This is a genomic window from Streptomyces sp. NPDC001219, assembly GCF_053597915.1.
In genome coordinates, this window is record NZ_JBSFJF010000020.1 from 57,279 (window position 1) to 112,475 (window position 55,197).

General features: G+C 71.6%; 54 protein-coding genes and 3 pseudogenes (2 of these 57 running past the window's edge). 26 read left to right on the forward strand and 31 right to left on the reverse strand.

The genetic code is table 11. The features are described from left to right. A protein-coding gene (locus ACWC9R_RS15640) for a zinc-binding dehydrogenase (protein ID WP_450731953.1) crosses the window boundary here: on the reverse strand, positions 1-729 show its 5' portion. It extends 234 nt beyond the left edge of the window; only the first 729 of its 963 coding nucleotides appear in the window; it begins with the start codon at positions 727-729; its stop codon lies off the left edge, out of view. Positions 730-884: 155 nt separating this feature from the next. Further along, positions 885-2,108 carry an NAD(P)-dependent malic enzyme gene (locus tag ACWC9R_RS15645; protein WP_450731955.1) on the reverse strand — a complete coding sequence of 408 codons (1,224 nt, stop codon included), beginning with the start codon at positions 2,106-2,108 and terminating at the stop codon, positions 885-887. 531 nt (positions 2,109-2,639) lie between these two features. Between ACWC9R_RS15645 and ACWC9R_RS15650 the strand changes: the two genes are divergently transcribed. The 3 genes from ACWC9R_RS15650 (at position 2,640) to ACWC9R_RS15660 (ending at position 5,415) form a co-directional block, all read left to right on the forward strand. Continuing rightward, a complete protein-coding gene (locus tag ACWC9R_RS15650) occupies positions 2,640-3,614 on the forward strand; it encodes an ABC transporter substrate-binding protein (protein ID WP_450731957.1) in 975 nt (324 codons plus the stop codon). Between the two features lie 62 nt (positions 3,615-3,676). Further along, complete coding sequence (locus tag ACWC9R_RS15655) at positions 3,677-4,615, forward strand: amino acid ABC transporter permease (RefSeq protein WP_450731959.1); 939 nt, start codon at positions 3,677-3,679, stop codon at positions 4,613-4,615. Between the two features lie 47 nt (positions 4,616-4,662). Further along, entirely contained in the window at positions 4,663-5,415 is a 753-nt protein-coding gene (locus tag ACWC9R_RS15660) for an amino acid ABC transporter ATP-binding protein (protein WP_362604770.1), read from the forward strand. A 91-nt stretch (positions 5,416-5,506) separates the two neighbouring features. Here ACWC9R_RS15660 and ACWC9R_RS15665 read toward each other — a convergent pair whose 3' ends face one another. Continuing rightward, a complete protein-coding gene (locus ACWC9R_RS15665) occupies positions 5,507-6,268 on the reverse strand; it encodes a class I SAM-dependent methyltransferase (protein ID WP_450731961.1) in 762 nt (253 codons plus the stop codon). A gap of 94 nt (positions 6,269-6,362) precedes the next feature. Between ACWC9R_RS15665 and ACWC9R_RS15670 the strand changes: the two genes are divergently transcribed. Continuing rightward, positions 6,363-6,992, forward strand: a complete 630-nt coding sequence (locus ACWC9R_RS15670; protein WP_450731963.1) for a CGNR zinc finger domain-containing protein — start codon at positions 6,363-6,365, stop codon at positions 6,990-6,992. Here the strand turns inward: ACWC9R_RS15670 and sodX are convergent. After that, a complete protein-coding gene (sodX, locus tag ACWC9R_RS15675) occupies positions 6,896-7,366 on the reverse strand; it encodes a nickel-type superoxide dismutase maturation protease (protein ID WP_450732046.1) in 471 nt (156 codons plus the stop codon). The genes ACWC9R_RS15670 and sodX overlap by 97 nt on opposite strands. 168 nt (positions 7,367-7,534) lie before the next feature. Here sodX and sodN point away from each other — a divergent pair, with 168 nt between their 5' ends. After that, positions 7,535-7,930, forward strand: coding sequence for a superoxide dismutase, Ni (gene sodN / locus ACWC9R_RS15680; RefSeq protein ID WP_450731965.1), 396 nt, complete (start codon positions 7,535-7,537; stop codon positions 7,928-7,930). Between the two features lie 125 nt (positions 7,931-8,055). On the opposite strand, the gene ACWC9R_RS15685 is transcribed toward sodN, so the two are convergent. Next, a complete protein-coding gene (locus ACWC9R_RS15685; protein ID WP_450731967.1) occupies positions 8,056-9,342 on the reverse strand; it encodes a cation:proton antiporter domain-containing protein in 1,287 nt (428 codons plus the stop codon). Positions 9,343-9,512: 170 nt separating this feature from the next. Further along, complete coding sequence (locus tag ACWC9R_RS15690; protein ID WP_450731968.1) at positions 9,513-10,472, reverse strand: LysR family transcriptional regulator; 960 nt, start codon at positions 10,470-10,472, stop codon at positions 9,513-9,515. 219 nt (positions 10,473-10,691) lie between these two features. Here ACWC9R_RS15690 and snpA point away from each other — a divergent pair, with 219 nt between their 5' ends. After that, positions 10,692-11,357 (forward strand): snapalysin, encoded by a 666-nt coding sequence (snpA, locus tag ACWC9R_RS15695; protein ID WP_450731970.1) that lies wholly within the window; start codon positions 10,692-10,694, stop codon positions 11,355-11,357. A 211-nt stretch (positions 11,358-11,568) separates the two neighbouring features. Here the strand turns inward: snpA and crcB are convergent, their stop codons facing one another. From crcB to ACWC9R_RS15720, 5 genes and pseudogenes are all read right to left on the reverse strand, one after another. Next, complete coding sequence (gene crcB, locus ACWC9R_RS15700; RefSeq protein WP_450731972.1) at positions 11,569-11,943, reverse strand: fluoride efflux transporter CrcB; 375 nt, start codon at positions 11,941-11,943, stop codon at positions 11,569-11,571. Further along, positions 11,940-12,326, reverse strand: a complete 387-nt coding sequence (locus ACWC9R_RS15705) for a DUF190 domain-containing protein (protein ID WP_450731974.1) — start codon at positions 12,324-12,326, stop codon at positions 11,940-11,942. The genes crcB and ACWC9R_RS15705 overlap by 4 nt, the downstream gene beginning before the upstream one ends. Beyond that, positions 12,323-12,760 (reverse strand): fluoride efflux transporter FluC, encoded by a 438-nt coding sequence (locus ACWC9R_RS15710; RefSeq protein WP_450731976.1) that lies wholly within the window; start codon positions 12,758-12,760, stop codon positions 12,323-12,325. Before ACWC9R_RS15710 ends, ACWC9R_RS15705 begins: the two co-directional genes overlap by 4 nt. Positions 12,761-12,846: 86 nt before the next feature. Then, positions 12,847-13,014 (reverse strand): annotated as a pseudogene (locus tag ACWC9R_RS15715) (isocitrate lyase/PEP mutase family protein); the annotation flags it as partial. Positions 13,015-13,253: 239 nt separating this feature from the next. Continuing rightward, positions 13,254-14,339, reverse strand: a complete 1,086-nt coding sequence (locus ACWC9R_RS15720) for a magnesium and cobalt transport protein CorA (RefSeq protein WP_450732048.1) — start codon at positions 14,337-14,339, stop codon at positions 13,254-13,256. A gap of 215 nt (positions 14,340-14,554) precedes the next feature. On the opposite strand from ACWC9R_RS15720, the gene ACWC9R_RS15725 reads away from it, so the two are divergent. The 3 genes from ACWC9R_RS15725 to ACWC9R_RS15735 all read left to right on the forward strand — a co-directional run bounded on the left by ACWC9R_RS15725 (position 14,555) and on the right by ACWC9R_RS15735 (position 18,587). Next, entirely contained in the window at positions 14,555-16,819 is a 2,265-nt protein-coding gene (locus ACWC9R_RS15725) for a heavy metal translocating P-type ATPase (RefSeq protein WP_450731978.1), read from the forward strand. 319 nt (positions 16,820-17,138) lie between these two features. Continuing rightward, positions 17,139-18,077 (forward strand): beta-ketoacyl-ACP synthase III, encoded by a 939-nt coding sequence (locus tag ACWC9R_RS15730; protein WP_450731980.1) that lies wholly within the window; start codon positions 17,139-17,141, stop codon positions 18,075-18,077. 81 nt (positions 18,078-18,158) lie between these two features. Further along, a complete protein-coding gene (locus tag ACWC9R_RS15735) occupies positions 18,159-18,587 on the forward strand; it encodes a VOC family protein (RefSeq protein WP_450731981.1) in 429 nt (142 codons plus the stop codon). A gap of 18 nt (positions 18,588-18,605) precedes the next feature. Here ACWC9R_RS15735 and ACWC9R_RS15740 read toward each other — a convergent pair whose 3' ends face one another. From ACWC9R_RS15740 to ACWC9R_RS15750, 3 genes are all read right to left on the reverse strand, one after another. Then, a complete protein-coding gene (locus ACWC9R_RS15740) occupies positions 18,606-18,839 on the reverse strand; it encodes a hypothetical protein (RefSeq protein ID WP_450731983.1) in 234 nt (77 codons plus the stop codon). Positions 18,840-19,017: 178 nt separating this feature from the next. Then, the gene (locus tag ACWC9R_RS15745) at positions 19,018-19,941 is read right to left on the reverse strand and encodes a glutaminase (protein WP_362604661.1); all 924 of its coding nucleotides are present in this window, start codon (positions 19,939-19,941) and stop codon (positions 19,018-19,020) included. Positions 19,942-19,951: 10 nt separating this feature from the next. Then, entirely contained in the window at positions 19,952-20,686 is a 735-nt protein-coding gene (locus ACWC9R_RS15750) for a helix-turn-helix domain-containing protein (RefSeq protein ID WP_450732050.1), read from the reverse strand. 97 nt (positions 20,687-20,783) lie between these two features. Between ACWC9R_RS15750 and ACWC9R_RS15755 the strand changes: the two genes are divergently transcribed. The 3 genes from ACWC9R_RS15755 to ACWC9R_RS15765 all read left to right on the forward strand — a co-directional run bounded on the left by ACWC9R_RS15755 (position 20,784) and on the right by ACWC9R_RS15765 (position 22,748). After that, entirely contained in the window at positions 20,784-21,017 is a 234-nt protein-coding gene (locus ACWC9R_RS15755; protein WP_450731985.1) for a hypothetical protein, read from the forward strand. Positions 21,018-21,186: 169 nt separating this feature from the next. Then, a complete protein-coding gene (locus ACWC9R_RS15760) occupies positions 21,187-21,777 on the forward strand; it encodes an N-acetylmuramoyl-L-alanine amidase (RefSeq protein WP_450731987.1) in 591 nt (196 codons plus the stop codon). A 44-nt stretch (positions 21,778-21,821) separates the two neighbouring features. Continuing rightward, positions 21,822-22,748, forward strand: coding sequence for a 1-aminocyclopropane-1-carboxylate deaminase/D-cysteine desulfhydrase (locus tag ACWC9R_RS15765; RefSeq protein WP_450731988.1), 927 nt, complete (start codon positions 21,822-21,824; stop codon positions 22,746-22,748). A gap of 40 nt (positions 22,749-22,788) precedes the next feature. Here the strand turns inward: ACWC9R_RS15765 and ACWC9R_RS15770 are convergent, their stop codons facing one another. Continuing rightward, positions 22,789-24,390: a Na+/H+ antiporter gene (locus ACWC9R_RS15770; RefSeq protein WP_450731990.1), complete on the reverse strand. Its 1,602-nt coding sequence runs from the start codon at positions 24,388-24,390 to the stop codon at positions 22,789-22,791. A gap of 58 nt (positions 24,391-24,448) precedes the next feature. Here ACWC9R_RS15770 and ACWC9R_RS15775 point away from each other — a divergent pair, with 58 nt between their 5' ends. From ACWC9R_RS15775 to ACWC9R_RS15790, 4 genes are all read left to right on the forward strand, one after another. Then, positions 24,449-24,709 (forward strand): UBP-type zinc finger domain-containing protein, encoded by a 261-nt coding sequence (locus tag ACWC9R_RS15775; RefSeq protein ID WP_362604670.1) that lies wholly within the window; start codon positions 24,449-24,451, stop codon positions 24,707-24,709. Between the two features lie 32 nt (positions 24,710-24,741). Next, the gene (locus ACWC9R_RS15780) at positions 24,742-25,230 is read left to right on the forward strand and encodes an N-acetyltransferase family protein (protein ID WP_450731992.1); all 489 of its coding nucleotides are present in this window, start codon (positions 24,742-24,744) and stop codon (positions 25,228-25,230) included. Between the two features lie 292 nt (positions 25,231-25,522). Continuing rightward, entirely contained in the window at positions 25,523-25,936 is a 414-nt protein-coding gene (locus ACWC9R_RS15785) for an ATP-binding protein (RefSeq protein WP_006603191.1), read from the forward strand. A gap of 43 nt (positions 25,937-25,979) precedes the next feature. Then, on the forward strand, positions 25,980-26,939 hold the full coding sequence (locus ACWC9R_RS15790; RefSeq protein WP_450732051.1) for an RNA polymerase sigma factor SigF: 960 nt from the start codon (positions 25,980-25,982) through the stop codon (positions 26,937-26,939). 113 nt (positions 26,940-27,052) lie between these two features. Here ACWC9R_RS15790 and ACWC9R_RS15795 read toward each other — a convergent pair whose 3' ends face one another. Next, on the reverse strand, positions 27,053-27,514 hold the full coding sequence (locus tag ACWC9R_RS15795) for a hypothetical protein (protein ID WP_450731994.1): 462 nt from the start codon (positions 27,512-27,514) through the stop codon (positions 27,053-27,055). Positions 27,515-27,609: 95 nt separating this feature from the next. On the opposite strand from ACWC9R_RS15795, the gene ACWC9R_RS15800 reads away from it, so the two are divergent. Both ACWC9R_RS15800 and ACWC9R_RS15805 read left to right on the forward strand, forming a co-directional pair. Continuing rightward, a complete protein-coding gene (locus ACWC9R_RS15800; protein ID WP_450731995.1) occupies positions 27,610-28,593 on the forward strand; it encodes a diacylglycerol/lipid kinase family protein in 984 nt (327 codons plus the stop codon). 320 nt (positions 28,594-28,913) lie between these two features. Further along, positions 28,914-29,171: a WhiB family transcriptional regulator gene (locus tag ACWC9R_RS15805; protein WP_003983230.1), complete on the forward strand. Its 258-nt coding sequence runs from the start codon at positions 28,914-28,916 to the stop codon at positions 29,169-29,171. Between the two features lie 176 nt (positions 29,172-29,347). Here the strand turns inward: ACWC9R_RS15805 and ACWC9R_RS15810 are convergent, their stop codons facing one another. Further along, on the reverse strand, positions 29,348-30,820 hold the full coding sequence (locus tag ACWC9R_RS15810; protein WP_362604780.1) for a sensor histidine kinase: 1,473 nt from the start codon (positions 30,818-30,820) through the stop codon (positions 29,348-29,350). Positions 30,821-31,150: 330 nt separating this feature from the next. Beyond that, a pseudogene (locus tag ACWC9R_RS15815) lies at positions 31,151-31,276 on the reverse strand (TetR/AcrR family transcriptional regulator); the annotation flags it as partial. Positions 31,277-31,417: 141 nt separating this feature from the next. On the opposite strand from ACWC9R_RS15815, the gene nagB reads away from it, so the two are divergent. Next, a complete protein-coding gene (nagB, locus tag ACWC9R_RS15820) occupies positions 31,418-32,200 on the forward strand; it encodes a glucosamine-6-phosphate deaminase (RefSeq protein ID WP_450731997.1) in 783 nt (260 codons plus the stop codon). Positions 32,201-32,425: 225 nt separating this feature from the next. On the opposite strand, the gene ACWC9R_RS15825 is transcribed toward nagB, so the two are convergent. From ACWC9R_RS15825 to ACWC9R_RS15840, 4 genes are all read right to left on the reverse strand, one after another. After that, complete coding sequence (locus tag ACWC9R_RS15825) at positions 32,426-33,976, reverse strand: glycoside hydrolase family 3 protein (RefSeq protein ID WP_450731998.1); 1,551 nt, start codon at positions 33,974-33,976, stop codon at positions 32,426-32,428. An 8-nt stretch (positions 33,977-33,984) separates the two neighbouring features. Further along, positions 33,985-34,815 (reverse strand): carbohydrate ABC transporter permease, encoded by an 831-nt coding sequence (locus ACWC9R_RS15830; protein ID WP_450732000.1) that lies wholly within the window; start codon positions 34,813-34,815, stop codon positions 33,985-33,987. After that, complete coding sequence (locus ACWC9R_RS15835; protein ID WP_450732002.1) at positions 34,812-35,804, reverse strand: carbohydrate ABC transporter permease; 993 nt, start codon at positions 35,802-35,804, stop codon at positions 34,812-34,814. Before ACWC9R_RS15835 ends, ACWC9R_RS15830 begins: the two co-directional genes overlap by 4 nt. A 138-nt stretch (positions 35,805-35,942) precedes the next feature. Next, positions 35,943-37,208, reverse strand: coding sequence for an extracellular solute-binding protein (locus ACWC9R_RS15840; RefSeq protein ID WP_450732004.1), 1,266 nt, complete (start codon positions 37,206-37,208; stop codon positions 35,943-35,945). 241 nt (positions 37,209-37,449) lie between these two features. On the opposite strand from ACWC9R_RS15840, the gene ACWC9R_RS15845 reads away from it, so the two are divergent. From ACWC9R_RS15845 to mctP, 3 genes are all read left to right on the forward strand, one after another. Beyond that, positions 37,450-38,208, forward strand: a complete 759-nt coding sequence (locus tag ACWC9R_RS15845) for a GntR family transcriptional regulator (protein ID WP_450732053.1) — start codon at positions 37,450-37,452, stop codon at positions 38,206-38,208. Between the two features lie 201 nt (positions 38,209-38,409). Continuing rightward, positions 38,410-38,670: a DUF3311 domain-containing protein gene (locus ACWC9R_RS15850; protein WP_450732006.1), complete on the forward strand. Its 261-nt coding sequence runs from the start codon at positions 38,410-38,412 to the stop codon at positions 38,668-38,670. Next, positions 38,667-40,349, forward strand: a complete 1,683-nt coding sequence (mctP, locus tag ACWC9R_RS15855) for a monocarboxylate uptake permease MctP (RefSeq protein ID WP_450732008.1) — start codon at positions 38,667-38,669, stop codon at positions 40,347-40,349. Before ACWC9R_RS15850 ends, mctP begins: the two co-directional genes overlap by 4 nt. A gap of 76 nt (positions 40,350-40,425) precedes the next feature. On the opposite strand, the pseudogene ACWC9R_RS15860 reads toward mctP, so the two are convergent. Continuing rightward, positions 40,426-41,012, reverse strand: a pseudogene (locus ACWC9R_RS15860) (Uma2 family endonuclease). Positions 41,013-41,456: 444 nt separating this feature from the next. Between ACWC9R_RS15860 and ACWC9R_RS15865 the strand changes: the two are divergent. The 3 genes from ACWC9R_RS15865 (at position 41,457) to ACWC9R_RS15875 (ending at position 46,992) form a co-directional block, all read left to right on the forward strand. Next, positions 41,457-43,865: a ribonucleoside-diphosphate reductase subunit alpha gene (locus tag ACWC9R_RS15865; RefSeq protein ID WP_450732010.1), complete on the forward strand. Its 2,409-nt coding sequence runs from the start codon at positions 41,457-41,459 to the stop codon at positions 43,863-43,865. Further along, on the forward strand, positions 43,865-44,914 hold the full coding sequence (locus ACWC9R_RS15870; RefSeq protein ID WP_450732012.1) for a ribonucleotide-diphosphate reductase subunit beta: 1,050 nt from the start codon (positions 43,865-43,867) through the stop codon (positions 44,912-44,914). The genes ACWC9R_RS15865 and ACWC9R_RS15870 overlap by 1 nt, the downstream gene beginning before the upstream one ends. A gap of 110 nt (positions 44,915-45,024) precedes the next feature. Beyond that, positions 45,025-46,992 (forward strand): transglycosylase domain-containing protein, encoded by a 1,968-nt coding sequence (locus ACWC9R_RS15875; RefSeq protein ID WP_450732014.1) that lies wholly within the window; start codon positions 45,025-45,027, stop codon positions 46,990-46,992. A gap of 44 nt (positions 46,993-47,036) precedes the next feature. Here ACWC9R_RS15875 and def read toward each other — a convergent pair whose 3' ends face one another. From def to ACWC9R_RS15905, 6 genes are all read right to left on the reverse strand, one after another. Beyond that, the gene (gene def / locus ACWC9R_RS15880) at positions 47,037-47,681 is read right to left on the reverse strand and encodes a peptide deformylase (RefSeq protein ID WP_450732016.1); all 645 of its coding nucleotides are present in this window, start codon (positions 47,679-47,681) and stop codon (positions 47,037-47,039) included. A gap of 67 nt (positions 47,682-47,748) precedes the next feature. Then, on the reverse strand, positions 47,749-48,735 hold the full coding sequence (locus tag ACWC9R_RS15885) for a tetratricopeptide repeat protein (RefSeq protein WP_362604704.1): 987 nt from the start codon (positions 48,733-48,735) through the stop codon (positions 47,749-47,751). Between the two features lie 427 nt (positions 48,736-49,162). Beyond that, positions 49,163-50,410, reverse strand: a complete 1,248-nt coding sequence (locus ACWC9R_RS15890) for an HD-GYP domain-containing protein (protein ID WP_450732055.1) — start codon at positions 50,408-50,410, stop codon at positions 49,163-49,165. A 110-nt stretch (positions 50,411-50,520) separates the two neighbouring features. Next, positions 50,521-51,969: an HD domain-containing phosphohydrolase gene (locus tag ACWC9R_RS15895; RefSeq protein WP_450732018.1), complete on the reverse strand. Its 1,449-nt coding sequence runs from the start codon at positions 51,967-51,969 to the stop codon at positions 50,521-50,523. A 184-nt stretch (positions 51,970-52,153) separates the two neighbouring features. Beyond that, positions 52,154-52,546, reverse strand: a complete 393-nt coding sequence (gene rsrA / locus ACWC9R_RS15900; protein WP_450732020.1) for a mycothiol system anti-sigma-R factor — start codon at positions 52,544-52,546, stop codon at positions 52,154-52,156. Continuing rightward, positions 52,543-53,238: a sigma-70 family RNA polymerase sigma factor gene (locus ACWC9R_RS15905; protein WP_362604788.1), complete on the reverse strand. Its 696-nt coding sequence runs from the start codon at positions 53,236-53,238 to the stop codon at positions 52,543-52,545. The genes rsrA and ACWC9R_RS15905 overlap by 4 nt, the downstream gene beginning before the upstream one ends. Before the next feature lie 351 nt (positions 53,239-53,589). Between ACWC9R_RS15905 and ACWC9R_RS15910 the strand changes: the two genes are divergently transcribed. Next, complete coding sequence (locus ACWC9R_RS15910; protein WP_450732021.1) at positions 53,590-54,177, forward strand: helix-turn-helix domain-containing protein; 588 nt, start codon at positions 53,590-53,592, stop codon at positions 54,175-54,177. Between the two features lie 116 nt (positions 54,178-54,293). On the opposite strand, the gene ACWC9R_RS15915 is transcribed toward ACWC9R_RS15910, so the two are convergent. After that, positions 54,294-54,941 (reverse strand): alpha/beta hydrolase family protein, encoded by a 648-nt coding sequence (locus tag ACWC9R_RS15915; protein WP_450732023.1) that lies wholly within the window; start codon positions 54,939-54,941, stop codon positions 54,294-54,296. A 58-nt stretch (positions 54,942-54,999) separates the two neighbouring features. After that, positions 55,000-55,197, reverse strand: the end of a protein-coding gene (locus tag ACWC9R_RS15920; RefSeq protein ID WP_450732025.1) for an SOS response-associated peptidase. It continues 636 nt past the right edge of the window; the window shows 198 of its 834 coding nt (coding positions 637-834); its start codon lies beyond the right edge, outside the window; it ends in the stop codon at positions 55,000-55,002.

A 55,197-nucleotide genomic window follows, 5' to 3' on the forward strand; every position in this document is an offset into this window, starting at 1 on the left:
GGCGCCCGAGATGACCAGGGTGCCGCCGGGGCGCAGCGACTTGACGGAGTGCGACCAGGTGGCGGCGCCGACCGTCTCGATCACCGCGTCCACCCGGTGCGGCAGCCGCTCACCGCTCGCGAACACCGCCTCGGCGCCCAGCTCCAGGGCCCGCTTGCGCTTGGCCTCGTCCCGGCTGGTGGCGAAGACCCGCAGCCCGGCCGCGGCGCCCAGCACGATGGCGGCGGTCGCCACACCGCCGCCCGCGCCCTGCACCAGGACGCTGTCGCCGGGCCGTACGCCCCCGTTGGTGAACAGCATCCGGTACGCGGTCAGCCAGGCGGTCGGCAGGCAGGCGGCCTCCTCGAAGGACAGCTCCTTCGGCTTGGGCAGCACATTCCAGGAGGGGACGGTGACCTGCTCGGCGAAGGTGCCCTGGTAGCGCTCGGTGAGGATGGAGGGCTTCTCCTTGGGGCCGACGCCGTGGCCGGTCTGCCCGATGACGGAGTGCAGGACGACCTCGTTGCCGTCCTCGTCCACCCCGGCGGCATCGCAGCCGAGGATCATCGGCAGCGCCTCGTCGGTGATCCCCACCCCGCGCAGCGACCACAGGTCGTGGTGGTTGAGGGAGGCGGCCTTCACGTTGACGGTCGTCCAGCCGGGGCGTACGCCGGGGGCCGGGCGCTCCCCCAATTCGAGGCCGTTCAGCGGCTGGTCACGGTCGATGCGGGCGGCATAGGCAGCAAACATGAGCCCAACGTAGGCCGCTGCCGGGCGCTTCGGTACCGCGTACGGGTGTGACACGCACCGCGTCGGCCCGGCGGCGCACCGCGCTCACAACGGGCCGGGCCCGCACCTCTGGAGGTGCGGGCCCGGCCCGTCGGCGTGGAAACGCGGCGGCGCGGTCAGCGGCGCGCCACGCCCTCGGCGCGGGCGGCGGCCGCGACGGCTGCGGTCACGGCCGGCGCGACCCGCTCGTCGAACGGCGAGGGGATCACCCGGTCGGCGCTGAGTTCGTCGGCGACCACGGCGGCCAGCGCCTCGGCGGCGGCGAGCTTCATGCCCTCCGTGATCCGGCTGGCCCGCACCTGCATGGCACCGGCGAAGATGCCCGGGAAGGCCAGCACGTTGTTGATCTGGTTGGGGTAGTCGCTGCGCCCGGTGGCGACCACGGCCGCGTACTTGTGCGCGATGTCCGGGTGGATCTCCGGGGTCGGGTTGGCCATCGCGAAGATCAGCGAGTCCTTCGCCATCTTCGCCACCGCCTCCTCCGGCACCGTGCCGCCGGAGACACCGATGAAGACGTCGGCGCCGTCCAGCGCGTCCTCCAGGGAACCGGTCAGCCCGCCCTTGTTCGTGAAGCCGGCCACGTCACGCTTGACGTCGGTGAGGTCGGAGCGGTCGGTGGAGACGATGCCCTTGCGGTCGCACACCGCGACGTCTCCGATGCCCGCCTCGATGAGGATCTTGGCGATGGCGACACCGGCCGCACCGGCGCCCGAGATGACCGCCCGCAGCTGCCCCAGCGAACGGTCGGTGAGCTTGGCGGCGTTCCGCAGGGCGGCCAGCGTGACCACGGCGGTGCCGTGCTGGTCGTCGTGGAAGACCGGGATGTCCAGGGCCTCCTGGAGCCGGCGCTCGATCTCGAAGCACCGCGGCGCCGAGATGTCCTCCAGGTTGACGCCGCCGAAGGACGGGGCCAGGCGGACGACGGTCTCGATGATCTCGTCGGTGTCGGTGGTGCCGAGCGCGATCGGCACCGCGTCGACGCCGCCGAACTGCTTGAAGAGGATGGCCTTGCCCTCCATCACGGGGAGCGAGGCCTCCGGACCGATGTCGCCGAGGCCGAGCACCGCGGTGCCGTCCGTGACCACGGCGACGACCTGGGACTTCCAGGTGTAGTCGTGCACCAGCTCGGGCTGCTCGGCGATGGCGCTGCACACCTTGGCGACGCCCGGCGTGTAGGCGAGGGACAGGTCGTCCTTGTCCCGGACCGGCACGGTCGCCTGAATGGCCATCTTGCCGCCGCGATGCAGCGCGAACGCCGGATCGAAGGCATTGTCGGGCGCGCTGTTCGCGTCCGTACCGGTATTGCTGTCGCTGCGAGGATTGACGATCTCCGCTGCCACTTGTCTTACCCCTTTTATTCGTGAATCTGCTGAGGGTGGCCACTCCCTGGTTGAGGGGTGGGCGGGCACCGCGTCCGTGCCCTGCGCCACAGATGACTGCGGCGCGGGGGGAGGTACGGACGCCGGGCGCGCCGCACACGCGCCCTGAGCCCCGGATGAGGGGTGTAACGCACCTTTCTACCTGACGGGCGCGCGCCCCGACGAGTCAGATTCATTACCCTCGGGTTCAAGGCTCCGACAATAACGGCGAAATGCACAAAAAACTCAGAAGAGCCCTCCGCCTCCGTCCGGATTCCGAGATGCCCGGAGCCGGGCCGGGCCACCGGGTGCCCGCCGGACCGTCGCGGGACCTCCCCGGCGGCATCCGCCCGCCATCCCGGCGCCGCCGTCCGTTATCCGATTTTGACCTGAACGAGAGTCCGAATACCGGAGCGCGGATGGCAGGATTCCGTCACCGACCGAGGTCACGACGCTCGAAGGTGTGCCCCGGCCCTTTGTCGCGTCGGCTTCTCCATCCGCAGGAGGCTCAGCATGACCGCACGCACCACCCGTCGCACGGCCGCCGGCAGGTCTCGTACAGCCGCGGCCGCAGCGACCGCGGTCGCCGCCTCGCTGCTGCTGCTCAGCGCCTGCGGTGACCAGACGAACGAGGCCATCGCCAAGCGTGAGGCGAAGAAGAGCCGGAACGTCAACGCCCCGCTGTTCAAGAAGCTGCCCAAGGACGTCCAGGAGAAGGGCTTCCTCCAGGTCGGCTCGGACATCACGTACAAGCCGGTGGAGTTCCGCTCCAGCGGGAAGATCGAGGGCATCGACCCGGATCTCGCGGCGGCGATGAGCAAGGAGCTGGGCATCAAGCTCAACTTCAACAACGCCACCTTCGACACCCTCATGGGCGGCCTGAAGTCCAGGCGCTACGACATCGCGATGTCGGCGATGACGGACACCAAGGAGCGCCAGGAGGGCATCGACAGCAACACCGGCAAGAAGATCGGCAAGGGCGTCGACTTCATCGACTACCTCAACGTCGGCGTCTCGCTCTACACCCGCAAGGGCAAGACCAACGGCGTCGACGGCTGGGAAACGCTGTGCGGCAAGAAGATCGCGGTGCAGCGTGGCACGGTCTCGCACGACCTGGCCAAGGACAAGTCGAAGGCCTGTGAGTCCAACGACGCGGAGCCGATCTCGATCGAGGCGTTCGACAACGACTCCGAGGCCCAGACCCGGCTGCGTACCGGCGGCGTGGACGCCGTCTCCAGCGACTACCCGGTCGCGGCGTACGCGGTGAAGGTCTCCGGGGGCGGCAAGGACTTCCAGATGGTCGGCGGCGCGCCGCTGAAGGCGGCCCCGTACGGCATCGCGATCCCCAAGGGCCAGACCCAGCTGCGCGACGCGCTGAAGGCCGCCGTGGAAAGCGCGATCAAGAACGGCACGTACGCCAAGGTCCTGGACAAGTGGGACGTCAAGGACGCCGCGGTCAAGAAGGTGCAGATCAACAGCGGCTCCTGAGCCGTCGCACACCGCACCCTCCGCCCCGCGCACCTCCCGCCGAATGCTGAAAGGCAACACCCGTGTCAGTTGACGTCGACAAGTCGGCCCAGCCGCCGGCAGATGCTCCGCCGCCCCAGTCCCTCAAAGCCATCCCCGTACGCCATTACGGACGCTGGGTGGCGGCACTCGTCGTCATCGGGCTGATCGCCCTGCTCGGCAGGGCCTTCGCCACCGCGGACGTCAACTGGGACGCCATCCCCCAGTACATGTTCAACGCGGACATCCTCAAGGGTCTGCGCAACACCCTGCTGATCACCGTGCTCTCGATGATCATCGGCATCGTCGGCGGTGTGGTCCTGGCCGTGATGCGCCAGTCCAAGAACCCGGTCACCTCGACGGTCGCGTGGTTCTACGTCTGGTTCTTCCGCGGCACGCCGGTCTACGTCCAGCTGTTCCTCTGGTTCAACCTGGGCCTCGTCTTCCAGTACATCGACATCATGCCGATCTACAAGGACGAGTGGTCGGACTTCATGACCCCGTTCCTGTGCGCGCTGCTGGGCCTGGGGCTCAACGAGGCGGCGTACATGGCGGAGATCTGCCGGGCCGGCCTCAACGCCGTCGACGAGGGCCAGACCGAGGCGGCGCACGCGCTGGGCATGAGCCACGCCAAGACGCTGCGCCGGATCATCGTGCCGCAGGCGATGCGGGTGATCGTGCCGCCGACCGGCAACGAGGTCATCAACATGCTGAAGACCTCGTCCCTGGTGGCCGCCGTCCAGTACTACGACCTGCTGCAGGCCGCCCAGAACATCGGCCGGGACTCCGGTGTGGTGGTCGAGATGCTGATCCTCGCCGCCACCTGGTACCTGATCGCCACCACGGTGCTGAGCATCGGGCAGTACTACCTTGAGCGGTACTACGCCCGCGGTGCCAGCCGCCAGCTCCCGCCCACTCCGCTCCAGCGCGCCAAGGCGAAGCTGACCGGCGGCTTCAACCGCTCCGCCGGAGGTGCCGGATGACCAGCAAGATCACCACTGAGAAGTCCGCGGGCAGCAGCGGCGGCCCGATGGTCAAGGCCGAGGGCGTCCACAAGTCCTTCGGCGCGGCCCACATCCTCAAGGGCATCGACCTGGAGGTCGCGCCGCGGGAGGTCTTCTGCCTGATCGGCCCGTCCGGCTCCGGCAAGTCGACGTTCCTGCGCTGCATCAACCACCTGGAGAAGGTCAACGCCGGCCGGCTCTCGGTCGACGGCGAACTGGTCGGCTACCGCGAGCACAACGGCAAGCTCTACGAGCTGCGCGACAAGGAGGTCGCCGCGCGCCGCCGGGACATCGGCATGGTCTTCCAGCGCTTCAACCTCTTCCCGCACATGACCGCGATCGAGAACGTCATGGAGGCGCCGATCCAGGTCAAGGGCGAGTCCAAGGCCGCGGCGCGGGAGCGGGCGGTCAGGCTCCTGGACCGCGTCGGCCTCGCCGACAAGGCCAGGAACTACCCCTCGCAGCTCTCCGGCGGCCAGCAGCAGCGCGTCGCCATCGCCCGTGCGCTGGCGATGGAGCCGAAGCTGATGCTCTTCGACGAGCCGACCTCGGCGCTGGACCCGGAGCTGGTCGGTGACGTCCTGGACGTCATGAAGGACCTGGCCGCGGACGGCATGACGATGATCGTCGTGACCCATGAGATGGGCTTCGCCCGGGAGGTCGGCGACTCGCTGGTCTTCATGGACGACGGTGTGGTGGTCGAGTCCGGCCACCCGCGCGAGGTGCTCGGCAATCCGCAGCACGAGCGGACGAAGTCGTTCCTGTCGAAGGTGCTGTAGCGCGCCCGCCGCGGACGCGGTGGCGGTAAGGGGCGGTCCGGTGGGTGCGTACGACAGGCACCGCCGGGCCGCCCCTCACTGTAGGGCCGCCCTACTTCAGGCCCAGCACCAGGGCGTCGGTGGGCGAGGCCCATACCGGCCGGGCCTCAGCGAAGCCCGCCTCGCGCAGCACGGCGGCGTGCCACGCGGCCGACGGGGTGTCGCCGTCCGCGTGCTCGCCGTAGATCTCGAAGCGCTCGGCGGTCGGCCCTGCCAGCCGCGGGTCGGCGGCCGCCAGCTGCCACCACTCGGCCCAGTCCACGGCGCCCTTCGCCTTCGCCGCGTCCATCCGCGCATGCCGGAAGACCCGCTCGGCGGCGTTGATCCGCGGGGTGCCCTCCTCGGGCATCCGGTCGGCGTTCATGAAGACCCCGCCGTCCCGCACCAGCCCGCCGAGCTGCCCGTAGAGCCCGCGCAGGTCCTCGCTGTGCAGCCAGTGCAGCGCGGTGGCGGTGAGCACCGCGTCGTAGGAGTCGTGCGGCAGCTTCGCCGTCCACTGCGGGTCCTTGAGATCGGCCCGTACGAAGCGGACCCGGGACTCGCCTTCGAAGTACCCTTCCGCGATGGCCAGCAGCGCGGGATCGAGATCGACGCCCACACTCTCGGCCTCGGGGAACCGCGTGAGCAGCCGGTCGGAGATACTGCCCGTGCCGCATGCCAGATCCAGGACCCGGGGCGCCGGACCCACCAGCGCCTCGACCATGTCCAGCATCACCCGGAACCGCTCCTCACGGTCGGGGAGGTACCACTCCTGCTGGCGGTCCCAACTGTTCTGCCACGCTTGCCAATCGGCGCCGACGACGGTCTCGGTCATCGCTTCCTCTCCAGGCCGTAATACCCTCGTAGTGAGGACACCCCTTACTACAAGGTCGTACCCGCACCCTAGCCTCCGCCCGTAAGGACTACAAGTGGAACTGGCCTATTACTCGGACTATGCCGTGCGACTGGTCAACACCGAGCAGCCCGAACGCGGCACCGACACCCTGACCTCGGTCGACGTCGTACGGGAGCTCTTCGGTCCCGCCCAGCAGGCCGCCCGGCGCGCGACCGACAGCGACGTCACACGGCTGCGCACGGTCCGCTCCCGGCTGCGCGCCGTCTTCGAGGCCGCCGACACCGGCGACGAGGTGCTGGCCGTGGACCTGCTCAACGCCCTGATGATGGAGTTCCCGGTCAGCCCGCAGATCTCCGGCCACGAGTTCCGGAACGACAACGGCCGCCCCGACTGGCACATGCACATCGCCGACCACGCCGCCAACGCGACCGCCGGCTACACCGCGACCGCCTGTATGGGCCTGGCCTTCCACCTCACCGAGCTGGGCGTGGACCGGCTGGGCATCTGCGAGGCGCGGCCCTGCCGCAACGTCTACCTGGACACCTCGACCAACCGCTCCCGGCGCTACTGCTCCGACCGCTGCGCCACCCGCGCCAACGTCGCCGCCTACCGCGCCCGCAAGCGCCTGGAGAACGAGCGCGCGGCCCGTACCGGCCGGACCGCCGACACCGCCCAGGAGAGCACCCCGGTGACCGAGCGCTGAATCCCCCGCGGCGGCCGCACCCGCACCCAGGCGCGCGCGAGGACCAGCTCGTCCGGGACCACCCCGAACTCCCGGCTGTCGTTCTCGACGAACGGATTGTCCCCCTGGACCCACCAGCCGCCGTCGCGCCGCTGCACCGCCCGCTTGACGATCAGCAGGTCCTGCCGGAACGGATGCCGCAGCACGACCACGTCACCGGGCCGGACCGCCGCCCCGTACCGCACCACCAGCTGGTCGCCGGGCCGCAGCGTCGGCACCATCGACGGGTTGTACACCTCGGCCAGCCCGAAGGCACGAAGGAGCCCGCCCCGTTCCTGCCCGGCGTCCGCTTCCGCGCCCCGCTCCGGCTCGCGCTCGTGCACCCGCTCCGGCATCCCGTACCTCCCGGTCCAGCTCCGGTCCGACCCGTTCACGGGCCCATCCTCCACCAGTCCCGGCGTGACACCGGACTTTTGCCCTAAGACCCCCGGCCCGCCCGAGAAAAGCCTTCCCGCACCGAGTAATCTCGCACCTGAGAAGACGATCACGAGGAAGGACTGAACATGCTTTCGCGCCTGTTCGCCCCCAAGGTCAAGGTCAGCGCCCACTGCGACCTGCCCTGTGGTGTGTACGACCCCGCCCAGGCCCGCATCGAGGCCGAGTCGGTCAAGGCCGTCCAGGAGAAGTACCAGGCCAACGAGGACGCCGACTTCCGCACCCGCGCCGTCCAGATCAAGGAGCAGCGCGCCGAGCTGGCCAAGCACCACGTCTCGGTGCTGTGGAGCGACTACTTCAAGCCCCCGCACTTCGAGAAGTACCCGGAGCTGCACCAGCTGGTCAACGACACCCTCAAGGCCCTCAGCGCCGCCAAGGGTTCCAACGACCCGGCCACCGGCCAGAAGGCCCTGGACTACATCGCCCAGATCGACAAGATCTTCTGGGAGACCAAGAAGGGCTGACCCGGGCCCGGCGTCCCGTCCCGCGTACGCCGGGGCGTAGCGCCGCACCAGGTGTCCCGCACCCGTTCCACCCCCTCCGCCGATCGCGGAGGGCGGCGGGGCGGGTGCGGTCTTTGTGGGCGGGGTCAGGTCGGTGACGGGCCGCGGCGGCCGCGGTTGCGGTGGAGGCCGCCGGCCGCCATGCCCCGGACGGGCAGGTCCTGGGGCGGTGCGCCGGCGGGGGCCGCGGGCCCGGCCGCCTTGCCGTAGCGGTTCGCCAGCGGGGCGGAGGTGAGGCCGTGGGCGAGGACGCTGAGGAGGACGGTGCAGGCGATCACCGGGAGCACCGTCCGGGCACCGGCGGGGGTGAGTTCCTCGACCGCGAGCAGCCCGAAGATGATCGAGGCCAGTCCGCGGGGGCCGAACCAGCCGATGAAGCCCACCGTCTTCGCGTCCAGCCCGCTGCCGGCCAGACACAGCGCCACCGGCACCATACGGATCACGGTCAGGCTCAGCACGGCGTAGACCACGGCCTGCCAGGTGAGGTGGGCGAACACCTCCGGGAGCAGCACGGCGCCGAAGGCCAGCCAGACCAGCACGGACAGCAGCGCCCCCGTCTGCTCGACGTACAGCAGCACCCGCGGGGGCGCGCCGTGCGTCGTGCCGAACGCCAGACCGGCGACGAAGGCGGCGACGAAGCCGTTGCCGCCGATCGCCAGGGCGGAGGTGTAGCCGAGCAGGGAGAGGGCCAGCACGCCCGCGCCGGCGAAGTCCTCGGCCGCCCAGCCGTTGCGGAGCGCGGTGCGCAGCAGCCAGCCGGCGGCGAGGCCGACCGCGGCGCCGTACGCGGCGCCGACGGCCAGCTCCACCAGGGCGTGGCCGGTGGCGTCCGGCCCGGCGGTGTGTTCGGCGGCGGACACCCCGGCCAGCGCGAGCACCACCAGCGGGGTGGCGATGCCGTCGTTGAGGCCGCTCTCCACGTTGATCAGCCGGCGGATGCGCGCGGGCACCACGGGGTTGACCATCATCGTGGCGCCGAGTGCGGCGTCCGTCGGCGCGAGCGCGGCTCCGACGTAGAGCGCGGACCAGCCGGAGACACCGGGCAGAAGGGCGGCGGCGACCAGCGCGCCGAGGCCCACGCACAGCGGCAGGCCGATGCCCAGCAGCCGTACGTAGAGCCCGAGTTCCGGGCGCAGGGCGCGGAAGGAGAGCCGCGCGGCGTCGGTGAAGAGCACCCAGACCAGGGTGATCTCCGCGAGCGCCTTGACCGTCTCGTGCGGGAGGTGGAGGTCGAGGACCCCGGTGCCCTCGCCCAGCAGCAGGCCCAGCAGGACGAAGGCGGCCGGGGCGGTGAGTTCGAAGCGCTCCATCCGCCGCGAGCACAGGCACCACAGGAACACCAGGAGCAGAACCAGGGAAAGGGTGCCGTCCACAGGGTCTCCAGGCTTGGCCGCGCCGGCGCTCGGGCGTCCCACTCTCGGCCATCACCCCGCCGTCCGGCCGCTCCCGTCAGCCCGGACCCGCCCCTTTCACACGGTTGGCGGACGGGCGCCGCGGCACGGGCGCCGCGGGCCGGGTCCGCCGTCGCCCCCGTCGCCCGGCCTCAGGTCCCCACGGTCAGCGGGCCGTCGTGCCGTACCAGCCACGCCCGGTAGGCGTCGCTCGCCCAGGCGATCTCCATGTAGGAGGCGGTCAGATCGGCGAAGAGGTCGTCCGCGGAGGCGGCGGGGGTGTCGTCCTGACGGCAGGCCATGAACAGCCGGACGGCGAGCGGGTCGCCGTACAGGGGGCGGATCGCCATGCCGTGGCGGGAGCGGGCGGTCGGCTGGCAGGGGGTGACCACCTCACCGGCCGTGACGAGGTCCACGGTGGTGAGGTAGTCGCCGTGCACGACCCGGGGGTTGATTCCGGCCGCGGCCCAGATACGGCGCAGTCCGGCCCACTCGCCGTCCACGGTCGGGTCGACCATCCACTGGTCGTCGGCGAGGTCGGCGACCCGGATGACCTCCCGGGCGGCCGCGGGGTGGGTGTCCGACAGGGCGATGAACTGCGGTTCCCTGGCGATGAGTTCATACACGGCCAGGCCGTCGGGGACCCGCAGGGGCGCGCCCTCGACCTCGTGGACGAAGGCGGCGTCGAGCTGTCCCGTGGAGACCATGTGCAGCAGGGCGTTGGCGGACACATCGGTTCTTATCGTGGTGTCCGTTTCCGGCAGCCGGACCCGTAGCCGGCGCAGCCAGCCGGCGACGGCGGGGCTGTTGGTGCTGCCGATGTGCAGCCGGGCGCCCTGTTCGCGCTGCGAGGCCGAGGCAACCTCGTCAATAAGTGCCCGCATTTCGGCCACTATCGGCCGGGCCCGGCACAGCACCGAGTGCCCCAGGGGCGTGGGCCGGCTGCCGCTCGGCTCGCGGAAGAAGAGCTGGCCACCCAGGGCTTTCTCGATGCGGTGGAGCTGGGTGGTCAGGGAGGGCTGGGTCATGCCGAGCTGCCGGGCAGCCTTGCGTACGCTGCCGGTGTCGGCGATGGCGCACAATGCGCGAAGATGCCTTACCTCGAGCTCCACGTCCGGAGCATAACGACGTCGGCATCCGTCACACCAGACTCTCAAACCTGTCTGAACTCCGTTTTTCGCGCAGGGTATTGGCTGGTGCTATCGCCACCTAACATCTCTGCCTTCCGGGTGAACTCCGTCCAGACTCAACGGCACCAAGAAATCCGCAGGGCCCCGGTCGCCGCCCCACACGGCGACCGTACGGCCCTCCGGAAATTAAGGAGCCCCCACATGAGATCTCCCAAGACGGCGCTGTCGGCGGCGCTCGGTCTGGGCCTCGTCGCCGCGCTCGCCGCTGCGGCGCCGGTTTCGGCAGCTTCCCCCTCCCCCACCAACTCCTCCCACAGCACCGCCGCTTCGATCGCGGCGTACAACGGCTCGGCCGCCGAGAAGGCCGACACCAAGGCGTTCTTCGAGGCCGTGATCAAGTCGGCCAGGGCCAAGATGAAGGCGCACCCCGACGCGGCCTCGGTCACCGTCACCTACGACGCCGGCAAGGCCCCGAAGTTCGCGGAACAGATAGCGCAGAGCACCTCCATCTGGAACGGCGCCGTGCAGAACGTCAAGCTGCAGGAAGGCAGCGGCGGCGACTTCGAGTACCGCGAGGGCGACGACCCGCGCGGCTCGTACGCCAGCACCGACGGCCACGGCAAGGGCTTCGTCTTCCTGGACTACAAGCAGAACCAGGAGTACAACTCCACCCGCGTGACCGCGCATGAGACCGGCCATGTGCTCGGCCTGCCGGACCACTACGAGGGTCCGTGCAGCGAGCTGATGTCCGGCGGCGGCCCCGGCACCTCGTGCCAGAACGCCCAGCCGGACGCGAACGAGACCGCCAAGGTGGACCAGCTCTGGGCCAACGGCCTGGCGGGCATCCGCTTCGGCAAGACCTCCTGACGGACCCACCGTCCCGCTGAAGCACCGAAGTTCGGCGGAGGCCGGCGGACCGGCCGGGCTGACGGTGGCCGGTCCGCACGCCTGGGGCTGTCGAGTGCCGGAACCTGGCGGCCGGCGCTCGAACCCCACCAGCCCTCGCATCTCCTGCGCCGTCCCCGCGGTGGGGCTCCCCCCGGAGCCCCACCGCTTTCGTCTGTCCGGGCCGCCCCGCTCAGCCCCACAGCGCGTGGGCGATCGCCACTCCGGCGAACGCGGCCGCGAGCCCCGCGGCGACGCTCGCCACGGCGTTGGCGGCGGCACCGCCCCGCGCCCCGTCGGCGGCCAGCCGGAGCGTCTCGTACGAGAAGGTGGAGTAGGTCGTCAGCGCTCCGCACAGGCCGGTGCCGAGCAGCAGCTGGAGGTGCGGGCCGGCGGCGCCCGCGGCGGCCGCGCCGGTCAGCAGGCCCAGGATCAGCGAGCCGACGGCGTTGACGGTGAACGTCCCCCAGGGGAAGACCGTGTCGTGCCGGGACTGCACATAGCGGTCGGTGAGGAAGCGCAGCGGCGCCCCGACCACCGCACCGGCCACCACCAGCAGCCAGTTCATCCGCGGCCGTCCTGCTCGGGGGCGGTGTCCCCGGTGCGGGGGTAGGTGATCCGCTCGCACGGGTCGAGGGTGACCAGGCCGCCGCCCGCGAGGAGTTCGTCCAGCCGCGGGAGGAAGGAGCGGACCCGTTCCGCGGTGTCGACGACGACGATCGCGACCGGCAGCTCCTCGCTCAGCGACAGCAGCCGCTGGGTGTGGATGAGGGAGCCGGCGCCGAAGCCCTCGATGCCGCGGAAGACGCTGGCACCGGCCAGTCCGGCTTCCCGGGCACGGTGCACGACCTCCGCGTAGAGCGGCTTGTGGTGCCAGGTGTCCTGTTCGCCGACGAGGACCGTGAGCCGGAGCGCCGGAGCGCCGCCGGGGTGTGCCGTGCCGTCCGTCATGCCGTCCGCCGCCTCAGTTGGAGAAGTGCGCGAGTGCCGGTCACCCCGCCCCATACGGCCGCGAGCGCGGCGCACAGGGTGCCCGCGAGACAGGCCAGGGCCTCGGCCGGGTGCCCGGCGTCGATCAGCCGCTGGATGTCCACGGCGTAGGTGGAGAAGGTGGTGAAGCCGCCGAGGATGCCGGTGCCGAGGAAGGGCCGCACCAGCCGGTGGGCCGTCCCGACCTCGGTGATCAGCACCATCAGCACGCCCATCAGCGCGCAGCCGACGACGTTGACGCCCAGGGTCGTCCAGGGGAAGGCGCCGTTGCCGGTGGGCCAGAGGAGGGCGGCGCCGTAACGCGCCGTGGCGCCGACGGCACCGCCCACGGCCACCACGCCGATCACCGGCCACTGCCCCTGCCAGGGGGCCGCCCGGCGACGTCGCTCGTTCATGGGTCTCCCGAGATCATCAGCGGTCTCAGGCTACCGCCGTCCGGGCGCGGGTGCCCTGGCAGGCGGCGGGGCGGGGCCCGCGGCGGGGCCGCCCGCCGCAGCATCTCGTCCTCCTCGGTGGCGTCCGTACGGGCCACGACGAGCAGGTCGGTACGGCTGGCGAGCACCAGGTCGAGCTTCTCCAGGTACTCCTCCAGCGGCAGCACCAGCTTGCCGTCCGCGTGCCCGCACCGGCGCGGCCGCCGCTGGTCCTCTCCGTACCGCAATGTGCTGCTCCTGTCAGAACCGGCGGGACCGCGGTCCGGCGTCCGGCGCGTACCGGGGGCTCGCCGGACGCCCGGCGCCGCGACCACCCGTTCACCGGAGGAACGGGTCAGGGGCATGCTTATCGGGCACTTCACCGAAATCCCCTCAACACGCCATGCGTGAGCGGGGATTTCTCGACAGGGGCGAGGCGGACGGGGCGGTGCGGACGCTCCCTAGGGGCTTCCCCCTAGAGCCAGCCGTTCCGCTTGAAGCCGCGGTGGATCACCCAGCAGAGGCTCAGTATCACGGCCATCACGAGTGGATAGCCGAAGGTCCAGTGCTTCTCCGGCATGTGGTCGAAGTTCATGCCGTACACACCGCAGATCATGGTCGGCACGGCCAGGATCGCGACCCAGGCACTGATCCGGCGCATGTCCTCGTTCTGGGCGACGGTGACCTGGGCGAGATGGGCCTGGAGTATCGAGTTGAGCAGTTCGTCGAAGGCGGTGATCTGCTCGGTGACCCGGTCCAGGTGGTCGGCGACATCCCGGAAGTAGGTCTTGATCCGGGCGTCGACCTCGGACATCGGGCGGGTCGCCAGCTCCTGCATCGGCCGGTCCAAGGGGGCCACGGCCCGCTTGAGTTCCAGCAGCTCGCGCTTGAGCTGGTAGATCCGGCCGGCCCCGCCGCTGCCGCGGACGGAGAAGACCTCGCTCTCGACGTCGTCGATGTCGTCCTGGACGGCCGCCGTGACATCGAGGTAGTCGTCCACGACGAGGTCGGCGACGGCGTGCAGCACGGCGGACGGGCCGAGCGCCAACTGCTCGGGCTCGCACTCCAGTTGCTCGCGCAGCGGCCCCAGCGAGCCGTGACCGCCGTGCCGCACCGTGATCACGAAGTCGGTGCCGGTGAAGACCATGATCTCGCCGGTCTCCACGACCTCGCTGGTGTCGGTGAGCCGGTCGTGATCGACGTAGCAGACGGTCTTGAAGACGGTGAACAGCGAGTCGTCGTAGTGCTCCAGCTTCGGCCGCTGATGGGCGAGCACCGCGTCCTCGACGGCGAGCGGATGCAGCCCGAACAGCTCCACGATTCCGGCGAATTCCTTCTCGGACGGCTCATGCAGCCCGATCCAGACAAATCCCCTGCCGGTCCTGCGGACCCGGCGGATCGCCACATCAGCCGGGTGGTCGCCCTTCTGCCGTACGCCGTCCACGTACACCGCGCAGTTCACCACGGCGGTACCGAGCGGCGATCGCGCCGGGTGGCTGAGGTCGACTCCCCGGCTGCGCGGCTGCGGCAGCCGGACGGCCTTGCGGAGGTTGCTGATCATCGACACCGGGCCAGTATGGCCCGCGGGGGCCGGTGAACGGTACGGCGAAGCGGCCGTTTTCACACAGCGCGGCGGCGGGGGGACCCTGGGTCGCACAGAGGGCGGCGAAGGGGAAGAAAGCGGGCGCCGCTCCGTGACCGCACCCCGGGGAATACCCTAGGGGGGTATATGGTTCTCCCGGGAGACGGAGACTCGCAGCAGACCGAGGAGCAGGCATGACCACCGCGATCGGAGCGCACGGCGTCGAGTTGGAGATCGGCGGGATGACCTGCGCCTCGTGCGCCGCCCGCGTCGAGAAGAAGCTCAACCGTATGGACGGCGTCACCGCCACCGTCAACTACGCCACCGAGAAGGCGCAGGTGACGGTCGCGGAGGGCAGCGGCGTCGCGACCGCGGATCTGATCGCCACCGTGGAGCGGACCGGCTACACCGCGACGGTCCCCGCGCCGCCGGCCGCCGAGCCCTCCGACGGCGGCGGGGACGCGGCGGACGGCCGGGACGACGAGGCGTCGACCGCGCTGCGGCAGCGGCTGCTGGTCTCCCTCGTCCTCACCGTCCCGGTGGTGCTGATGGCGATGGTGCCGGCCCTGCAGTTCACCAACTGGCAGTGGCTCTCGCTGACCCTGGCCGCCCCGGTGGTCGCGTACGGCGCCTGGCCCTTCCACCGGGCCGCCTGGACGAACCTGCGGCACGGCGCCGCCACGATGGACACCCTCATCTCGATGGGCACCCTCGCGGCGCTGGGCTGGTCCGTGTGGGCGCTGTTCTTCGGCACCGCGGGCATGCCGGGGATGACCCACCCCTTCGAGCTGACCTTCACCCGCACCGACGGCAGCGGCGCCATCTATCTGGAGGCCGCCGCGGGCGTCACCACCTTCATCCTGGCCGGCCGCTCCTTCGAGGCGCGCGCCAAGCGCAAGGCGGGCGCCGCGCTGCGGGCGCTGCTGGAACTGGGCGCCAAGGACGTCGCCGTACTGCGGGACGGCCGTGAGGTGCGCCTCCCGGTGGACGCGCTGCAGACCGGGGACCGCTTCGTGGTGCGGCCCGGAGAGAAGATCGCCACCGACGGGACGGTGGTCGAGGGGGCCTCCGCCGTGGACGCCTCGATGCTCACCGGTGAGTCCGTCCCGGTCGAGGTCTCCCCCGGCGACACCGTCACCGGCGCCACCGTCAACGCGGGCGGCCGGCTGGTCGTCGAGGCCACCCGGGTCGGCGCGGACACCCAGCTCGCCCGGATGGCGCGGCTGGTCGAGGACGCCCAGAACGGGAAGGCCGCGGCGCAGCGGCTGGCCGACCGGATCTCCGCCGTCTTCGTCCCGCTGGTGATCGCGCTCGCCCTGGGCACCCTCGGCTACTGGCTCGGCACCGGCCACGGCGCGGTGGCCGCCTTCACCGCGGCCGTCGCCGTCCTGATCATCGCCTGCCCGTGCGCCCTGGGGCTGGCCACCCCGACCGCGCTGATGGTCGGGACCGGGCGCGGCGCCCAGCTCGGCATCCTGCTCAAGGGGCCGGAGGTGCTGGAGTCGACCCGGCGGGTGGACACCGTCGTCCTGGACAAGACCGGCACGGTCACCACCGGAGTGATGACGCTGACCGAGGTCCACCTCGCGGAGGGGGTGACGGAGCCGGCGGCGCTGCGGCTGGCCGGCGCGCTGGAACACGCCTCCGAGCACCCCATCGCCCGCGCCGTCGCCACCGGCGCCGAGTCCCGTGGCGTCTCCCTGCCCGGCGCGCGGGACTTCACCAGCGTCCCGGGTCTGGGCGTCCGGGGCGTGGTCGAGGGCCATGACGTCCTGGTGGGCCGCGAGCAGCTGCTGCGGCAGGCGGGCCAGTCCCTGCCGCCCGGGCTGGCGGCGGCCAAGGAGGCGGCCGAGGCGGCGGGCCGTACCGCGGTCACCGTCGGCTGGGACGGCGCGGCGCGCGCGGTGCTGGTGGTGTCCGACGCGGTGAAGCCCACCAGCGCCGAGGCCGTGCGCCGGCTGCGCGCCCTGGGCCTGACCCCGGTCCTGCTGACCGGCGACCACCAGGCCGTCGCCGAGGCGGTGGCCGCCGAGGTCGGGATCGACGAGGTGATCGCCGGGGTGCTCCCCGAGGACAAGGTCGCGGTCGTCGCCCGGCTCCAGTCCGAGGGCCGCTCGGTCGCCATGGTCGGTGACGGCGTCAACGACGCGGCCGCGCTGGCCCGCGCCGACCTGGGGCTGGCGATGGGCACCGGCACCGACGCCGCCATCGAGGCCGGGGACCTCACCCTCGTCCGCGGCGATCTGCGCGCCGCGGCGGACGCCATCCGCCTGGCGCGGGCGACGCTCGGCACCATCCGGACCAACCTGTTCTGGGCCTTCGGCTACAACGTCGCGGCGCTGCCGCTGGCCGCCGCCGGACTGCTCAACCCGATGATCGCCGGGGCCGCGATGGCCTTCTCCTCGGTCTTCGTCGTCGGCAACAGCCTGCGGCTGCGGCGCTTCCGGGCGTTGCCGTAAGGGAGCGCCGGGGTGGTGCCGTAGGGCAGCGTCGGGGTGATGCCGTAGGGGAGCGCCGGGGTGATGCCGTAAGGGTGCCGGGCGTCGCCGTCAGGGGCGCCGGGGCGGTGCCCGTAACGGGGAGTGTCCGGGCGCCGTCTCAGAGGCGGCGCCCGGATGTCCGTCCGGCGACGGGACACGCCCGCCGGGCCCGGAACCCGCCGGTTCTGACAACTGTCTCCAGTTCTGGCCACGGAACATTGGCAGTTCACGCAGCCGCCCTCCGGCACCGGCGGGTGAGACTGGTGGACATACCGACCACCCACGTACAGGGGAACTCATGACCGGGTCACGCGTCCTGGCCCTCGGCCATTACCAGCCCTCCGGCGTGCTCACCAACGACGACCTCGCCAGGATCGTCGACACCGACGACGCCTGGATTCGCAGCCGGGTCGGCATCCGTACCCGCCATGTCGCCGCTCCGGACGAGACCGTGGACGCGATGGCGGCGGCCGCCGCGGCCAAGGCCCTGGCCGCCAGTGGCCTGGCCCCGCAGGACATCGACCTGGTGCTGGTCGCCACCTGCACCGCCCAGGACCGCAGCCCGAACGCCGCGGCCCGGGTCGCCGCCCGGCTCGGCCTGCACGCGCCCGCCACCATGGACATCAACGTGGTCTGCTCCGGCTTCACCCATGCGCTGGCCACCGCCGACCACGCCATCCGCGCCGGTTCCGCGACCCACGCCCTGGTCATCGGGGCGGAGAAGTTCACCGACGTCGTCGACTGGACGGACCGCACGACCTGTGTGCTGGTCGGCGACGGGGCGGGCGCCGCGGTCGTCGGGGCCGCGCCGGAGCCGGGCATCGGCCCGGTGCTGTGGGGTTCGGTGCCGGAGATGGGCGCCGCGGTGCGCATCGAGGGCGAGCCGGCCCGGTTCGCCCAGGAGGGCCAGACCGTCTACCGCTGGGCCACGACGCAGCTGCCGGCCATCGCCCGTGCGGTGTGCGAACGCTCCGGGATCACCCCCGCCGATCTCGCCGGTGTGGTGCTGCACCAGGCCAACCTGCGGATCATCGAGCCGGTCGCGGAGCGCATCGGCGCGGTCAACGCGGTGGTCGCCAAGGACGTGGTCGACTCCGGCAACACCTCCGCGGCCTCCGTCCCGCTCGCGCTGTCCAAGCTGGTCGAGCGGCGCGAGATCGCCTCCGGCGCCCCGGTGCTGCTGTTCGCCTTCGGCGGCAACCTCTCGTACGCGGGACAGGTCATCCAGTGCCCGTGAGGCGGGCCCGGCCGTGACACGGGCCCGGCGCGCGTCCGATTCGTTCAAGACGCGGCCCGGCGGGCTGCCTACGCTCGCCGTATGAGCACTTCACCGTCCCCCGCCACCCCGTCCGCCCCGCGGTTCGCGGCCCTCGGCATGGTCGTCGCCGACATGCCCGCCGCGCTCGCCTTCTACCGCCGCCTCGGCCTGGACATCCCCGCCGAAGCCGACACCGCCCCGCACGCCGAGGCGCCGCTCCCCGGTGGGCTGCGGCTGATGTGGGACACCCACGAGACCGCACGGGCCATCGACCCGGACTGGACCCCGCCCGAGGGCGGCACCCCCACCGGGCTGGCCTTCGAGTGCGCCGGTCCCGCCGGCGTCGACAAGCTCTACGCGGAACTCACCGGCGCCGGCTACACGGGCGAGAAGCCACCGTGGGACGCCTTCTGGGGGCAGCGCTACGCCGTCGTCCAGGACCCGGACGGCCATGGGGTGGACCTGTTCGCCCCGCTGCCCCAGGGGTGACGGCCGGGGGCACACCGTCTAGCCGATGTCGCCGGGGTGCTCGCGCAGGTACAGCGCGCCGCAGCTGTGGCAGAAGGGCTCGCCCTGGGCCGTGCCCCAGACCTCGGCCGACTGGGTGGCGGCCGCCGGGGGAAGCTCCCGTCCGCACATCGCCGTGGTGCCTGCCAGCCGCACCATGTGCCAGATCTTCACCGGCGTGTCCGCGTGCGGCAGAACGCCTTCCTCGTACTCAGCGCGCATCTCGTGCTCCATGGCGGTGCACCTCCTACGCCCACGATGCGCCAGCGGTACGGAGCCCACAACGGCAGCCGGGGCGGGGCTGCGGGCCCCACGTCCCCGGTCAGAACACCGACCACCCGGTCAGCGTCGTACTGCATCCCCCCGGGGGACAACCCCCGAACCCCCGGCCGGAAACCCCACTCCCCCCGGCTCAGAACACCGACCACCCGGTCAACGTCGTGAAGTGGTCCAGGGCCGCGGCGCCCGCCACGGAGTTGCCGCGGGCGTCGAGTCCGGGGCTCCAGACGCACAGCGTGCAGCGGCCGGGGATGACGGCGATGATGCCGCCGCCGACGCCGCTCTTGGCGGGCAGTCCGACGCGGTAGGCGAACTCCCCGGCCGCGTCATACGTCCCGCAGGTCAGCATCACCGCGTTGATCCGCTTGGCCTCGCGGGCCTCCAGCAGCCGGCTGCCGTCGGCGCGCAGCCCGTGGCGGGCGAGGAAACCGCCGGCCACGGCCAGGTCCCGGCAGCTCATCTCGATCGAGCACTGCCAGAAGTAGTGCTCGATGACACTGGGGACGGGGTTCTCCAGGTTGCCGAAGGACGCCATGAAGTGCGCCAGCGCGGCGTTGCGGTCGCCGTGCTCGGCCTCCGAGTCGGCCACCGCCTGGTCGAAGGCGAGGTCGGGGTTGCCGCTCTCCTCCCGCAGGAAGTGCAGCATCGAGGTGCTGGCGTCGCCGGTGAGGGTCTGCAGCCGGTCGGTGACCACCAGCGCGCCGGCGTTGATGAACGGGTTGCGCGGGATGCCGTTCTCCGCCTCCAGCTGGACCAGCGAGTTGAACGGCGTACCGGACGGCTCACGGCCCACCCGCCGCCAGATGCCGTCGTCGGCGCTGCCGTGGCTCTGCGCCATCACCAGCGCCAGCGAGAAGGTCTTGGAGATGGACTGGACGGAGAACGGGACCTCCCAGTCGCCGACCCCGTAGACGTCGCCGTGGATGTCGGCCACGGCGATCCCGAAACGGTCAGCGGACACCTGCTCCAGCGCCGGTATGTAGTCGGCGACCCGCCCCTGTCGCACATACGGCCGGGCATGGGCCGCTACCTCCTCGAGAACGGCCTGGTAGTCCATGACGGACACGCTAACCCGGGGCGAGCAGCACCCCCATCGGGGCCCCCGCCAGCGACTTCACCTCACGTGCGAGATGCGCCTGGTCCGCGTACCCGGCCCGCGCGGCGACCTGTGCGTAGGGCATTCCGGAGCGCGCCAGGTCGAGCGCGCGCACCAGGCGGAGCACCCGCGTCAGGGTCTTGGGTCCGTAGCCGAACGCGTCCATGCTGAGCCGGTGCAGCTGGCGTTCGCTGAGCGCGGTGGCGCGGGCAACCTCGGCGACGGGGTGGCCGCGGGCCAGCGCCGCGGCCACGGCGGCGGTCCGGCCGTCCTCCCCGGTGCCCTCCCGGAGGCGGCCCGCTGCGGTCTCCTCCAGCAGGCGGGCGACACCGGCCACGCCGCCCGGCGCCGCGGCGGCAGCCAGCCGCTCGGTCAGCTCCCGCACCCGGCCGGCGGGCCACAGGTCCGCCAACGGCACCCGCCGGTCGCGCAGTTCCCGGGCCGGCACACCGAGGACGGCGGGGCCCTGGCCGGGCGCGAAGCGCAGCCCGACGAGGGTGATACCCGTCGACAGGCCGTCCACGGGCTGTGGCCCGGTGTCCGGGCCCGCCACCAGCAGCCGGCCCCCGCTCCAGATCAGGTCCGTGCACCCGTCGGGCAGCACCGGCCGGGCCGGGAGCCGCAGGGTGCGGGCCCACAGCACCGCGCCGGCCACCCGGGAGGCCCGCTCCCGGTAGCCGCCGGATACGCCGGGTGGCCCCTTCATGTCGCGCGATTCGCCCACATGCCCCAGCCTGGCACGGGAACCCCACGGCCGTCCGCGCCGTTGATCCCTTACGACACGGACCCCACGGAGGTGGCACATGTCAGGGTTTCTCGACCGCGCCAAGGAGCAGGCACGGCAGGGGCTTGCACAGGGCAAGCAGAAGGTCGACGAGGTGCAGCAGAACCGCGCCGGCAGCGAGCTGCTGAGAAAGCTGGGCGCCGCGTACTTCGCCGAGCGGCGGGGCAGCGGTTCACCCGAGGCGACCCAGGACGCCCTCAACGCCCTGGAGGCGCACGTCAACGCCCACGGGGACGCGTTCCTGCACGGCTAGACGGGCCCGTCGTCCGACACCCCGCCGGGCGGCCGAAACGGCTCGCACACTCCCCGAACGAATGGTCCGCTTCGTGCCGTTCGGTTCCCTGCGTCCGGTCTCGTCCCGTACAAGCGAGACATGAGGCGGCACGCGCTCGGCGGCCGCCGTGTCCGCATCGGAGTGGGCCATGTCCGAACCCCTTTCCGCAGCCCGGTTCCGCCGCGCGCTCGTCTCGGAAGGACTCCGGATCGCCGAGGTCGACGGCTGGGAGACGCACAACCGCAACGAGAAGGGGCCGTGGGGCCCGGTGCACGGCGTGATGGTGCACCACACCGTCACCTCCGGCGCGGAGAGCACCGTCCGGCTCTGCCATGACGGCCGCCCCGACCTTCCCGGCCCGCTGTGCCACGGCGTGATCACCAAGGACGGCACGGTGCATCTGGTCGGCTACGGCCGCGCCAACCACGCGGGCCTCGGCGACGGCGACGTCCTGCGCGCGGTGATCGCCGAGAAGCGGCTGCCGCCCGACGACCAGGCCGACACCGACGGCAACCGCGCCTTCTACGGCTTCGAGTGCGAGAACCTCGGCAACGGCACCGACCCCTGGCCGCTCGCCCAGCTGGACGCACTGGAACAGGCCACGGCCGCGGTGTGCCGGGCGCACGGCTGGACCGGCCGCTCGGTGATCGGCCACCTGGAGTGGCAGCCGGGCAAGGTCGACCCACGCGGCTTCCCGATGGACTGGCTCCGCGACCGGGTCACCGCCCGGCTGAAGTGAGGGGCGGGGACGGAGCGGGCCCGCTCCCCCGGGCACCCGGGACAATGGACCGCGTGACCAGCACCGCCCCCGGCCCGGACCCGCGCGCCCTGCGCCCGCGCCTGCCCTCCCCGCTCCAGGAGATCGACGACGCCGCCTTCACCCGCCGCGGGGTGCGGCTGCTGCTGAAGCGGGACGATCTGATCCATCCGGAGCTTCCGGGCAACAAGTGGCGGAAGCTGGCGCCGAACCTGCGGGCCGCGGCCGCGGCGGGTGAGCGGGCGCTGCTGACCTTCGGGGGCGCGTACTCCAACCATCTGCGGGCCACCGCCGCGGCCGGGCGGCTGCTCGGTTTCGCCACCGTCGGCGTGGTCCGCGGCGACGAGCTGGCCGGTGCGCCGCTCAATCCGTCGCTGGCGCGCTGCGCCGCCGACGGGATGCGGCTGCACTTCATCGACCGGGCCCGCTACCGCCGCAGGGCCGACCCGGAGGTGCTCGACGAGCTGCGCGCACGCTTCGGCGCCTTCCGCCTGATACCGGAGGGCGGCAGCAACGCCCTTGCCGCCCGGGGCTGCACCGAACTGGGCCGGGAGCTGCAAGGCGCAGCGGACACGGTCGCGGTGGCCTGCGGCACGGGCGGCACCCTCGCCGGACTCGCCGCGGGGCTGGGCCCGGGGCAGCGCGCCCTGGGCTTCCCCGTATTGAAGGGCGGCCGCCCGCACTTCCTCCAGGAGGCGGTCGAGGAGCTCCAGCACGAGGCGTTCGGCGGACCGCGCGGCGACTGGCGGCTGGAGGACCGCTTCCACTGCGGCGGCTACGCCCGCCGCACCCCGGAACTCGACGCCTTCGCCGCCGCCTTCGAGGACCGGCACGGGCTGCCGGTGGAGCGGATCTACGTCGCCAAGCTGCTGTACGGGCTGACGACACTGGCCGGGGAGGGCGCCTTCGCCCCCGGCGACACCGTGGCCGCGGTGATCACCGGCACCCCGTGAGCGGGCCGGGACCCCGTGAGCGGCCGGGACTCCCACCGGCCTAGGAAGCGCTCTCCCGGTAGGCCGTCGCCTCCTCCAGGTCCAGCCGGCGCAGCAGCGTCCGCAGCATCTCGTCGTCGATCCGCCGGGTGTCCCGCAGCTGGACGAAAACCCGCCGCTCGGCGTCGATCATCTCCCGGGCCAGCCGCCGGTAGGTCTCGTCGGCGGACTCCCCGGTGATCTCGTTGGCCGCGCCGAGCCGCTCCCACACGGAGTTGCGGCGGCGCTCCATGACGCTGCGCAACCGGTCGACGAGCGGTCCCGGGAGCGCGTTGCGCGGGTCCCGGAGCAGCTCTTCCAGCCGCTCCTCGGCGGCCTGCGAGGCCTCGTTCTGCGCCTGCGCCTCGGCGAGCGTCTCGGCCTGGCCGTCCCGGCCGGGCAGTTTCAGCGCACGGATCAGCGGCGGCAGCGTCAGCCCCTGGATCACCAGGGTGGCGATGACGGTGGTGAAGGTCAGGAAGAGCACCAGGTTGCGCGCCGGGAAGGAGTCGTCGCCGTGCAGCGCGGAGGGGATGGAGAACGCGATGGCCAGCGACACCACCCCGCGCATCCCGGCCCAGCCGACGATGACCGGTGCGGTCCAGTTCGTGTCCGGCTCGCGGGTGCGGATACGGGACGACAGCAACCGCGGCAGATAGGTCGCGGGAAAGACCCACACGAACCGCGACACGACCACGACCACGAACATCACGGCCGCGTACCAGAGGGCCTCCCGGGCGCCGGACTCCCCCAGCCCGCGCACCACGACCGGCAGCTGCAGCCCGATCAGCGCGAAGACCGCGGACTCCAGGATGAAGGAGACCATCTTCCAGACGGCGTCCTCCTGGAGCCGGGTCTCGAAGTCGACCTGCCAGGAACGGTGCCCCAGATAGAGGCCGACCACGACGACGGCGAGCACCCCGGAGGCGTGCAGCTGCTCGGCGGCCGCGTAGGCGAAGAACGGGATGAGCAGCGAGAGGGTGTTCTCCAGCAGCGCCGACTCCCGCAGCCGGACGCGCAGCCAGTGCAGCGGCACCATCAGCACGACGCCGATGCCGATGCCGCCCACGGACGCGATCGCGAACTGCTTGGCCCCGTCGCCCCAGGTGGCCCCGGCCCCGAGCGCCGCGGCCACCAGCACCTTGTACGCGGTGATCGCGGTGGCGTCGTTGAACAGCGACTCGCCCTGGAGGATCGTGGTGATCCGGTGCGGCAGCCCGAGCTTGCGGGCGATGGCGGTGGCCGCGACGGCGTCCGGCGGGGCGACGACGGCCCCCAGCACCAGGGCGGAGGTCAGCGGCAGCCCCGGGACGAGGAGATAGGCCGCGTAGCCGACCACGAACGTCGCGAACAGCACGTAGCCCACCGACAGCAGCGCCACCGGCCGCAGGTTGGCCCGCAGCCCCAGGTAGGAACTGTCCAGCGCCGCGGTGTGCAGCAGAGGGGGCAGTACCAGCGGCAGCACGATGTGCGGATCGAGGGGGTAGTCCGGGACACCCGGGGCGGAGGAGGCCGCGAGCCCCACGGTGACCAGGAGCAGCGGCGCGGGGACCGGGGTGCGGCGGGCCAGCCCGGCCACCGCCGCGCTTCCCGCGACCAGCAAAAACAGCGGCATGACAGCCATCGGCCCGTCCCGTCCCCGTACCCTTCACCGAGCATCCCGGCGATCTAACCTGGCCATCATGAGCGAGTGCACGCACGTTGCCGAACTGCCGCGCCCCGAACCCGCCCCGCTGAGCGTCACCTGCCTGGAGTGCCTGGCGGCCGGCAGCCACCCCGTACAGCTGCGGCTGTGCCTGGCCTGCGGCCATGTCGGCTGCTGCGACTCCTCGCCGTTCCGGCACGCGACCAGGCACTTCGAGGAGACCGGCCACCCCGTGATGCGGACCTTCGAACCGGGCGGCTCGTGGCGCTGGTGCTTCACCGACCAGAAACTGGTGTGAAGCGATCACCGGTGTCCGTTTAACCTTCACCCATGATCCGCGAAGCGACCCCCGAGGACGTCCCGGTCATCCTCGCCATGATCGGCGAGCTGGCCGCGTACGAGCGCGCCCCCGAGGCCGCGCAGGCCACCGAGCCGCAGCTGAAGGAGGCGCTGTTCGGCCCCCAGCCGGCCGCCTTTGCACTGATCGCGGAGGAGGACAGCGCCCCGGTGGGCTTTGCCCTGTGGTTCCGGAACTTCTCCACATGGACGGGCACACACGGTGTCTATCTGGAGGACCTGTACGTCCGCCCCGAGGCACGCCGCGGCGGCCACGGCAAGGCCCTGCTCGCCGCCCTCGCGGAGATCTGTGTGGCCCGCGGCTACGAGCGTTTCGAGTGGTCGGTCCTGGATTGGAATGAACCGTCCATCGGTTTTTACCGGTCGATCGGCGCTCAGCCCATGGACGAATGGACGGTCTTCCGGCTCACTGGAAAGGCACTGCACAACCTCGCGGACGCTTCGCGGGTCAACGGAGCGTAATCGGAATCGATTTGGCAGTGCACACCTCTAGCCACTGTCCGTACCCGTGGCTTTACAATCAGTGACAGCGGAAGCGCCGGGCGACGCGGGACCGGATCGTCGTGCGGAGTTCCGTCGTGCACCGTGCGGGCGACACCGGCCCACAGATCGCGATAGCGTCACAGCCGAACCATGTGTCGCGCCGAATCGTTCTCCTTTCGACCGAGGGGAGAAAAGTCCGGCGCGAATATCCCGAACAACGCGAATATCGCGCATTCCAGCTCAACCAGCTTGTGCCACCTTGGAGGTGAGGGTGTCCCAGATCGCAGGCGAGCCCGGGACTCAGGACTTCGTGGAAGTCCGTCTGCCCGCTGCGGGTGCCTACCTGTCCGTGCTGCGTACGGCCACGGCCGGGCTCGCAGCCCGCTTGGATTTCACCCTCGACGAGATCGAGGATCTGCGCATCGCCGTCGACGAGGCCTGCGCGATCCTGCTGCAACAGGCCGTCCCCGGCAGTGTGCTGAGCTGCGTCTTCCGCCTCATCGACGACGCACTGCAGGTCACCGTGTCGGCTCCGACGACCGACGGCCGCGCCCCGGAGCGCGACACCTTCGCCTGGACCGTGCTCTCCGCACTGGCCGGCAAGGTCGATTCCACCGTCGCCGAGGACCAGACGGTCACCATCAGTCTGTACAAGGAGCGCGGCGCCGGTCCCGGACCGTCATGACCGAACAGGGGGCCCCGTGAAAGATCTCGAACGCGGCGGGAGGATGGCGTCCAGCGCGACCATCCCCGAGCAGCAGGCCCGGCCGCATCCGGTGGGCGTAGACGACCACGGCGGCCGGTTGGACGCGGCGGAGCAGGCAGAGCGGGCGGACCACATGGAGCAGAGCGAGCAGCCGGGGCAGCAGGCGCGTCAGCACGGTGCGCCGGTCCCCGACGACAAGCAGCAGGATCAACAGCATCACCCGGAGCCGCAGGACCGCAGCGGCGCCCGGGCGATGTTCTACGAGCTGCGCGAGCTGCCCGACGGCTCCCCGGAGCGTGCGGAGCTGCGCAACACCCTCGTCCGTATGCACCTCCCGCTCGTCGAGCACCTGGCCCGGCGCTTCCGTAACCGCGGCGAGCCGCTGGACGATCTGACCCAGGTCGCCACCATCGGTCTGATCAAGTCCGTGGACCGCTTCGACCCGGACCGCGGCGTCGAGTTCTCCACGTACGCCACCCCCACCGTCGTCGGCGAGATCAAGCGGCACTTCCGCGACAAGGGCTGGGCGGTCCGCGTCCCGCGTCGCCTCCAGGAGCTGCGGCTGTCGCTGACCACGGCGACCGCCGAGCTGTCCCAGCGGCACGGCCGGGCGCCCACGGTCCATGAGCTGGCCGAGCATCTGGCGATCTCCGAGGAGGAGGTCCTGGAGGGCCTGGAGTCCGCCAACGCCTACAGCACCCTCTCGCTGGACGTGCCGGACACCGACGACGAGTCCCCGGCCGTCGCCGACACCCTCGGCGCCGAGGACGAGGCGCTGGAGGGCGTCGAGTACCGCGAGTCCCTCAAGCCGCTGCTGGAGGATCTCCCGCCGCGGGAGAAGAAGATCCTGCTGCTGCGCTTCTTCGGCAACATGACCCAGTCGCAGATCGCCCAGGAGGTCGGCATCTCCCAGATGCACGTCTCCCGCCTCCTGGCCCGCACCCTCGCCCAGCTGCGCGACAAGCTCCTCGTCGAGGAGTGAACACCGCATGAGCGGGGTGGGCGGGGCCGTCGAAGGCTCCGCCCACCCTGCGTTCCGGGGTCGTGTCCCAGGGGCTGCGCCTCAGCGGCGCTCCGCCCCGGAGGGTCACGCCGTCAGGGCGTCTCCCGCGGGCCGATGCCCAGCGCCTCGGTGGCCGTCGGGTTGACCAGCAGCACGAGCACCACGAGCGCGGCCACGGCCAGCCCGATACCGGCCGCGATCAGCGCACCGCCGCCGTTGACCAGCGTCCAGGCCACCGGCAGCGCCACGATCTGGGTGATCAGCGAGGGTCCCCGGCTCCAGCGGCGGCGCAGCCACAGCCCCCGGGCGGCCACCAGCGGCAGCGCGGCGAGCGCGAGGACGGTGAGCCCGCCCATCTCCGCCTGCTGCGGACTGTCCGGCGAACCGGCGAGGCCCATGATCAGCATGTAGGCACCGAGGGCGGCCAGGGCGAGCCCCTCGACCGCGGTGAGCGCCGCCGCGGCGCTCAGCCGGGCGGGACGCGGACCGGTCGGCGCGGTGGACGCGGCAGCGGCGGGGGCTCGGGACGCGGACTGCTTCTGCTGACTGCTCACCCCAGCAGGGTAGCGCCGGCCTCCCGGCCTCCCGATATCCCCCGGAACCGGACGGGGCGTGAGGCCGGTACCAGCAGGTAGGTACGCTGCTCCACATGCGCGCACTCCTCGTGGTCAACCCCGCAGCAACCACCACCAGTGCCCGCACCCGAGAGGTGCTGACCCACGCGCTCGCCAGCGACCTCAAGCTGGAGGTGGCGCAGACGCAGTACCGCGGGCACGCCCGGGACCTCGCCCAGGAGGCCACCGAGGCCGGCGAGACCGACCTGGTCGTGGCCCTCGGCGGCGACGGCACGGTCAACGAGGTCGTCAACGGACTGCTGGCCAACGGCCCCGACCCGGACTCGCACCCCCGGCTGGCGGTCGTCCCCGGCGGCTCCACCAATGTCTTCGCCCGCGCGCTGGGCCTCCCCAACGACGTCGTGGAGGCCACCGGCGCCCTGCTCGACGCCCTGCGCGACGGCACCGAGCGCACCATCGGCCTCGGGCTGGCCGCGGGCACCCCGGGCAGTGTGGACGAGGGCGTCCCGGAACGCTGGTTCACCTTCTGCGCGGGCTTCGGTTTCGACGCCGGCGTCGTCGGCCGGGTCGAGCAGCAGCGCGAACGCGGCAAGCGTTCGACCCACGCCCTGTACGTGCGACAGGTCGTACGGCAGTTCCTGATCGAGGCGAACCGCCGGCGGGGCGTCCTCACCCTCGAACGCCCGGGTGGGACCGAGGGCGGCGCGGAGACCGTCGAGAACCTGGCGCTGGCCATAATCTGCAACACCGCCCCGTGGACCTACCTGGGCAATCGGCCGATCTATCCGTCCCCGGACGCCTCGTTCGACACGGCCCTGGATCTGTTCGCACTGAGCAAGCTCTCACCGTCCGCGGTGGCCCGTTATGCGACCCAGTTGCTGACGTCAACACCCCAGCGCGGCCCCCACGGCAAACACGCCCTCTCACTTCACGACCTCACGAACTTCACCTTGCATTCGCAGGTTCCCCTGCCCTTCCAGATGGACGGCGACCACCTGGGACTGCGTACGAGTGTGACGTTCACAGGCGTACGCCGTGCACTGCGTGTGATTGTGTGAGCAGTAGGGCCCAAAGTCCTTTCACTCGAACGTTTAGACTGGTTTCCACCCCCTGGAATGACGGCTGTGAGCTAGGCGACACCAAGGATTCAAAAAAAAGTTTCCGGAAGGGGTTGTATCCGCCGCCGAGGTTTGCGAGTCTCTTCATGGCGATCGGGACGGCCGCTTTACCGGCCCCCTTGAGAGCCCGAATCCTCCTCCTCATTCCACAGGACCGCGCCAGTTCATGACTGGGGTACGGCCCTTCCCTTGTGGAGGGATTCGTGAAAGCGTTCACATTCACAAGCAACGATCCCGTCACACGAGGAGATGGAGCAGCCATGGACTGGCGTCACCGCGCCGTTTGCCGCGAGGAAGACCCCGAGCTCTTCTTCCCCATCGGCAACACCGGTCCTGCGCTGCTGCAGATCGAGGAAGCCAAGGCCGTCTGCCGCCGCTGCCCCGTCATGGAGCAGTGCCTGCAGTGGGCGCTCGAGTCCGGCCAGGACTCCGGCGTCTGGGGTGGTCTGAGCGAGGACGAGCGCCGCGCGATGAAGCGCCGTGCAGCTCGCAACCGGGCGCGCAACGCCAGCGCCTGAGCCAGTAGCCCCGTGGCCCCCGAGCCGCAGCGCGCAGTATCCCCGATGCATCATCGGCGCTGAGAAGCCCGGTCGTTATCGCATCGCAACAGCTTTGAGCCCCGGACCGTACGGTCCGGGGCTTCCTGCTGTTCAGGCCGGGCACCGGCGGCGGGCGGCCGTCGCCGGCCCGGGTCTCAGTGCTGCTTCTCGGCGCGCACGGGGACGTCGAGGATGACCTGCGTACCGCGTTCGGGCGCCCGCACCATGTCGAACTTTCCGCCCAACTCCCCCTCGACCAGGGTCCGTACGATCTGCAGCCCCAGGTTTCCGGTGCGATGCGGATCGAATCCCTCGGGCAGGCCGCGGCCGTTGTCCTGGACGGTGACCAGCAGCCGCGGCTCGGTCCGGCTGCCGCCGCGCACCGCGCCGACCTCGACCACGCCCCGTTCCACCTGGTCGAAGGCGTGCTCCAGGGCGTTCTGCAGCACCTCGGTGAGCACCATCGACAGCGGGGTGGCCACCTCGGCGTCCAGGATGCCGAAGCGCCCGGTGCGGCGGGTGGTCACCTTGCCCGGTGAGATCTCCGCCACCATGGCCAGCACCCGGTCCGCGATCTCGTCGAACTCGACCCGCTCGTCGAGGGTCTGGGACAGCGTCTCGTGCACGATCGCGATCGAACCGACCCTGCGGACGGCTTCGTTGAGCGCCTCGCGGCCCTGCTCGGAATCCATCCGGCGGGACTGCAGCCGCAGCAGCGCGGCGACCGTCTGCAGGTTGTTCTTCACCCGGTGGTGGATCTCCCGGATGGTGGCGTCCTTGGTGATCAGCTCCCGCTCGCGGCGCCGCAGTTCGGTCACGTCGCGCAGCAGGACCAGTGAACCGATGTGGCCCCCCTTGGGCTTGAGCGGGATGGCGCGCAGCTGGATCACCCCGTCGTTGCCCTCGACCTCGAACTCCCTGGGGGCCCAGCCGCTGGCCAGCTTGACCAGCGCCTCGTCCACCGGGCCGCGGGCGGGGGCCAGTTCGGCGGTGGCCTGGCCCAGGTGGTGGCCCACCAGGTCGGCGGCGAGGCCGAGCCGGTGATAGGCGGAGAGCGCGTTGGGGCTGGCGTACTGGACGACGCCGTCCGCGTCCAGCCGGATGAGTCCGTCGCCGGCGCGCGGTGAGGCGTCCATGTCGACCTGCTGGCCGGGGAAGGGAAACGTTCCGGCAGCGATCATCTGGGCGAGGTCGGAGGCGCTCTGGAGGTAGGTCAGCTCCAGCCGGCTGGGGGTGCGTACGGTCAGCAGGTTGGTGTTGCGGGCGATCACACCGAGCACCCGGCCCTCGCGGCGTACCGGGATGGACTCGACCCGCACCGGGACCTCCTCCCGCCACTCCGGGTCGCCCTCGCGCACGATGCGGCCCTCGTCCAGGGCGGAGTCCAGCATCGGACGGCGGCCACGGGGAACGAGATGGCCGACCATGTCGTCCTGGTAGGAGGTAGGGCCCGTGTTGGGCCGCATCTGGGCCACCGACACATAGCGGGTGCCGTCGAGGGTGGGGACCCACAGGACCAGGTCGGCGAAGGAGAGGTCGGAGAGCAGCTGCCACTCCGAGACCAGCAGATGGAGCCACTCGAGGTCGGTGTCGCTCAGAGCGGTGTGCTGGCGTACGAGATCGTTCATGGAGGGCACGTCTTGGAGCCTACCGGCGTACGCTGTATGTGTTGTGCCTGCACGGGCATGGACAAGTAAGAATGGTCTAGTCCACAATTCAGCAAAGGCCTCCGCTCTCCCCGCACAGGAGAGCGGAACGAGGCCGGAGGCGCTCTCTGCCCTGACTGCGCCCAGGCCTCCTATCGACCGGTCCCGGGACGGGTTGTTCCCCCACCGCACACAAGGGGGAAGATCCGCCCGCACAAACGGGGTCGGCCGATGTCAGCTCCGGGCTGCGGTGCCGGACAGGTTGAGGGTCCTGTCCCGGCGCCGCGGCCCGCGGGTGTTTCCGGGGGGGCTTCAGCGAGCCGCTTCGCCCGGCTTCCGCGGCCACGCCTTGAGCGCCGGCTCGGCGACCGCCTCCAGCTCCGTCCGCTCCGCGCCGTCGCGCGCCTGCTGGGACATGCCCTGGATGACGACGTCGGTGCAGGACGGACGCCGGGGCGGCACGGGCGGGCGCCGGGAAAACTTGACCGGCCGTTCGGATGTGCCAACGAGTTCCGGGGGTCGCGCTCTGCTAGATTGGTCTATACCACATGGATCATTCTCCAGAACGGCAGGCCAAGCGTGGAAGTTGTCATCGTTCCGGATGCCGTGGCGGGCGGCGAGCTGATCGCGGAGGCCATCGCCACCCTGGTGCGCCGTAAGCCCGACGCACTGCTCGGAGTGGCCACCGGCTCCACCCCGTTGCCCATTTACGAGGCGCTGGCGGCGAAGGTCCGGGCCGGCGCGGTGGACGCCTCACGGGCGCGCATCTGCCAGCTCGACGAGTACGTCGGTCTGCCGGCCGGGCACCCCGAGTCCTACCGTTCGGTGGTCCTGCGCGAGGTGGTCGAGCCGCTCGGCCTGGGCGAGGAGTCCTTCATGGGCCCCGACGGTGCGGCCGAGGATGTGCAGGCCGCATGTGAGGCGTACGACCGTGCGCTGCGGGAGGCGGGAGGTGTGGACCTCCAGCTGCTCGGTATCGGCACGGACGGGCACATCGGCTTCAACGAGCCCTGCTCGTCACTGGCTTCACGTACCCGGATCAAGACGCTGACCCAGCAGACCCGGGAGGACAACGCCCGGTTCTTCGACAGCCTCGACGAGGTGCCGCACCACGTCATCACCCAGGGCATCGGCACCATCCTGGAGGCCCGCCATCTGGTGCTGCTCGCCACCGGCGAGGGCAAGGCCGACGCGGTGGCCCATGCCGTCGAGGGCCCGGTCGCCGCGCTGGTCCCGGCCTCGGCGCTACAGCTCCACCCCCATGCGACGGTCGTCGTCGACGAGGCCGCCGCCGCCAAGCTGAAGCTCGCCGACTACTTCCGCGCCACGTACGCGGCGAAGCCGGACTGGCAGGGGCTCTGAGCGGTAGGGACTCCGGTGGGCGCCGGAGGGGCGGTTCGACGGGTGTGAGGTCTGGGGCCCGTTCGGCGCAGCGGTCCTGAGGGCTGTCCGGGTGGGCCGGTCCGGACGGCCTGCCCAGTGGCCCGATATCCGTGGGCCGATCCACAGGTCTACAGGCCCGGCCGTAGAGCCCGGCCAGAGGGCCCAACTGCGGCATCCCCCGTGGCCACCCCAGGGCAGCCCTGCTCACTCGCCCGGAAGCGGCGCCCGGCCCGTGAGGGCTTCGGCTGCGGCCTGGGCGCAGACTCGGGCGGCGCCGTGGGTGGCGATGTGGAGGGCGCCTTGGGGCGGGGCCTGGGGGACGCCCATCTCGACGACCGCGGTGTCGGGGCGGGCGGCGAGGAGGCCGTGGAGCGCGTCGGCCATCCAGGGGTGGCGGTGGACGTCGCGGACCACGGCGACGAGACGGCGGCCGGCGGCCGCGCTGAGCAGGCCGTCGACCAGCGCCGCGGGGCCGACCGCGGCGGCGGCTTCGGCGGTGCGGGTGGCGGTCTCGGTGCCCGGGAGGAGACGGGCCAGTTCGGCGCCGACGCCCCAGGGGGTCTCGTCGCCCACGGCGATGTTGGCGAGGGGGGTGAAGGCGGCGACGTAGGCGGGACCGGCCAGCGGCTCGTACGGGCCGGTGGCGGTGAGGCGCAGGGCGCGCCGGGCCGCGGTGAGGCCGATGCCGGGCGCGGGCCCGGCCCCCTCCCCCGTGTCCGCGCCCGGGGGCCGGCCGGCCAGGGCGCGTACCCGTGCCGCGGCGTCGGCGAGCCGCTGCTCCGGCAGTGCGCCGTCGCGCACCGCCCGGACCAAGGCGTCGCGCAGCCGCAGCACGATGTCCTCGTCCGCCAGTCCGCCGCCCACACAGATCGCGTCGGCACCGGCCGCGAGGGCCAGCACGCTGCCGCGTTCGATGCCGTAGGTGGCGGCGATGGCCCGCATCTCCATGCCGTCGGTGACGATCAGCCCGTCGAAGCCGAGGCCGCCCTCGGCGGCGGGGGCCCGCAGCAGACCGTGCAGCGCCGCCGGGCTGAGGGTCGCCGGGTGCTCGCCGTCCAGGGCGGGCAGCAGGATGTGGGCGCTCATCACGGCCCGGGTGCCGGCGGCGACGGCGGCGCGGAACGGCACCAGTTCGCGTGCCCGGAGGGTGGGCAGATCGGCGGTGATACGCGGCAGGTCGTGGTGGGAGTCGACGGCGGTGTCCCCGTGGCCGGGGAAGTGCTTGGTGCAGGCGGCGACACCGGCGGACTGGAGGCCCTCGACATAGGCGGCGGTGTGCCGGGCGACCAGCTGCGGATCGGCGCCGAAGGAGCGGACGCCGATGACCGGGTTGGCGGGGTCGGAGTTGACGTCGGCGGAGGGGGCCCAGTTGAGGTTGATGCCGCAGTCGGCGAGCCGGCGGCCGAGTTCGCGGGCCACCGCGCGGGTCAGGGCGGTGTCGTCGACGGCACCGAGCGCGTGGTTGCCGGGGAAGGAGGAGCCGCCGCGCACTTCGAGGCGGGTGACATCGCCGCCCTCCTCGTCGATGGCGACGAGCAGTTCCCCGCGTTCGGCGCGCAACCGGCCGGTGAGGGCGGCGAGCTGGGCCGGGTCGGCGACGTTGCGGCCGAAGAGGCCGACCGAGACCAGGCCCTCGCCGAGGCGGCGCAGCAGCCAGTCGGGCGCGGTGGTGCCGGTGAAGCCGGGCTGAAGGACGGCGAGGGCATCGCGGGTGACGGTGCCGGCGGAGCGTGCGGAAGGCACAGGAGGCGTCATGAGCTGCGTTATCCCTTCACTGCGCCGGAGGTGAGACCGCCGACCGCCTTGCGTTGCAGGATCAGGAAGAGGACCAGGACCGGGAGGGCGAAGATCGAGGCCGCTGCCATGGTGGCACCCCAGTCGTCCCCGAACTGGGTCTGGAACTGCGAGAGCCACAACGGAAGGGTGCCCGCTGCGGGCTCCTTGTTGAGGACCAGCACCAGCGGGAACTCGTTCCAGGCGGTGATGAACCCGAAGAGCGAGGTGGCCATCAGGCCGGGCGCCAGCAGCGGGAAGACGACCTTGAGGAACGCCTGGCGGCGCGAGCAGCCGTCGACCATCGCGGACTCCTCCAGCTCCCTGGGCACCGCGGCGACATAGCCCCGGAGCGTGAGCAGGGTGAAGGGCAGCACCATCACCATGTAGAAGAAGGTGAGCGGCAGCAGGCTGTTGAGCAGGTCCGCGTCCCGGACGATCAGGTAGACGGAGATCACCATCACCTCCCAGGGAGCCATCTGGGCGACCATGAAGGTCAGCAGGATGCCCCGCCGGCCCCGGAAGCGCATCCGGGTCAGGGCGAACGCGCCGCAGAGGGCGATCACCAGTGAGAGGCCGACGGCGAGCACGGTCACCAGCACCGAGTTCCCCGCCAGGGTCCAGAAGTGCGGGGCGTGCACGGCCGTCGCGAGGTGTTCGAGGGTGCCGTGGACGGGGAACCACACGGGGTCCTCGGTGATGATGTCCCGGGTCGGTTTGAAGGCCGTGTTGAACATCCAGTAGACCGGGAAGACGAAGCCGAGGGCGAGCACGGCCGCCGTCGCGTTGGGCCAGACACGTCCGGCGAGAGAGCGCTTCACAGCTCGTCCTCCTCCTGCTGTTCCTGCTTGACCGTCAGACGCAGGTAGTACGCGGTCATGGCCAGCAGCACCGCGATCGTCAGCAGGGAGATCGCGGCGCCCATCCCGAAGTGCAGGTTGCCGACGCCCTCGGTGAAGGCGTAGATCGGCAGTGTCTCGGTGAGCCGGTCGGGGCCGCCCTCGTTGATCGCGAAGATCTGCGGGAACGCCTTGAAGACCCAGATGACCTCCAGGAACGTCGTGGCGAGGAAGAACGGCTTGAGGAAGGGGAAGGTCACGGAGGTGAAGACCTGCCAGGCGCCGGCGCCGTCCATCCGGGCCGCTTCGTAGAGCTCCCTGGGGATGGTCGTGGTGGCGGCGTAGAGGTTGAGGGCCACGAACGGCAGCGACTGCCAGACGATCAGCACGGTGATGACGAAGAACGTCGACAGCTGGCTGCCGACCCAGTCGTAGTGGGCCATGGAGTGCCAGCCGAGTTGGTCCAGGAGCCAGTTGACGACGCCGTAGCGGGAGTCGAAGAGCCACTGGAAGACGGTGGTGGCGGCGATCACCGGCATGGCCCAGGCCAGCACCAGCGCGACGGAGAGCGTGAGGCGCATCGTCGTGCCGAGCCGCGCCAGCAGCAGTCCGATCAGCACCCCGAGGAGCATGATCAGGGCGACGTTGACCGCGGTGAAGACCAGGGTGCGCAGGGTGACCCGCCAGAACTGCTCACTGCCCAGGATCTCCTGGTAGTTGCCGACTCCGCGCCAGTCGGTGAGGCGCTGGATCAGCTCCTTCATGTTGAGGTTCTGGAAGGAGAGCAGGAGGTTGCGGACCATGGGCCAGCCCAGGAGGACCGCGGTCGCGAGCAGGGCCGGCAGCAGGAGGAGGTAGGGGGCGCCGCGCGCGGCCCGCCGGCTGCCTCCGCCGCGCCGGGTGGGCGGTGCGCCGCCCTTGCCGGTCCGCGGCGCGGCCCGTTCCACCGCGCCGTCGAGCTGCACTGCCATCGGCCCTGCTCCCCCTCGTGTCCCGTGCGCCTGGTATCCCGCCGGCCCCCGGTGCACCCGTGGTGCACGGGCCGGCCGGGCCGCCGGTCCGGTGGCGCCGGCGGGTGGGTCTTCGCGCCGGCACGACCGGGGTGTCCGCTACTGCTTGGCGAGCCGTGCGTTGATCTCGGGCTCGATGTCCTTGGCGGCCTCGGCCGGCGACTTACCGTTCAGCACGGCGGTCATATAGCTCTTGATCGGGTTCGGCACGTTCTCCACGGCGGCCCACTGGGGAATCAGCGGTGTGGTTCCCCCGGACTTCTCCGCCGCGGGTGCGGCGGCCGCCACGGCCGGATTCTCCTTGCCGGCGCCCGCCACCTCGGCGGACTTCGGAGTCCAGCCGGACTCCTTCACCATCTGCCGGTCGTTCTGCTCGGACAGCGCCACCTTCAGGAATTCCCGGGCGAGTTCCTGGTTCTTGCCCATTCCGGCGACGGCGAAGTTGGAGCCGCCGAGGAACACGCCCTCCGGCTTGTCCGCGGTCTCCCCGGGGATGGTGAAGAAGCCGATGTCCTTCTTGATGTCCGGGTTGGCCTTCACGGCGGTGGCGGCCTCGTACCCCATGGCGATGAGGGCGCCGGTGCGGCCCTTGGCGAAGATCTCGGCCTGCTGCGGGGTGGCCTCGTCCTTGTTCTTGGGGGCGGTGCTGAAGGACTGGTACCGCTTGTAGAGGTTTATGGCCTTGGCGACCTTCGGGTCACCGAGATTGGAGACCCATTTCCCGCCCTGCTGCTTCACCAGGTCGGCGCCGGTGCCGATGGTCAGTCCGTCGAGGAAGTACCAGTTCTGGCCGGGGAGATAGAGCGGCTCGGCGTCGGTCTTCTTCTTGATGGCGGCGAAGGCCTTGAAGAGTTCACCACGGGTTCTGGGCGTTCCCTTGAGTCCGGCCTGCGCCCAGATCCGCTTGTTGTACATCACCACGCGGTTTCCGGCGAACCACGGCAGGGCGTACTGCTTTCCGTCCACGAGCGACGCCTTGTTGAAGGTGTCGTTCCAGTCGGCGCCGATCTCCTTCTTCAGGTCGCCGAGTTCGGCCAGCGCGCCCGCCTCGGCATAGGCGGCGGTCTGGGTGTTGCCGATTTCGACGACGTCCGGCGGGGAGTCCTCGGACAGTGCGGTGCTCAGCTTCTGCTGAATGCCGTTCCACTGCTGGACCTTGAATGCGACGGTGGCGCCGGTCTTCTTCCTGAACTGCGCGGAGACCTGCTCGGTCCACTGCGCCGGATTGGAACCGCTCATCACCCAGACGGTCAGCTTCTGCCCCTTGAAGCCGTCCGCGCCCGCCTCCCCGCCGCCGGACCCACAGGCAGCGACCCCCACCAGCATTCCCGCGACCGCCGTCGCCGTTATGAGCCCACGCTTCATTGCGCTCTCCCCCCAAGGCCGGGTGTGGTCTTTAATGGTTTAGACCAGCGCCCGCAGCTTGGCCTAGACCTTTTGGGGTGTCAAGGGTGTATAAGAGTCGCTGTCCGGTCCGTTACCGGACCGACATCTCGCGGGCCGGGACCTGCAAGCGAGCGCGGGAAAGCCACCCGTGCCACGATGTGAGCCGCTATGTACGGAGGAGCCGGTGACGGCAGCGCGACAGGAGTCGGAGAGGCGGGTCATGGACACGGACGGGGGCAGCGGCACCGAGAGCGGCGGCACACGGACCGCGCGGGTGCCGAAGTACTACCGCCTGAAGCGGCACTTGCTGGACATCACCGAGACCCTGCCGCCCGGCACCCCGGTCCCGCCCGAACGCACCCTCGCCACGGAGTTCGACACCTCACGCACGACGGTGCGTCAGGCCCTCCAGGAGCTGGTCGTCGAGGGCCGCCTGGAGCGCATCCAGGGCAAGGGCACCTTCGTCGCCAAGCCCAAGGTTTCCCAGGCCCTGCAACTGACCTCCTATACGGAGGACATGCGGGCCCAGGGCCTGGAGCCGACCTCCCAGCTGCTGGACATCGGCTATGTCACCGCGGACGACCGGCTCGCCGAGCTGCTGGACATCGCCACCGGCGGCCGGGTGCTGCGCATCGAGCGGCTGCGGCTGGCCAGCGGCGAGCCGATGGCCATCGAGACCACCCATCTGTCGGCGAAGCGCTTCCCCGCGCTGCGCCGGAACCTCGTCAAGTACACCTCCCTCTACACCGCGCTGGCCGAGGTGTACGACGTCCGTCTGGCGGAGGCAGAGGAGACCATCGAGACCTCCCTCGCCACCCCGCGCGAGGCCGGCCTGCTGGGCACGGACGTCGGGCTGCCGATGCTGATGCTCTCCCGGCACTCGCTCGACGCGCAGGAGCAGCCGGTGGAGTGGGTGCGCTCGGTCTACCGCGGCGACCGTTACAAGTTCGTCGCCCGGCTGCGCCGCCCCGCGGACTGAGCCGCCGCCCGGCCGGGCGGAGTGCCCTCCGGCCGGGCTGCTCCCCGTCCCGCCGCCCGGTCCGCCGCCGAAAGGACGACGGCGCAGGTCGCGGCTGGGTGGATTCTTGATACCGATATGCGGACAGCTAGTGACGCCTGCCACTGCCCTGCCTTAGATTCCACCGATCACAGGAGACAGCCAGGGGACGGAGCCACGGTCATGACCCAGTCAGCCGCACCACCGGATCGCAGACAGGTCGTCACGCCCACACGGGTGGTGGCCGGGCTCTGCCTGCTCGCTCCGTTCGTGGCGATGCTGTGGGTGAGCTCGTACGCCAGGATCGAGCCGACGTTCATCGGTATCCCGTTCTTCTACTGGTACCAGATGCTGTGGGTAGTGATCTCGACCGCGCTCACCACCCTCGCCTACAAGCTCGTGCAGCGTGAGCAGCGCGCCCGCAAGGGGGGTGCGGCCCAGTGACCGCGACCCTGACCGCCGCGGGCACCCCGCTCGCCGCTTCCCAGACACACGGCGTCAACGGCGTCGCACTGGCCGTCTTCGTCTTCTTCTTCCTGGCCGTGACGGTCATGGGCTTCCTGGCCGCCCGCTGGCGCAAGGCCGAGCAGTCCGAGAACCTCGACGAGTGGGGGCTGGGCGGACGCAGCTTCGGCACCTGGATCACCTGGTTCCTGCTGGGCGGCGACCTGTACACCGCCTACACGTTCGTGGCCGTTCCGGCGGCGATCTACGCGGCGGGTGCGGCCGGCTTCTTCGCCGTGCCGTACACGATCCTGGTCTACCCGCTGATCTTCACCTTCCTGCCCCGCCTGTGGTCGGTCTCGCACAAGCACGGGTACGTCACCACCTCCGACTTCGTCCGCGGCCGCTTCGGCTCCAAGGGCCTGTCGCTGGCCGTGGCGCTCACCGGCATCCTCGCCACGATGCCGTACATCGCCCTCCAACTGGTCGGCATCCAGGCCGTCCTGGACGTGATGGGCATCGGCGGCGGTGAGAACACCAACTGGTTCGTCAAGGACCTGCCGCTGCTGATCGCGTTCGCGGTGCTGGCCGCCTACACCTACTCCTCCGGGCTGCGCGCGCCGGCGCTGATCGCCTTCGTCAAGGACGGGCTGATCTACCTGGTCATCGCCGTGGCGATCATCTACATCCCGATCAAGCTGGGCGGCTTCGACGCGATCTTCGACTCGGCCGGCAAGGCCTTCGCCGAGCCCGGCCCGGTCGCGGGCAAGCCGCGCGGTGAGCTGACCAGCGGGCCCAACGCGCAGTGGGCGTACGCCACCCTGGCGCTCGGCTCGGCGCTGGCGCTCTTCATGTACCCGCACTCGATCACCGCGACGCTGTCCTCGCGCAGCCGCAACGTGATCCGCCGCAACACCACCATCCTCCCGCTCTACTCCCTGATGCTGGGCCTGCTGGCGCTGCTCGGCTTCATGGCGATCAAGGCCGGTACGGACATCCAGGGCAACCCGCAGCTGGCCATCCCGCAGCTGTTCGAGGACATGTTCCCGAGCTGGTTCTCCGGGGTGGCGTTCGCCGCGATCGGCATCGGCGCGCTGGTGCCCGCGGCCATCATGTCGATCGCCGCGGCCAACCTCTTCACCCGCAACGTCTACAAGGACTTCCTCAAGCAGGACGCCACTCCCGAGCAGGAGCACAAGGTCGCCAAGCTGGTCTCGCTGCTGGTGAAGGTCGGCGCGCTGGTCTTCGTCCTCACCATGGACAAGACCGTCGCGATCAACTTCCAGCTGCTGGGCGGCATCTGGATACTGCAGACCATGCCGGCCCTGGTGGGCGGCCTGTTCACCCGCTGGTTCCACCGCTGGGCGCTGCTTACCGGCTGGGCGGCCGGCATGCTCTACGGCACCCTCGCGGCCTACGGCGTCGCCAGCCCGACCCAGGCGCACTTCGGCGGCTCCAGCAAGGAGATCCCCGGCATCGGTGAGATCGGCTACATCGGTCTGACCGCCTTCGTCCTGAACGTGGTGGTGACGGTCGTGCTCACCGTCGCCCTGAAGGCCGCGAAGGTCCCCGACGGCATCGACGAGACCAGCCCCGCCGACTACACGGCGGACGCCGGCGACAAGGGCGTCACCGTCGACCTCCCGCCCGCCACGGCGGAGGCACCGGCCGGACACTGAGCCACCGGCCTGCCGGCGCCACAGCAACGGGCCGCCGCGTTCCCTACGGGCGCGGCGGCCCGTTGCCGTTCGCCGTTCAGTTCACCCAGTTCTTCAGCTGCTCGGTTTCGAGGGTGATGCCGACGGGGTCGGGAAGGTGGAGCGACTTGCCGAACGGCACGGTGTGGACGGTCTCGTAGCGGGCTCCGTCGGGTTCGCTGTGGAGCACCACCTGGCAAGCTTGGCGGTCGATCAGCAGATAGAGGGGGATGGCGGTCTCCGCGTAGGCGCGGGGCTTTTCCACGCGGTCGCGCTGGTCGGTACCGAGTCGTACGACGTGACCTCGACGACCATCAACACCGGGTCGGGGTCTGCCCACTCCCCCTGTCCGACGAAGGCGCCGCTGGGTGCGAGGCCACCATCCGGACGGGCCCGGCCGCTGCGGTACTCCTGCACCTTCAGCCCCTGATCGGGATAGAGCCACAGCTCGGGACGCGACTGGATGCACAGACGCGTCAGCCACTCGATGATCCGACCGCGATCCCCGTCCGGCATCGCCTTGCTCCTGACCTTCCCGTCGATGAACTCCAGCCGCGCCCCTTCCTCAAGGCGGGCGAGTATCCGGGCGGCCTCTTCGAAATGCTCGGTCTCCATGATGTGCGGCCGGTCGCCGAGCGCGGTCATGAGGCCTTCCCCTTCTTCCACGGGACGGAACAGAGAACGTCCAACCGACCATAGCCGAGGCCACTGACAGGAACTGTGTGATCACTCACGACACACTAGATATGGGGGTGCGCTTGAGGGGCCACCACCACATGTATGCTCGTCCTCGCTGTCGCCGCAGGGGAATCCGGTGGGAATCCGGAACTGTCCCGCAACGGTGTAGGAGCGCGCCCGGCCGGCCGTCATCACGGTGCCGGGGGCGCGCCCGTGCAGTCCGAGGACCTGCCGACGGTACGCCCGCACCCGCCATGGGTGCGGACGTCGATACGTCCGGGCCCCGAGGGTTGGGCCGGTGGACGCCGCGCGGTGTGCCCGCGCACCCCTGCCGTCACGGGGTGCCGCACGCTCGCGTGCGCCCGTCGCTCCCGCCCCTCCCGGCCCCCGCCGAGTGAGGGAGAGCATCACGTGACCATCGCGCCAACGGAGCCCGCGTCAGACGCCGAGGTCGTGCCGCCCGTGGTGGCCACGGGCGAGGACGGGCCGGGGGTCGCTCTGCTGCGCACCCTGACCCGGCTGACCGAGGACCTGACCGCGACCGACCCCGGCAAGGTGGCCGCCGCCGCCCTCCGCGGCCGGCACGCCGGCTCCGACGAGGCCGAACTGCGGTCGCTGGCTATCGATGCCGCGGCCGGTCTGATCGGTGACGAGCCCCAGTACTCCCGGCTCGCGGCGCGGCTGCTCACCCTCGCGATCGCGGAGGAGGCGGCCGGACAGGGGGCGGTCTCCTTCTCCGCCTCCGTGGAGACCGGCCACCGTGAGGGGCTGATCGCCGACGAGACCGCGGAGTTCGTCCGGGCCCACGCCGCCCGGCTGGACGCGCTGGTCGACCAGGCGCTCGCCGACGGGGCCGACGACCGCTTCGGGTACTTCGGGCTGCGCACGCTGCACTCGCGCTACCTGCTGCGCCACCCCACCACCCGTCAGGTCGTCGAGACCCCGCAGCACTTCCTGCTCCGGGTGGCCTGCGGTCTCGCCGAGGACCACAGCGACCGCGCGCTGGACGACGTCGCCGAGCTCTACCGGCTCACCAGCTCGCTGTCCTACCTGCCCTCCTCCCCCACGCTGTTCAACTCCGGCACCCGCCACCCGCAGATGTCGTCCTGCTACCTGCTGGACTCGCCGCTGGACGAGCTGGACTCGATCTACGACCGCTACCACCAGGTCGCCCGGCTCTCCAAGCACGCGGGCGGGATCGGTCTGTCGTACTCCCGCATCCGTGCCCGCGGTTCGCTGATCCGCGGCACCAACGGGCACTCCAACGGCATCGTGCCGTTCCTGCGCACCCTGGACGCCTCGGTCGCGGCCGTGAACCAGGGCGGCCGGCGCAAGGGCGCCGCCTGCGTCTACCTGGAGACCTGGCACGCGGACATCGAGGAGTTCCTGGAGCTGCGCGACAACACCGGTGAGGAGGCGCGCCGTACGCACAACCTGAACATCGCGCACTGGATTCCGGACGAGTTCATGCGCCGGGTGGCGGCGGACACCGACTGGTCGCTGTTCTCGCCGTCGGACGCCCCGGAGCTGGTGGACCTGTGGGGCGAGGAGTTCGACGCCGCCTACCGCAAGCTGGAGGCCGAGGGGCGGGCGCTCAAGCAGATCCCGGCCCGGGTGCTGTACTCCCGGATGATGCGCACCCTGGCACAGACCGGCAACGGCTGGATGACGTTCAAGGACGCCGCCAACCGCACCGCCAACCAGACCGCCGAGCCCGGCCAGGTCGTGCACTCGTCCAACCTGTGCACGGAGATCCTGGAGGTGACGAACGACGGGGAGACCGCGGTCTGCAACCTGGGGTCGGTCAACCTCGCCGCGCATCTGGGTGACAACGGGGAGATGGACTGGGAGAAGCTGGACGCCACGGTCCGCACCGCCGTCACCTTCCTCGACCGCGTCGTCGACATCAACTTCTACCCGACCGACCAGGCGGGCGCCTCCAACTCCCGCTGGCGCCCGGTGGGTCTGGGCCTGATGGGCCTGCAGGACGTCTTCTTCCGGCTGCGGATGCCCTTCGACTCGCCCGAGGCGCAGCAGCTGTCGACCCGTATCTCCGAGCGGATCATGCTCGCCGCCTACGAGGCGTCCGCCGACCTCGCCGAGCGGCACGGCCCGCACCCGGCGTGGTCCGCGACCCGCACCGCCCGCGGTGTGCTGCACCCGGACCACTACCCGGACGCCGAGCCGCGCTGGGCGGACCGCTGGGCGGCGCTGCGCGCCCGGATCGCCACGACCGGCATGCGGAACTCGCTGCTGCTGGCGATCGCGCCGACCGCGACCATCGCCTCGATCGCGGGCGTGTACGAGTGCATCGAGCCGCAGGTCTCCAACCTCTTCAAGCGCGAGACGCTGTCCGGCGAGTTCCTCCAGGTCAACGCGTATCTGATCGAGGAGCTCAAGGCGCTGGGGCTGTGGGACGCCCGGACCCGGGACGCGCTGCGCGAGGCCAACGGCTCGGTGCAGGACGTCGCCTGGATTCCGGAGGAGGTCCGGGCGCTGTACCGCACGGCGTGGGAGATCCCGCAGCGTGCGCTGATCGACATGGCGGCGGCGCGTACGCCCTACCTCGACCAGAGCCAGTCGCTGAACCTCTTCATGGCGTCGCCGACCATCGGCAAGCTCAGCTCGATGTACGCCTACGCCTGGAAGCGCGGCATCAAGACGACGTACTACCTGCGTTCCCGGCCGGCGACCCGGATCGCCCAGTCCGCGCGCGGCGGCGCGGCCGCCGCCACCGCCCCCGTACCGCAGCAGGCCACCGACCCCGAGGCGGTCGCCTGCTCCCTGGAAAACCCCGAGTCCTGCGAGGCCTGCCAGTAATGACCACCGAGACACCTGCCGCGGCCAGCCACACCGCCACCACCGGCACCAAGAACCTCCTGGACCCGGGCTTCGAGCTGACCCTGCGCCCCATGCGGTACCCGGACTTCTACGACCGCTACCGGGACGCCATCAAGAACACCTGGACCGTGGAGGAGGTCGACCTCCACTCCGACGTCGCCGACCTCGCCAAGCTCTCGCCGGGCGAGCAGCACATGATCGGCCGGCTGGTGGCGTTCTTCGCGACCGGTGACTCGATCGTCTCCAACAACCTCGTGCTGACGCTCTACAAGCACATCAACTCCCCCGAGGCGCGGCTGTACCTGAGCCGTCAGCTGTTCGAGGAGGCCGTGCACGTCCAGTTCTACTTGACGCTGCTGGACACCTACCTCCCCGACCCGGACGACCGCGCCGCCGCCTTCGCGGCCGTGGAGAACATCCCGTCCATCCGGGAGAAGGCCCAGTTCTGCTTCAAGTGGATGGACTCGGTCGAGAAGATCGACCGGCTGGAGTCCAAGGCCGACCGGCGCCGCTTCCTGCTCAACCTCATCTGCTTCGCGGCCTGCATCGAGGGGCTGTTCTTCTACGGCGCCTTCGCGTACGTGTACTGGTTCCGCTCGCGGGGCCTGCTGCACGGCCTGGCCACCGGCACCAACTGGGTCTTCCGCGACGAGTCCATGCACATGGAGTTCGCGTTCTCCGTGGTGGACACCGTCCGCGAGGAGGAGCCCGACCTCTTCGACGACAAGCTGGAGCAGCAGGTCACCGACATGCTCAAGGAGGCTGTCGAGGCGGAGCTGCAGTTCGGCCGCGACCTGTGCGGTGAGGGCCTGCCGGGCATGAACACCGCGTCGATGCGCGAGTACCTCCAGTGCGTCGCGGACCAGCGGCTGCAGCGGCTCGGCTTCGCCCCCGTCTACGGCTCGGAGAACCCGTTCTCCTTCATGGAGCTGCAGAACGTCCAGGAGCTGACCAACTTCTTCGAGCGCCGGGCGTCCGCCTACCAGGTCGCCGTCGAGGGTTCGGTCTCCTTCGACGACGACTTCTAGGAAGCATTCGCACGCAGCACGTGCGACGCCCCTTCGCCTTGGCGACACGCCGTTTGTGAGCGTTCTGTTACCTCGGCAACCGCAGCCTGTGCCACCGGGTCTATCCGGGCATGAAGGGAACGAAGGGGCGTCGCCGGTTCCTCGACTATCCGCGGCAGGGGCGAGTCGGCCCGCGCCGCTGGCTGCCGTCATGGCGCCAGTGGCTCGGTGCCGTCTCGCTCTGTGTGCTCGCTCTGGCCGGGCTGTTCGCCGTGGTGTACGCGAAGATCGACGTGCCCGGCGAGAACGAACTGGCCGGCCAGGAAGCCACCGTCTACTACTGGGCGGACGGCAGCGAGATGGTGAGCGTCGGCGCCGTCAACCGGCAGAGCGTCACACTCGACAAGGTGCCCGACTCGGTGGAGAACGCCGTGATCGCGGCGGAGAACGCCACGTTCTACAGCGATTCCGGTGTCTCGTTCAAGGGCATCGGCCGCGCCCTGGTCAGCGCGGTCTCCGGCGGGGAGACCCAGGGCGGCTCGACCATCACCCAGCAGTATGTGAAGAACACCTATCTCTCGCAGGACCAGACGCTCACCCGCAAGGTGCGGGAATTCATCATCTCGCTGAAGGTGAGCAACCAGAAGACGAAGCACGACATTCTGCGCGGCTATCTCAACACCAGCTGGTTCGGGCGGGATTCGTACGGAATCCAGGCCGCCGCCCACGCGTATTACGGCGTGGACGCCGGAAGGCTGAACCCCAGTCAGGGAGCCCTGCTGGCCGCCGTGCTGAAGGGCTCGGAGCAGTACGACCCGGGGCTGAGCAAGGCCAATCACCAGCGGGCCGAGGACCGTTGGAAGTGGATTCTCGACCGGCAGGTCGCCACCGGGAAGATGAGCCGGCAGGAGCGGGCGAAGTACCGCACCTTCCCCGAGCCCCGGGAGCTGTCGAAACCCACCAGCCAGGCCGGGCAGACCGGCTATCTCGTCGATGTCGCCAACAAGTTCATCAAGGCCGGCACCGGGCTGACCGACAAGGACCTGGCGCTCGGCGGCTACCGCATTCACACCACGTTCGACAAACAGCGCACGCACCGCCTGGAAAAGGCCGTCAAGGACGTCCGCCGGGAGAACATCGATCCGAAACACCGCAGCGCCGACGCCTTCGTGCAGTTCGGTGCGGCTTCCGTGCGTCCCAAGGACGGCGCGATCGTCGCGGTGTACGGCGGCGCCGACGCCACCGAGCACTTCAGCAACAACGCGGACACCACGGCGGTCCCGGCCGGGTCCGCCTTCAAGCCGTTCGTGCTGGCGGCCGCGCTCCAGAAGCAGGTCTACGCCACCGACACCAAGGACGGCGAGGACGGCGGGACGTCCCCGGGCGACGGCCAGGAAGCCGGGGACGACACTCTGCGGGCGGCGCTGGTCAAGGGCCAGAGCGCGCCGTTCGTGCAGGCCGGGCCACGTATCGGGCTGGAGCGGATACGGGACGTCGCGGTGGACACGGGGATGCGCAAGGAGAGCATGGCGCAGCTGGAACAGACCTTCCCGCTGGGCACCTCGGCACCCAGCGCGATCCGGATGGCGAGCGCCTACACCACCTTCGCCAACGGCGGGCTGCACATCGAGCCGTACGCGGTGTCCCGGATGACCCACGACGGCAAGAAGGTGTCCGGGTTCGCCCGTCCCGAGCCCGAGCAGGTCCTCGACGCCGGGGTCGCCCAGGAGGTGACCTCCGCCCTCCACACGGTGGGCCGGCGCACGCTGGGCGGGCTGGACAAGGTGGCCCTGGACATGCCGGTGGCGGCCGGCCGCACGGAGCCGGACGACCGGATGAAGTCGGCATGGTTCATCGGCAGTCCGTGGGCCGCACCGGACCCCGGTCCGGTCACCGGCGGGGACGCCTGGAGCCGCGTCCGCCCCGACAGGGTGCCCGGCGCCGCGGACGGCAACGAGCCGACCACCGCCGTCACCATGTTCCGCAACAAGGCGGGCACCCCCGCCCTGCTGCCGATGCAGGGCGTGGGCGGTGCCAAGAGCGGGCTGGGGACGGCCCTCCCGCCGAAGGTCTGGCAGGCCTACCAGCACCCGTCCTGACACGGCCGGGCGCCCGGCGGTCGGCCGGGCGCCCGCGCCCCGTCTCAGTCGTTGGCGACGACGGGGTAGCGGGGCTCCCGCTCGGCCATCTGCTTCAGCGCGTCCTTGCGGTCCCGCTTGCTGAGCCGGTCGATGTAGAGGTAGCCGTAGAGGTGATCGGTCTCGTGCTGGAGGCAGCGGGCGAAGTAGCCGGTACCCCGGACCGCGATCGGCTCGCCCTTGGCGTCCTGGCCGCGGACCACGGCGTAGTCGGGGCGGGCCAGCTCGGCGTAGGCGCCGGGCACGGACAGGCAGCCCTCGTTGGAGTCGTCGAGAATCCGGCGCTCGGCGGGCAGCTCGTCCAGGACCGGGTTGCAGACCGCGCCGACGTGCCGGACGCCCTCGTCGTCCAGGCAGTCGTAGACGAAGACCTTCAGGTCCACACCGATCTGGTTGGCGGCCAGGCCCACGCCCTCGGCGGTGCGCTGGCTGGCGAACATGTCGTCGATGAGCTGCGCGAGCTCGTCGTCGAACGCCGTGACGTCCTTGCACTCCTTGTGGAGCACCGGATTGCCGACGACCGTGATGGGCCGCGAGGCGCCGCGCTCACGGTGGGCGGTCTCCCGCTCCTCGGCCTCCGTGACGTCGTCGACGAACTCCTCGTCCACGCGCCGGTCACCGTCTTGATCAAACACAGGCTGCTGGGCCATCTCCGCCGTACGCCTTCCTGAAAACCCTGATAGTCGCCCTACAGCCTACGGGGACGCGGCGGGCCCCTCAGCAGACCTCTTCAAGATCCCGCCATTCCCGGGTGTCCGGGCTGTCCGCGACCCAGCCGTCCAGCAGACCGCGCACCAGGGCGGACGGCGCCGCGATCCCGCACTCGCGCTCCGGCACCCACAGCGAACCGGAGCCCGCGGTGCGGTGGCCGAGCGGTCCGGGGTGGCCGGGCTCACTGTGGTCGTGCGGGTCGAGGTGCTCGCCCTCGCCCTCGTCGCTGGGCATCCGGCTCTCCGAGCACGTACGGCACAGCAGCCGCACGGAGGAGGACCAGTCCTCGGCGGCGAAGCCCGCGTCGGCCGCCAGCCGCTCCAGGGCGTCCCGGTCGGCCTCCGTGGCGGCCTCCAGGAGCACCACCCAGGTCGGGACCGGGGAGGGCGCCCACAGCTCGATCTCGTCGAAGACCGGGTACGAGGGGCCCGCCGCGGTGGTCCGCTCGCCGTGCGGGACGCCGTCGTGCAGCACCACCTCACCCCAGCGCCGCCCGGAGGACGGCAGCGGGATCGACAGCACCTCGATACGGGCCGGGTCCAGCCGGCGGCCCCAGACGACCTCGGCCTCGCCCTCGGGGGAGAGCCGCACCGCGGCGCTGCCGAGGGCCATACCGAGCGGTTCGCCGGACGGGGACCCGCCGCTGGGGACCTTGAGGCCGTACGCCTGCCAGGCGCGGCGGGCCAGCGGCCAGTCCTGGAGGGCGGTGGCGGCGATGCCGACGTTCCACCAGTCGGGCGCCCCGGCCTCGCGGTCCAGCAGCGCGACCGCGCGCAGCCCGGCGGCCCGTGCCTGCTCCCAGTCGTGCCGGAACTTGTGCAGCAGGGCGAGGTTGAACCAGGACTCCGAGAGCCACGGCTCCATGTCGGCGGCGCGGGTCAGCAGCGCTCCCGCGTCCTCGTAACGGCCGTCGCCGATCAGCGTGAAAGCGCGGTCGGTCGCCTGGCGCCACGAGGCGGAGGGCCGGTGCCGTACCTTGCCGAAGATCCTCACGATTCCCGCCTGCTGGTTGCTCTTGATGCCGCTCCGGAGGTGTCCCGAGAGGCGTCCGGGGCCTTCTGGGGGGCCTACTCGACAACCTGCCACAGATTGCCGCCGGGCTCAGCCCGGTTTGCCGCCCCCTGCGGCTCCTTGCCCTGTGCCGACCCCCTGAATCCCCTGAGAGGGACTCCCTTCGCATCCAACCATGCCCATCTCGGAGGCCGCTCATTACCCATGGGTTCCCTCACGTACGGGGCCGTGCGGAGGCTCAACGACGGGGGTGTGACGGCTGGGGCGGATGGGGCGCGGGTGGAACGCCGCCGGGAGCCCGGCATCCGCCCGCCATCCCCCTTTACCGCCTTAACGGACATAAGCGACCGCAAGGGCACGGCGGGCGAGGCAGCGCGGACACGGCCCCGTCCGCTCGGTGTCGGCCGCCTCACACGGCGCCGCCACCGCAGGCCAGCACCCTGGCCAGTGCCTCGACGACCCGGGGCTCGTGGTCGTGCGCGGTGGACAGCCGCAGCCGCTCCAGGGCGCGCAGCGGGCCGCCCGGCCCCGCGGACTCCCCCGCCAGGTCGTCGTAGGCGTTGACGGTGCGCACGATACGGGCCGTGACCGGCTGCTCGCGGTACGGATCGGCCTGCCGCTCGACGATCACCGCGACCTCGGCGGGAACACCGGTCTGCCGGACCACGGCGCCGCCCAAGAGCGCGATCCGGCGCTGCTGGGCGGGCGGCAGCGGCGCGGTCGCCCCGTCCGGCACCGGGTCCAGCAGCGAGAGCTGGCCGATGTCGTGCATCAGCGCGGCGTATTCGAGGACGTCCAGCTCCGGTGCGTTCAGGCCGAGTTCACGGCCCACGGCGCGGCTGAGCGCGGCCACCCGGCGGGCATGGCCGTGCGGGGTGTAGCCGGCGATCTCGGTGGAGCGGGCCAGCGAGGCGATGGTCTGGCGGTAGGTGGCGCGGACGGCCGCGAACCGGCGGACGGCGCACTGGGTCAGCAGCAGCGGCAGACAGAGCACCGGCAGCGCCCAGAGCCCGGCGACCGCGGTGCCCAGCGAGATGACCACCCCGGTGGCGCAGACCGCCGAGCCGATGCCGGGCAGCGCCCGCAACTCGTCGCGCAGCAGCGGCCCGTACGGCCAGCCCGTACGGGCCCGGACGAGCGCGGCCACCAGGACCGCGTCACACAGCGCGGTCAGCGCGAGCAGGGCGATCAGGACGAACGGGTAGACCGGCCCGGAGGCGCCCCAGGAGCCCAACGTCCCGGTGTTGTAGAGGGGCTGGAAGCAGGTGGCGGCGAAGCCGGTGGTCAGCACCCGGCGGGCGAGGCGGTCGAGCGCGGGTCCCTGGCCGCGCGCGAGCCGCGGGACCAGGCCGACCAGCCCGGCCGCCAGGACCACGGCCACGGTCTGCGGGACGCCATGGGTGGTCGGCTGTCCGCCGGCCTCGCCGAGCAGGGCGTACGCGAGGGCGCCGGCCGCGCCGAGCGGGGCGCCTTCCCGCGCCCCCGGCACCCGCGCGCCCCCGGCCGCGGGGGCGGGGCCCCGGCCCACCAGTTCGCCGACCGTGATCAGCACCCCGAAGGCCAGCGCGAGCCCCGGCTCGGCCAGGCCGTCCCACAGCGTCCGCCCCAGAGACCAGGCCGCCAGCGCGCCGGCCGGGACGTGGACCGCGGCGACCACCCCGCGGCCGCACCGGCCCGGCGGCGCGGTGGGCGGGGCGCCGTCCCCGCGCGCCTCCGCCGCGCGGCGCCCGGCCGGCCGGCCGCGCCGGGGCTCCTGTGCGGCGCCGCTCACCGTGTGCCGTCCCGCCCGGCCCGTTCCGGATGCGGCGCGGGGGGCACCCGTACGGGCTCCACCGGCGCGGGCAGCCCGTCCGCGGCATCCGCCGGCGGGACGTCCCCCGGGCCGGGCCGCCCCGCACCGGGCTCCGGGCCCGCCGTCGTCACCAGGTCCGGCTGCCAGCCGTGGCGGTCCAGGGAGGCCGCCAGCGCGCGGACCATCCGGGGGTCGAACTGCGCGCCGGCGCACTTGCGCAGCTCCGCGACGGCCACCGGCACCGGCCGGGCCCGGCGGTAGGAACGGGTCGAGGTCATCGCGTCGAAGGCGTCGGCGACCGCCACCACCCGTGCGACCTCCGGGATGTGATGGCCCCTCAGTCCGTAGGGGTAGCCGCGGCCGTCCAGCCGCTCGTGGTGGTGCAGGATCGCCGCCCGCGCCTCCTCCAGGAAGCCGATGCCGCGCACGATCTCGTGTCCGTACTCGGGGTGCAGCTCGATGACCCGGCGTTCCTCCGGCGTCAGCGGGCCGTCCTTGCGCAACAGCCGGGTGGGGACGCCGAGTTTGCCGACGTCGTGCAGGATGCCGGCGAACCGCAGCGCCTCCATCCGGTCCTCCGGCAGGCCCAGCTCCCGGGCGATCATCACCGAGGCGCGCCCCACCCGCTCGCTGTGGCCGCGGGTGTAGCGGTCCTTGATGTCCACGGCCTGGACGAGGGCGCGGATGGTGGCCTGGTGGGCGGCGCGTTCCCGGTGGTACTGGGTGAAGACCCAGCAGGACAGGTACATCGGCAGCAGCACCAGCAGCGCCGCCGGCGGCCCGTACGGACTCCGCCACAGGACCGCCATCATCAGCCCGGCCAGGCCGTGCACCAGGTGCGGGCCCAGCGAGCGGGTCAGCAGCCCGCGCCAGGCGGTGCGTACGGGGTGCCGCTCGGCGGTGGCCAGCACCCCGCCGTCGAGTGCCGCGAGCACCGCGCAGAAGGCGGCCGCGGCCACCACGGCGGGCAGCAGCAGGAGGGGGAACCGCGGTGCGGACAGCGGGTGGGGGCCGAGCGCCCGGAACACCTCGGCGGCCGCGCAGCAGGCCAGCGCCAGCTCGGCGGCGTGCCAGAGCCTGCGGGCGGCGGCACAGCGCGGCGCGGCCGGGGCGATCAGCGCACCGGGGACGGCGGCCAGCGCGGCCAGCGGCGGCGGCAGCAGGAAGACCCCGGCGAGCAGGACGGGGCTGGCCCAGCCGGCGGGGAAGCCGCCTGACGCTCCGGGAACCGTGCCGTCCGGGGCCCGGCCGCCCGGCGGCGGGCTGCGGCGCAGCTGTTCGCACAGTCCGTACAGGAGGGCCAGGGCGAGGGCACTGCTCCAGGGGGCGTCGGCGCCCAGTCCCACGGCGGGTGCGGCACACAGCGCCGCGGCCAGTGCGGCGCAGCCGATATAGCCCCGTGCGGCCGCCGGAAGTCCTCGCATCGCGCCCTCCTCGCCCTGCCCACCGCTCCCCCGGGCTCGTGCGGAGCCGGGGACCCCCGTCGCACCGCATCGGCAGTGCGCTCGGGTCGGTGAGAATAGAGGCGCGGGGACGCCGGGGAAGGCGGATCAGCGGATCGGGCGGGACGAGCGCCCCAGCCCTCACCCCTTGGGGTGATGTGCCGCGTTATTCGGCCCGTGCGGCCTCGGTACGTGCATCGGTGGCGCCGGCCGGACCGGTCGCCTCCGCCGCGGCATCCGACTGCTCGCGCTCGGCCTGTTCCCTGGTGGCCTGTTCGAGCACGCTCACCTCGGGGACGGTCTCCCCGGCCCGGATGAGCTCGATCCGGCCCATCACCTTGGAGCGCAGATCGCTGGGGACGTCGTCATGGCCGCAGCAGCGCTTGACGAGCTTCTTGACGGCCTGCTCCAGGCCGTACTTCTCCAGGCACGGCGAGCACTCGTCGAGATGCACCTGGAAGTCTGCGCACTCCCCGGCGGGCATCTCCCGGTCGAGATACTCGTAGAGGTGGTCAAGGACCTCTGAGCAGTCCTTCTCGTGCGGCTCTCCGCAGCTCATGATCCCGAGCCTTTCCGGTCGTGCGCGTCCGACGTCTGCGCGGCCTCCGGGTCACCGGCCGCCGCCCCCGCCGGGACCAGCCCGCGGTCACGGGCGTAATCCTCCAGCATGCCCCGCAGTTGGCGCCGGCCGCGGTGCAGACGGGACATCACCGTGCCGATGGGTGTCCCCATGATGTCCGCGATCTCCTTGTACGCAAAGCCCTCCACGTCCGCCAGGTAGACCGCGATGCGGAATTCCTCGGGGATCGCCTGGAGCGCGGCCTTCACGTCGGAGTCGGGGAGGTGGTCGAGCGCCTGTGACTCGGCGGAACGCAGCCCGGTCGACATGTGCGACTCGGCGCGCGCCAGCTGCCAGTCCTCGATCTCCTCGGCGGCGCTGCGCTGGGGCTCACGCTGCTTCTTGCGGTAGGAGTTGATGAAGGTGTTCGTGAGGATGCGGTAGAGCCACGCCTTGAGGTTGGTGCCCTCCCGGAACTGGTGGAAGGACGCGTACGCCTTGGCGTACGTCTCCTGCACCAGGTCCTCCGCGTCAGCCGGATTGCGCGTCATGCGCAGCGCGGCGGAGTACATCTGGTCCAGGAAGGTGAGCGCGTCCCGCTCGAAGCGTGCGTTGCGCTCGACGGCGCTCTCCTGGGCCTTGTTCTCAGCCGTGCCGTCGGTCCCTGCGTCGGTACCGGTGACCGGACCCACCTCCTCCAACACCGTCCCGGGTCCGGATGCGGACCCACCCGATTCGGAGAATAGACGACGATCCGGTGCGGCCGCCGCTCCAGCCAGGGCGGGCTGCGTGACCTGCATCTGCGACCACGGCAGGTCGGCGGCCGGGCGGGCCGGGCAAGCGATTCCCATGCGGCGGACTCCCATTCCTCGTGCTTCACCGGACGTACTCGGGCGGTACGTATGGCACAACAGCCGCGCCCGCCACGGCATTCCCGGCGCACTGTCAAGGTTTCGGACGGAATTCCGGCCGGCGGTGCGGCGGCCTCCCCGGTCCACCCCCGAGGGCTTGACAAAGCCGCTTGCCGCTTCAGCAATAGAAGGGTGGACGACACCGCGTACGAGCGTGTACTCGCGGAGGTGGGCCCGCGACTGCGGCGGATGCGCCAGGACCGCGGGGTGACACTGACCGCGCTCTCCGAGGCGACCGGCATCTCGGTCAGCACCCTGTCGCGCCTGGAGTCCGGCGGCCGCAAGGCCACCCTCGAACTGCTGCTGCCGCTGGCGCAGGCCCATCAGGTACCGCTGGACCAGCTGGTGGGGGCGCCGGAGGTCGGTGATCCGCGGGTGCGGGCGGCGCCGATCCGGATGGGCGACAGGACGGCGGTTCCGCTGACCCGCCAGCCGGGCGCGCTCCAGGCGTTCAAGCTGATCCTGGACCCGGTCGGCGGCCCCCGCGAGCAGCGCACGCACGAGGGCTACGAGTGGCTGTACGTGCTGTCCGGGCGGCTGCTGCTCCTGCTCGCCGACCGCGAGGTGGAGCTGCGGGCCGGGGAGGCGGCGGAGTTCGACACCCGGCTGCCGCACTGGTTCGGGCCCGCGGGCGACGAGCCCGTGGAGCTGCTGAGCCTCTTCGGCAGACAGGGCGAGCGGATGCACGTCCGGGCCCGCCCGCGTGGCCAGGGCGACTGAGCCGGCCGGGATCGCGGCGCGGGTGGTCCCGGCCCGGTACCCGCCGGACGGCACGCCGGTCCACGGGTTCCGGGCCCGCCCGGCCGCGCGGCCGCCGCCCCGGCCGCCCCGGTCCGTCAGCCGAACATCCCGTCCAGCCAGTCCGCCACCGCGTCCGTGAGGACGGCCATCGACTCCGCCTCGTCCACGCCCGCCTTCTTCGGCACCGCGAAACCGTGATCGCCGTGCGCCACCTCGGTGATCTCCGTCCCCGCCGGGAACTCCGCCGGGCGGCCGAACGGATCGCGCCCGCCCTGGACGACCAGCGTCGGCACCCCGGCGCCGGTCAGCTCGTCCGCCCGGGACTTCTCCGGGCGGCCCGGCGGGTGCAGCGGGAAGCTCAGCGCCACCACGGCCCGCGCGCCCAGCTCGCGCGCGGTACGGCAGGCCACCCGGGCCCCGGCGCTCCGGCCGCCGGCGACCACCGGCAGCCCCGGCTTCTCCAGCGCCGGCCACAGCGCCGTCCAGCCGGTGTCCAGGGTCTTCGGCGCGGGCGCCACCTTCTTGCCGGCCACCCGCCACGGCTGCTCGACCAGCGCCACGGAGTAGCCGCGGTCCGGCAGCGCGGCCGCCAGGGCCCGCAGGTCACGCGCCTCGATACCGCCGCCGGCGCCATGGCTCAGGGCCACCACGGCCCGTGCCGGCCGCGCCGCGCGGTACCAGGTGATCCGGGCGTCGCCCGCCGGTGTCCCGACCGTCTCGGTCTCTTTCGCCGCAGTGCTCATACGCCCATCCTGCCCGCGCCGCACCGGGAAGCGCGGCGCCGCGGTCCGGCGCGGCGGCTCAGAACAGCGTGCCCACCTCGGGCCCGTCGAGCTCGGTGACCAGCTCGGGCCCGTTGTTGCGGACGTTGCTGACGCCGGTCGGGACGGGGTGGGCGCGCAGCAGCCCGGCCGGGGGCGGGGTCAGCAGCTCGCGCACCGCGTCCGGGTCGGTACGGGCCGGGTCGAGCCAGGCGTCCCAGCGGTCCTGCGTCAGCAC

What these genes read in the sequence shown, in the direction of transcription:
- ACWC9R_RS15650 (WP_450731957.1), top strand. Translation starts at nt 2,640, where the DNA reads ATGACCGCACGCACCACCCGTCGCACGGCCGCCGGCAGGTCTCGTACA.
- ACWC9R_RS15660 (WP_362604770.1), top strand. Translation starts at nt 4,663, where the DNA reads ATGGTCAAGGCCGAGGGCGTCCACAAGTCCTTCGGCGCGGCCCACATC.
- ACWC9R_RS15665 (WP_450731961.1), bottom strand. Translation starts at nt 6,268, where the DNA reads ATGACCGAGACCGTCGTCGGCGCCGATTGGCAAGCGTGGCAGAACAGT.
- sodX (WP_450732046.1), bottom strand. Translation starts at nt 7,366, where the DNA reads ATGCCGGAGCGGGTGCACGAGCGCGAGCCGGAGCGGGGCGCGGAAGCG.
- sodN (WP_450731965.1), top strand. Translation starts at nt 7,535, where the DNA reads ATGCTTTCGCGCCTGTTCGCCCCCAAGGTCAAGGTCAGCGCCCACTGC.
- snpA (WP_450731970.1), top strand. Translation starts at nt 10,692, where the DNA reads ATGAGATCTCCCAAGACGGCGCTGTCGGCGGCGCTCGGTCTGGGCCTC.
- crcB (WP_450731972.1), bottom strand. Translation starts at nt 11,943, where the DNA reads ATGAACTGGCTGCTGGTGGTGGCCGGTGCGGTGGTCGGGGCGCCGCTG.
- ACWC9R_RS15705 (WP_450731974.1), bottom strand. Translation starts at nt 12,326, where the DNA reads ATGACGGACGGCACGGCACACCCCGGCGGCGCTCCGGCGCTCCGGCTC.
- ACWC9R_RS15710 (WP_450731976.1), bottom strand. Translation starts at nt 12,760, where the DNA reads ATGAACGAGCGACGTCGCCGGGCGGCCCCCTGGCAGGGGCAGTGGCCG.
- ACWC9R_RS15720 (WP_450732048.1), bottom strand. Translation starts at nt 14,339, where the DNA reads ATGATCAGCAACCTCCGCAAGGCCGTCCGGCTGCCGCAGCCGCGCAGC.
- ACWC9R_RS15725 (WP_450731978.1), top strand. Translation starts at nt 14,555, where the DNA reads ATGACCACCGCGATCGGAGCGCACGGCGTCGAGTTGGAGATCGGCGGG.
- ACWC9R_RS15730 (WP_450731980.1), top strand. Translation starts at nt 17,139, where the DNA reads ATGACCGGGTCACGCGTCCTGGCCCTCGGCCATTACCAGCCCTCCGGC.
- ACWC9R_RS15735 (WP_450731981.1), top strand. Translation starts at nt 18,159, where the DNA reads ATGAGCACTTCACCGTCCCCCGCCACCCCGTCCGCCCCGCGGTTCGCG.
- ACWC9R_RS15740 (WP_450731983.1), bottom strand. Translation starts at nt 18,839, where the DNA reads ATGGAGCACGAGATGCGCGCTGAGTACGAGGAAGGCGTTCTGCCGCAC.
- ACWC9R_RS15745 (WP_362604661.1), bottom strand. Translation starts at nt 19,941, where the DNA reads ATGGACTACCAGGCCGTTCTCGAGGAGGTAGCGGCCCATGCCCGGCCG.
- ACWC9R_RS15750 (WP_450732050.1), bottom strand. Translation starts at nt 20,686, where the DNA reads ATGAAGGGGCCACCCGGCGTATCCGGCGGCTACCGGGAGCGGGCCTCC.
- ACWC9R_RS15755 (WP_450731985.1), top strand. Translation starts at nt 20,784, where the DNA reads ATGTCAGGGTTTCTCGACCGCGCCAAGGAGCAGGCACGGCAGGGGCTT.
- ACWC9R_RS15760 (WP_450731987.1), top strand. Translation starts at nt 21,187, where the DNA reads ATGTCCGAACCCCTTTCCGCAGCCCGGTTCCGCCGCGCGCTCGTCTCG.
- ACWC9R_RS15765 (WP_450731988.1), top strand. Translation starts at nt 21,822, where the DNA reads ATGGACCGCGTGACCAGCACCGCCCCCGGCCCGGACCCGCGCGCCCTG.
- ACWC9R_RS15770 (WP_450731990.1), bottom strand. Translation starts at nt 24,390, where the DNA reads ATGGCTGTCATGCCGCTGTTTTTGCTGGTCGCGGGAAGCGCGGCGGTG.
- ACWC9R_RS15775 (WP_362604670.1), top strand. Translation starts at nt 24,449, where the DNA reads ATGAGCGAGTGCACGCACGTTGCCGAACTGCCGCGCCCCGAACCCGCC.
- ACWC9R_RS15780 (WP_450731992.1), top strand. Translation starts at nt 24,742, where the DNA reads ATGATCCGCGAAGCGACCCCCGAGGACGTCCCGGTCATCCTCGCCATG.
- ACWC9R_RS15790 (WP_450732051.1), top strand. Translation starts at nt 25,980, where the DNA reads ATGGCGTCCAGCGCGACCATCCCCGAGCAGCAGGCCCGGCCGCATCCG.
- ACWC9R_RS15800 (WP_450731995.1), top strand. Translation starts at nt 27,610, where the DNA reads ATGCGCGCACTCCTCGTGGTCAACCCCGCAGCAACCACCACCAGTGCC.
- ACWC9R_RS15805 (WP_003983230.1), top strand. Translation starts at nt 28,914, where the DNA reads ATGGACTGGCGTCACCGCGCCGTTTGCCGCGAGGAAGACCCCGAGCTC.
- ACWC9R_RS15810 (WP_362604780.1), bottom strand. Translation starts at nt 30,820, where the DNA reads ATGAACGATCTCGTACGCCAGCACACCGCTCTGAGCGACACCGACCTC.
- ACWC9R_RS15825 (WP_450731998.1), bottom strand. Translation starts at nt 33,976, where the DNA reads ATGACGCCTCCTGTGCCTTCCGCACGCTCCGCCGGCACCGTCACCCGC.
- ACWC9R_RS15835 (WP_450732002.1), bottom strand. Translation starts at nt 35,804, where the DNA reads ATGGCAGTGCAGCTCGACGGCGCGGTGGAACGGGCCGCGCCGCGGACC.
- ACWC9R_RS15840 (WP_450732004.1), bottom strand. Translation starts at nt 37,208, where the DNA reads ATGAAGCGTGGGCTCATAACGGCGACGGCGGTCGCGGGAATGCTGGTG.
- ACWC9R_RS15845 (WP_450732053.1), top strand. Translation starts at nt 37,450, where the DNA reads ATGGACACGGACGGGGGCAGCGGCACCGAGAGCGGCGGCACACGGACC.
- ACWC9R_RS15850 (WP_450732006.1), top strand. Translation starts at nt 38,410, where the DNA reads ATGACCCAGTCAGCCGCACCACCGGATCGCAGACAGGTCGTCACGCCC.
- ACWC9R_RS15870 (WP_450732012.1), top strand. Translation starts at nt 43,865, where the DNA reads ATGACCACCGAGACACCTGCCGCGGCCAGCCACACCGCCACCACCGGC.
- ACWC9R_RS15875 (WP_450732014.1), top strand. Translation starts at nt 45,025, where the DNA reads ATGAAGGGAACGAAGGGGCGTCGCCGGTTCCTCGACTATCCGCGGCAG.
- def (WP_450732016.1), bottom strand. Translation starts at nt 47,681, where the DNA reads ATGGCCCAGCAGCCTGTGTTTGATCAAGACGGTGACCGGCGCGTGGAC.
- ACWC9R_RS15895 (WP_450732018.1), bottom strand. Translation starts at nt 51,969, where the DNA reads ATGCGAGGACTTCCGGCGGCCGCACGGGGCTATATCGGCTGCGCCGCA.
- rsrA (WP_450732020.1), bottom strand. Translation starts at nt 52,546, where the DNA reads ATGAGCTGCGGAGAGCCGCACGAGAAGGACTGCTCAGAGGTCCTTGAC.
- ACWC9R_RS15915 (WP_450732023.1), bottom strand. Translation starts at nt 54,941, where the DNA reads ATGAGCACTGCGGCGAAAGAGACCGAGACGGTCGGGACACCGGCGGGC.